Here is a 54,429-nt window from a genome sequence, read left to right as displayed (position 1 = left end):
TGGATGTGCTCAGCGCGCGCACGATGTTCTGCGGCACGCCGTTGCCGTAGTGCGGCACATAGGTCTTGATCACACACGTGCCCTGGTCGTTCCACTGCTGTGCATACACGGTGGCATTGCGCGCAGCGCTGACTTTGATGAAGAGCCAGCCTGCCAACAGGAAAATGAGCAGGAAGGCGGCGGCGATCAGGCCGGTTTTCTTGAGTAGCTGCATGAGGTCATGGCATGGCCGAAAACGAAGTTGCCGCATTGTATGTCAAGAGCAGACATGCTTGCCGTACGGCACGTACAGCAAGCATGTCCCCGCTAATTGCCGTCAACTTGGCTATTTGCCCACCGCAGCATGCAAGGTATTCGCCATTTCCAGGTGATGTTGCAACGCTGGCAAGGTCTTCGCGGCAAAGGCCTTGATGTCCGGATCGCTGGCCTTTTGGCTGGCATCCGTAAACAGTTTCACGGCGTCCTTGTGCGCCGCCACGCCGATGGTGGCTGCATATTCCTTGTCGAACTGCGCACCTTCCAGGCGGCTCAGCTTGTCGATCTGCGCCTGGTGTTTCTTGCCGGGCTGGTCGCTGACCTCGATCTGCTTGCTGCTGGCCAGCTGTTTCAGCTCGTCAGCCACTTTCGTGTGATCCGTAACCATGGCATCGGCGAATTTCTTCACTTCCGCATTGGTGCTCTTGCTTTGCGCTACTTTGCTTGCGGCAATTTCCGTGCTGCCTGCGTCAGCGGCCTTGCTGATGAATTGCTTGTCGTACGCGCCTGGTACGGCAGCGGCGATGCTGTTGATGGCGATGCCGCTCAATAAGGCCACGGCGGCGCCGATGGCGACGCTTTTCAGGGAGGGGGTACGGGAACTGGTGGTAGGAATAGGCATGGCAAATCCTTTCGGGTGTGGTTTTTTCTACAAGCTGATGACAATGTTAAGCCAGCAGCCTGCGCACACCCATAGGACAGTCGCGATTATGCCCGTAGGACTAGTCCTGTTCGTTAGCGCACAATTCGACTTGTTTAAGAGCAAACAAAGCGGTGATGCCGGCATCACGGCGCCAGGCGGGCATGCCGATATCGAGCCATTCTGCCATCGCGTCCAGGTGCGATGGTTCCGAAACGCTGTGTTCGAGCTCATCGAGCACCGTGTCGCGGTCGATGTACAGGCTGTCCAGCCAGGCGTCGAACGAGGGTGCCAGTTCCATCAGGCCGTGGGCGCGCTTGCCCGTCCAGTCCGGCAATTCCTGCACATAGGCCAGCACGCGGCCGCCGCCTTCGTCCGTCAGGTCCAGGTAGACCATGGAATTGCCGCCATCGCGGGCGAACGGCAGGATGCGCGCGGGCATATCCGTGTGCTTGCGCGCGGCGCGGATTTCACCGACCAGTGTTTCATCGCAGAAATCACCTTCATCGGCGCTGAAGAAGGTATTAAAGCCCATTTTTTCCACGCCGCCATTGCCGTCCGGCACATCAGTGGTGTAGTCAAAACAGGCGCCGTTGGCCACTTTCAAGAACGCCAGGAAGGCCGGCGGCAAGGGCGCTTCCAGCAAGGCCTCGATGGCGGCGATCTGCCGCGCCGTGGGGGCGGGCTTGGCGTCCTCGATCGCCAGGTGGCGGTAGCGCGTGTAATAGTTGCTCATTGATTATCCTTGTATTTATTCTTGTATTCCACTGGCGCCACATCGTTACAGCCCGTCTCCACCTTGGCCAGCGCATCGACGAGGCCCGCGCGCAGCACGGCCATCGAGCGGGCCTTGTCGTCGATCTGGGCAATTTTCGTTTCCAGCATAGCTCGTTTGGTCTGCACATCGAGCGCGTTTTCCTGCCAGACGGCAATCACGTCGGCGATTTCCTTCAAGGTGAAACCCAGCGCCTTGGCGTGGCCGATCAGCTCGATGCGCCGCAAGGCTTGCGCCGAATATTCCTTGTAGTTATTCGTCAGGCCCGGCTGCGGGGCTTCGTCCAGCAGCCCCTGGCGCTCGTAAAAGCGGACCGTGTCCTTGCTGACGCCCGTCAGGCGGGTGATTTCTCCGATGCGCATAGTTTTTTGACTTTCTACTAATTTGCGGGACGCGAACAATGTGCAGGCAAGGCGTATTGGCGCAGACATTACGCTAGTACGGCAAGTCAATGCAACGCAGCCATGTGCATTTTTTTGCGTTCCACGCTTGACCGTGGACTAAAGTCTACAGTTTACATTGAAAACTTCATCTACTCCACACCACTGCCATGACCGCTTTCAACTATACCAACCAGACCGTGCTGATCACGGGCGCCTCGTCCGGCATCGGCCGTGTATTTGCGGAAACCCTGGCCGCGCGCGGCGCCCATTTGCTGTTGCTGGCACGTTCCGGCGCCGTGCTCGACAGTCTGGCCAGGGAACTTTCCCAGCGCCATGGCATCCGCGCCCATGCGCTGGTGGCCGACCTGAGCCAGCCCGGCGCCGCTGCACAAGCCTATGCGCAAGCGCGGTCGCTGGACATGGCGCCCGATGTATTGATCAATAACGCGGGATTCGCCACGCATGGCCGCTTCGAAAGCATCGACCTGGCGCGCCAGGCTGCTGAAGTGACCGTCAATTGCACGGCGCTCATGGAAATGACGCACTGCGCCTTGCCCCACATGCTGACAAAAGGGCGCGGCGCCATCATCAACGTGGCCTCCACGGCGGCGCTGCAGCCCGATCCCTACATGGCCGTGTATGGCGCCAGCAAGGCTTTCGTGCTGTCGTTCTCGGAAGCGCTGTGGGCGGAAAACCGCAGCCGCGGCGTGCGCGTGCTGGCCCTGTGCCCGGGCGCCACGGAGACGGCCTTCTTCGACGTCGTGGCCGCGCCCGAAGCGGCCGTGGGCAAGCGCATGGATCCGCAAGCCGTCGTCGATGAAGCGCTGCGCGCGCTGGACCAGGGCCGCAGCAGCCATGTGGCGGGCAGGCCGAACCGGCTGCTGGCGTGGCTGCCGCGTTTGCTGCCGCGCCAGACCGTGCTGGGTATCGTGGAAGGCATGCTCAAACCGAAGGCAGCCTAGGGTTCAGAAGGCCATGATGCGTTCGCGCAACCAGCGGTGCGCCGGGTCCAGGTGCATGCGCTCGTGCCAGACCATGGCCATCTCGTAATCGGGCAGGCTGACGGGCGGTTCCCACGTGCGCAGGCCGCCCAGCGCGTTTTTCAGCAGGCGCGACGGCAGCAGGGCCACCATGTCGGACGCTGCCAGCAAGGGCGGGACGATGAGGAAATGCGGCACGGACAGCACCACCTTGCGCGTCCGGCCCAGCAATTCCAGTGCCGCATCCACATTGCTGCGGAAACCGCCGCCGTTGGGCGAGACAACGATGAATTCCAGCGCGCAAAATTGATCGACGTCGGGAGCCGTTTGCAGCAGCGGATGGTCGCGGCGGCCCGCCAGCACGTAGTGCTCGGTGAACAAGGTGCGGTGGCGCAAGCCGGGCGGCGCTTCTTCCTGCGCCAGAAAGCCCAGGTCGACCTGGCCATTTTCCAGGTCTTGCGCCATGCGCGCCGGCACGGCCTCGAACACGGCCATGCGCGACAACGGCGCCTGCGCGCGCAGGGCGGGCAGCATGGGCAGCAGGATCGCATATTCGGTGGCGTCGGCCGCCGCCAGGTTCCAGCGTACCTCGGCCGTGGCCGGATCGAAGGCCTGTTCCGGCTGCAAGACTTGCTCCAGCTGCGCCAGCACGGCTTGCAACGGGGCGAACAGAGCCAGCGCACGCGCCGTGGGCAGCATGCCGCGCGGGCCGGGCAAGAGCAGCGGATCGTCGAAGGCGGCGCGCAACTTGCCCAGCTGCACGCTGACGGATGGCTGGCTCAGGTGTAGCCGCGCCGCCGCCCGCGTCACGTTGCGCTCGATCAACAAGGCATTCAGGGTCAGCAGCAGGTTCAAGTCCAGCTTGCGCAGATTGTTCATGGCTATACCTTGTATATCAACTATTCATTTCCACTATGATAGCGCAAGCCCTACAGTAGTTCCCGTGATTCTCACTCTTCATCTTTTACAGGAACTAACTGATGCAACTCCATGAATATACTAGCTTTGACGGTTTGGGGCTAGCCCAGCTAGTGCGCGATGGCGCCGTCTCTGCGGCTGAATTGCACGATGCGGCCGTGCGCGCCTGCGCCGCCGTCAACCCGCACATCAACGCCGTGGTCGAGCTATGGCCGGCCGATTTCACGCAAACCGACCACGCGGCGCCGTTCGCCGGCGTGCCATTCCTGATCAAGGATGTGGCCGTCACCATGGCGGGCAAGCGCAGCGAAGCGGGCAGCAGCCTGGGCGCCGGCCATGTCGCCGCGCTGGATTCCCACCTGATGACGCAGTTCCGCCAGGCAGGACTAATCACCTTTGGCCGCACGAGCACGCCGGAAATGGCCTTTGCCACCACCACGGAACCCGTGCTCTACGGCGTCACGCGCAATCCGTGGAACGTGGCATTGAGTGCGGGCGGTTCCAGCGGCGGCGCGGCGGCGGCCGTCGCGGCCGGCATCGTGCCGCTGGCCCATGCGACGGATGCGGCCGGTTCCATCCGCGTGCCTGCCGCGTCGACGGGCCTGTTCGGCTTGAAGCCAAGCCGGGGCCGGGTCTCGAACGGCCCCGTCATGGATGAAATTTTCAGTGGCCTGGGCGTGCAACTGGGCGTGAGCCGCACCGTGCGCGACAGCGCCGCCTTGCTTGATTGCGTGCAGGGTGTGCTGCCGGGCGAGCCATATGTGACGGCTGCGCCCGGCCACAGCTGGCTGTCGCAAGTGAGCGTGGCGCCGGGCAAGCTGCGCATCGCCGTGCAGCGCGCCGCCTGCAATGGCGCCCATCCCGTGCCGGCCATCGATGTCGCGCTGGACACGACCGTGCGCCTGCTGGAAAGCCTGGGCCACCACGTGGAAGAAGTGTCGCCCGCGTTGGGCGTGTCGTGGGAAGCGTTCGTGCACGCCAATGCCAGCATCTGGTGCGCCAACCTGGTGCCATGGATAGACGCCCTTGCGCAAGAGAGCGGGCGGAGCGTGTCACTCGACACCCTGGAAGCGGCGACCCTGGCCTGCTACCGCCATGGCAAGACGGTCTCGGCAGTCGATTTCGTGGCCGCCCTCGACGTGCGCAACACCGTCACGCGCCAGGCCGGCGCCTTGTTTGGCCAGTACGACGTGCTGCTGACGCCCACCATGCCGGACTTGCCATGGCAACTGGGCCGCTATGGCGAAAAGGAGGAAAAACTTGACGGCGTTGGCTGGACGGCGCGCCTGTTCGAGCATTCGCCGTACACGCCGCTGGCGAACGTGGCGGGCTTGCCAGCCATGTCCGTACCGCTCGGCATGTCCAATGACGGTTTGCCGATCGGCATGCAGTTCATGGCCGGTTACGCGAACGATGGAATCTTGCTGCGCCTGGCGGGACAGCTGGAGCGGGCGGCGCCGTGGGGGCAGCGTCGCCCATCCGTGTGGGCGGGCAAGGTGTAAAGCATGCCATGAAGGCGGCTGAAACCGGCCGCCATATCGGCTTTGGCCTGCGGCAGAAGCCGGGGTCGGACCCGCCGGGTTCGAGCCCAGTCCTTGTTCTTGGGTGAAAAATATCAGGTGGGCAGCGTCGCCAGCGGCGCCGCGCTGCGGCTTTCCAGGCGAAAGCGGGCTTTTTCCCACAGACGGTCGTGGAAGGGCAGGACGATCACGTTGCAGATCGGCTCGACCACGGCCAGCAAGCCGCCGAAGGCCATGGAACCGGTGGCCCAGTACATGACGCCGAAAGCCACGCTCATGTGCAAGGCCGTCTGGCTGAGCTTTTCACCGGCCAGTGCGGCAAAGCCAAGGCGGCTGGCGGCGTAGCGGCGGCGGATCGCATGCCAGGCTTTTTCATGCCACGGCAGCAGGGCCACGTTGATGACCGGTTCGATGATGGCGGCCAAGCCACCGAGCGCCAGGGAGCCCGTGAGCAAGTAGGCGAGGCCGAAGGCGATCGACATGTGCGTGCAGACCTGGCTGAATGTTTTGATCGCTGTGAACAAGGGAGGCTCCTTTCTGTTGAATTCGCTTATCCTTGATTTGAATAGTAACGATTCTCATTTACAAAAGGAAGCAAAATATATCAACCAAATCAATAGAAACAAACTATCGATACCTGTAATTTCATTTTATTTTCACGAAACCGGGCTGATCCCGTCCAAAACACGCATTTGCTGCCTACACAGTAAACCAGCATGTGCTGGGGTTTCTGGAGAACAGCATGCCCGCCCTTTTTGACGATGTACTGACCACGCCACAGCCCTGGTCGCAGCAAGTGATTGCCGAGTGGCGCGACGTCTTTCCTGCGCAACACGGCGCCAGCCTCGACGATTTCGTTGTGCGCGAGTGCCTGCGGCGCGACTCTCTCATGGACATGCGCAGCGTCGTGGGCCAGTCGGACCATTATGCGGGGCAATCGTGGCGCGACGCGGCGCTGGCACCGCAATACAAACCGGGCAAGATGCGCGCCGTTTTTGCCCAATATGAACGCAACCCGGACTACTATTTCAACGGCGAACTCGACAATGGCATCGTGCTCAGTTCCATCGATGGCCACGATTGGTACACGGATGGCGGCGGCAATCACCGCACGGTGCTGGCGAAGTTCGCCTGCGACCGCATTGCGCGCCGCACCGGGCGCTATCCGCTGGTGCGCGGCGTGTCGACCTGCCGCTATGAGCCGGACATGCAGGCCTGGCTGTTGTTTTGCCAGCTGCGGCAACGCCATGCGCAGCTCATTTCCGTGGCCGTCACGCGTGAAGACAGGCAAAGAACCGATGTGGCCGGCGCGACGGACATCACCTGGCGCCTGCGGTTCTTCGTGCTGGACCGGCGTTTTGGCGGTATGGCGCGCGCCGGGCATCTCGACGCTGCCTGCTTTTGCGCCTATGCCCGCCATGTGCTTGCCCATGACGGCAAGCCAAGCTGGCGCGACCATGTGCTGGACTGCCTGATTGCCGACCCGGACCGTCTTGTGTACCCGTCCGTAGCGTAAGCACGCCTACCTATATAGTGTGCAGGCCGGAAGAGGGTAGTGCTCGTCCGGCCTGCCTGACCTTACGGCAAGGTCTTCAGCACGGTCTTCGTCGGCACGGAGAAATTATAGTTGTCGTGGCGGTCCCAGTTGATCGACCACGTCATTACGCCGCGGAAGTCCGGATACGCCTGTAGCGGCTTGATGGTACCGCAGTTGAGCAGGCGCGTCAGGCAATGGAGGGCGTTGCTGACGTCGGCATTCGTCGTGAAACCCGAGCCGGCCGAGCTGCGCCCTGACGGCACGCCAAAGCCCACTTGGTCCGGACGCAGGCCGGCAAAGGTATTGCTGCCGTAATTGAAACCTTCGATCAGCATGCGCGCCGTGGCCACCAGCTGGTCGGCCGAGCCTGCCTTGATGGGACCGGTGGCGTACGGCGTATAGATATCGCCATTGTTGTAGTACTGCGGGTGCAGCACCGTCAGCTCCGAGCGCAAAGCGTTGATGATCGGAATGTAGGCGCCCCAGATGCTGCCATAGCTCGTGTAGCCCCCTTCCACATACACCCATTCCGGCGCCATCGACAGGTAAAAGCTGCTGCCGACCTTGGCTTTCAGGTTTTTCACGGCGATCGGCAAATACGTCTGGATGGCCGCGCCTTGCGCCACGCCGTTTTCCAGGTCCAGGTCGATGCCATCGAAGCCATATTTGGTGATGATGGCGTACAAGCTGTTGGTGAAATTCGTCGCCTCGGCTGTGTTGCCGACGGAAACGGAGCCATTTTGCCCGCCCAGCGACAGGATAACTTTTTTGCCCTTGGCACGCTTGGCTGCCACGTCGGCGATAAATTGCGCTTCCGTGCCGGCGCCCGGATCGATGGTCAGGCTGACATTGCCACCGCCCGCGTTGTCGCCGAACGAGACGACGATCACGTCCCAGTCATCGCTGACCTGGCTGATCGGATAGGTCGCGCCGCTGGGGTTGGTGAAGTTGTGCCAGTAGCCGATCAGCGCGTGTTTCGCCAGGCCCGTGGGGGTAGGCGTCGGTGTCGGGGTGGGAGTCGGCGTAGGTGTTGGGGTGGGAGTCGGCGTAGGTGTTGGGGTAGGCGTGGGTGTCGGAGTTGGCGTAGGAGTTGGTGTCGGCGTGCCACAGTCTCCCACCGCCGTCCAGGGCTGGCCGCTGCCGGCGCCGCCGTTGCTGGTCGACGGGTTATTGCCTTGCGTCCACCAGTTGGCCGTGTAATTGACGTTGTTGTAGCTGGCCTGGCCGCCGCCGTTGTAGGCCGTGCCGCTGTTCCACGGCGCGTAGCAGACGACCGCTTGCGTGGCGCCGGCCAGCAGCTGGCTTGCGCCTGCGCTGTATCCTTCGCTGCCACCGCCGCAGGCTGCCAACGTTCCCCCGAAGAGGGTAATAATGAGAGTATTCATGACTGTCCGGTTCATTGCGTCTCCTTGTGTATTTTTTTTGCCGGCCGGCTGGACACCGTCCGATTTTTCAGAGTGCAAGCATTGCAGGTGGTAGTCAACTGGTTTTATTCTTTGCGCAAGATCACAATACCAGTTGTGTCTCATGCCGAAAGGAAGTCCGTGCGCGACCATACCAGTGGCGTGGCGACCCGCCGCTGGTATGGTCGTTGGAACAGGCTCAACCGCCGCAAAAGAGCGCCGGAAGCAGGGTGGGGAAGGGAGGAGGACGTCCGACGCGCCAGGCTAAGTCGCACCAGCACGAAAACGCCGCTCCGCAGCATGGCTAGGCCTGCTGGCGCACGCGGACTGGCATGCCATGAATGTCAGGCCTTGCGGCGCCGCAAGGCAAAACCCGTCAGCGCCAGGCCGGCGACCAGCATGCCGATGTGCGACGGTTCCGGAACTGTCGAAACGATGCTGGTAATGTTCGCCTTGACGATCATGGACACGTTGGTATAGGGACTGACGATGGGGGACGCATAGAAGAGAATCAGGCCGAACGATGCCGTGGTCGTGCCGTTATTCAAATCCCATAATTCTTCGATGCGTGGAAAGGTATAGGGCGGGTAGTTCCATAGCGTGCTATTAAAACCGAAGCTCGCCAATGGGGTATGCCAGCCGGATAGATTAGTGGACACCGTGCCTGGCGTATCAGAAAAATAGCTCCCGGCGCTCAGGCTCATTTCGGTTGAGCCGTTGTAAACATCCAGTTGGCCTCCGACGGTGCTCACCGTCAAATTGCCGGCACTAATCGTTGAGGAAACAAAGATTGGCCAGCTTCCATCTGCCGGATTGGGGCTGATCGCATCATCGATGGTAAAGCTGCCCGTAAATTTTGTCCCGACCGGTATCAATTCAGGAATAGGCCGACCGGAGCCATCGTTCCCCATGATGAATTGCGGTACGATCGTTCCCGTGACCAGGAAAGTTTTCTCGGCCCCCAATGCCTGCTGCATCGGCAGCGATGCCAGCACGAGGAGCATTGCCGCAGTTGTCGCCTTCAGGTTCATTATTTTTTTCCTTATTTAATTTGCAACGAAATACATCCTAGCACACCGGGCGGAAAAGTGATGTATATTTAACACTGCCAGTGATGGCGCCAGTTTCCTTGCGAGCACCGCTCCTGGCGCTGATCCGGTAAAGAAGGGTGCGTAGACGCGCTGTTAGTGGCGGCATCAGGCTCAGGCCGATACTGGCGCGCCGCCGCGCCGGGTCCTCAGGTTCAGACAAATGCGGCATCGATCATGTGGGCAGCCCCGGCAAAGGGTGCCTGTCGACCTGGAGAAGCGCGAAAGAACAAATCAGCCCTGGCGTTGTTCTTGGCGGAATCGTCGGCAGCGGCCGTCACCGGTGAATTTGATGCCCTCGGCAGCATGGCGAGCGCCCTGAACAAGCGGCACAAGATCCGCCGTGCCGACCTGACAACCAGCCAGACCCTTGCGGCGGCACAGGGTGCCAACAGTTTCCAGCGGGCCATCTTGGTTTTTAACCTGATCCTGCGGGTGGCGAATCCGGCGTCTGTCATCGCCGTCGGTCAGATGCTCAGCCTGAACCCGCTGGTATTTACCGAACTGAACGCACAAAAGACGAATACGACGCCGGACCTCACGCGCCAGGAACTGAGGCCATACCTGTTCAAGGTCGGCGTACTGGAGCGGTGCAGCACGACCGCTGACCATGAACATGGCATGGAACTGCCGGAATGCTTTAATTCCAGAAAGATGGCAACGCGGCAGGTCCGCGCGGCCATCGAGTGCGCGCAGCGGCAGTGGAACTTTTATAACCGCAAGGAACGCCAAGCCACCGGAGCACCATAAACATCCTGCATCATTGTCGCCGGGAGGATACAGTTCGTCTGCACCGGCGCAAGCCACACACCGACGCTGAAAAATCGCACAAATCGCATTTGCGATCCGATTGTTGGCCAAAGGGAGGATTTGACGAAATCATCCATAACTTCGCATAATTTATATTATGTCAAATGAAGAACGGGGGATAGCGATACTTTTAGTATCGCCACATGGGCAGGCGTCTCTATCTTAAAAAGTGAAGAAAACACCAATTTCCCCACTGAATCATCTCTTCTATCCGATTGCCATCCGAGTAGGATTTTTTGACTCATAAAAATCTCGCATGTAAATCGGGTCTCTAAGAACCGAGAACGAGCGTTTCACTTGTCCGGAACCATACTCCTCAACAGCCTGCAAACCAATTACATCTTCAGCACTTCCACTATAGCGAATGAATGCGTCGGATATACAGTCCGTAGCCTCGATATACTTTGCTTTAGTCGCAGCACGAAACTTTTCATGAACCTCCTGAAGCCCTTCAAGATAGTCACTCAAAAAACTTTGAGCAGTTATGCGAATTTCCTGAGCATCTAACTCATCAAGAACTGATGCCTTAAATTTTTTCTCCTTGCGTAGCTCCGATGGATCGAGATACGTGTCAATACGTCTTACAATTACCATTCGGTCTTCAATGTACTCTTTGTATGTGCCAAATGATGCATGATGGATTGCATCGCCACGATGCTGTACATAATTGCGTAAGGCTTCCATTACTCGATACCCCAATCTAGCGTCGTATTCCTGAGCGAACCACGCCCCGAAGCTGACTAATGGCTCACCGAATAGCCGATCAAGCTTTTTCCCATACCGCAGTCCCTGATCGACATATAAACGCGTAGTAGTTAAGACGTTTGCAAAATGTCGATTAATTTCACTCTTTGCATACCTGTGCGATTGCATATTCCGATCAATTTCATTTGGATACTCTAATGCTGAGTCAAGAGCAATTTTATTTTTAACAATAAAATCATATTTCTCCTCAATATATAATATATTAACAAGACAATCCATTGATAATCTTAAGGCAATGAAATCCTTTTCTGCAATATTAATTACAACTCGCGCATCATCGATAACTACTCTTCTAAGATAATATGATTGCATATGAGATTTCGGAAGGTTAAATAGAAAATTAGATTAACAGGAGGACCATATGCACAATACCATGTTCACACATCAAAGTCTCCACGCCTTGCCCGCTCGCATAGCCCATGACAACGAAATTCATCCTTAAAACAGCGCTCGCAGACCCGTAGTTTTAGGTAGTACCGCGCCTGTTGCACTGCCCATTTCGGTACTCCAAGCATATACATAAAATCGCCCTGTAGTGGTCAACCCATCCCGGACACTACGTTAAGTTTTTCTTCGGCGACGGCTGGTGTCAATCCGTGATTAAACTGATGTGGCCGTATCCAGTTATACCGGTGCATCAGGTAATGGCTGATGTCCCGTTGTGCTTCCAGTGCCGTCATGTAACCAGTTGACGGCAGCCATTCAGTTTTGAAGCTGCGGAACAGCCGTTCCATCGGGGAGTTATCCCAACAATTTCCCCGACGGCTCATACTCTGTCGTATCCGATAGCGCCACAAGCGCTGACGGAATTTTCGACTGGCGTACTGGCTACCTTGATCCGAATGAAACAGCAGCCCCTGCGGTCGACCTCGCTGCTCGTAAGCCATTTCCAGCGCTTGCACCACAAGGTCAGCGTCGGGTCGTAGGGAGAATGCCTGCTCCAGGCCAGTGCTGGTTCCGCCGCCGCCGGCAAAGTTGTCGATGATGAGCTCATTGCCCAAGTCGAGGGACAGAGTGAAAGAATCACGCTTCATGCTACGATTCCTCCCTTACCTTGGAGATCCTGATGCGCGAAAGTTACAAATACCGCGGTTGTGACATTGAAGTCTCGGCCCAGCAACTCAACACTCGGGGTAACTCGGGGAAATTCACGGGAAGTTTTATAATTTCGCGAGCTCCACTTGCCAAGGTTCAGTCGGCATCCGGAATTCGCAACGAGTTGCAGCCTCCAGAAACAGAGAAAGCGGCGCGTGAGCATGTGTTGCAGGCAGCAAAGGAATGGATCGACGCTCAATGGTTCGCCGACGACGTGTAAAGATTGCTGCTTCAGCATGGCGTCACCTCCGCAGCTGGCGCGCCGAACCTGGTCTCGACCAGATAATCGCGGCCGTGCTGACCACGCAGCCTGCTGTTGTATGGATTGCGGTAAATGCCGAAGCCAGTCTGATCGAACCGCTCGGGAAAATCACTTGGCCAGCGCGGGGCCTGCGTCGTATACGCAACAATGGCCAGGCCGCTCGACCGAATCGATACAGTCAAGCGTGCGCAAGAATCGGATGACCGACAATCCTGCAAGAATGTCGTCGCAAAAATTTGTTGGTCTATGACATCACTCTGTGGGACGGCGAACTGTTGTTCGATACTCGACCTGTTAATGTCTTCCCACGAACAGCCACTGAGGTCCATAACATGCAAAATATTTCCACCAGCATCACTTTCAGATATGTCGACGCTGGAGAAAAGGAGCCTGGGCCGAGTAAAGAGTTCGTTAACCAGAACATCATCATTCCTAATGGTGCACATGTTCCCAAGGTCGGCGAGGCAGTCGAATTGATGCACTGGGACAATAGACGAGATATGAAATTTGGCGTCTACATTGTCCTTTTTGCACACACTAGAATTGCCCTGTTCGACAGCAATGACAGGCCGTCTGGCTGGCATACCACGCTTACGGTTGGCCCAATCCCCGAAGATATTGACGAGCGTTTTATCACCCCGGGCTCGTGAGTTCTCATTTAATTTGAAAATGTCGCGACATTTTTGATGTACAATTTGGCTCATAAATTCTCAAAAGATTTATAGCGTTTTAAGGAAGCCCACCTGCGAAGTGGGCTTTTTTCATTTCTGGCATTGCAGTTCCTGCAGCATTGCTTCGTAGTGCTGGCGCGTCCGCACGTGGCCGGGGTCGACCGGCAATTCGCGCTCGCCGTGCTCTTGCTGCTGGGCGCCCTGCTCGGCCTGCGCCGCGCTGGCGCCGGACTCGAGCTGCATGGTCGACCTGGTCAGCTGCCACCTCGGCGCGCGCGATGCGCTTGAGCTCGCGGATCGACACGTCGAACACCTCGTGCATGCGGATCAGCAGCGAGGCGCCTATCGGCAGGCGGCCGTGGCGAATCTTGGAAATCACGGGCGGCGCCACTTCCAGCGCGCGGGCCAGAGCTGCGTCGTTCTCGGGCCCTTGGCCAGCAGCATGTCAAGCAATTCGTTATTGCCGTGGGCGTCGTCCAGCGAGCGGTACGGAGATGTGGCTGTTGTTTGCGTCATGTCATATTCCTAATTGATGGTGATTAAAGCGGCCGAATCCGGCCTTGCGATGCTGTAGCTGTCGGGTGCGGGTTCGTTATGGCGGTTCGCGCCGCGGCACCTCGTATTTCTTCGCCACCCTGTCGGTGGCATCGCGCCATTTCTGGCGCGCTTCCTTGTGCGCTGCCTTCGCGCTTGTCTCGCCCTCCCCGTCTTTCGCACCCTGCAGATACTTCTCAGCCTGGCGGTAGATCATCGAACGCTGGAAGACCAGCTCCTTCTCCTCGGCTGTCACCTCGGCTGGTTTATTCAATAGCTGCCTCCATGCCGTTAAACCCGCATCCGCACGACGCGCGGTACAACGCCAAAGCACGGGCGCGGCGCCGGAAAAACCTGGGCCCTGTTATTTACTGGTCGGCGACGAAATTACCGCCTCGTTTAACGGGCAGCCCGTCGTCGGAAAGGTCGTCAAACGCGAATGGGGCGTTGCATTGCGAGACGAACCGTCTGTGCAGACAGCAGTACTTCGAATCATTGTGGAATCTCCACCAGAGGCTCGACGAGGACAGGTAACAGTCCAGCCGCTGAAACTTTGACGGCATTCGAGCGCGGACCAGTCGCATTGACGAGATACACCACCGAGCCCTCGCGCATTGCGATGGTTGCCGTGTATGCGACCACGCCAGAACCGCGGCGCGAGAACTTTGGGCGCCCTTTCGCAATTGGCTGGCCTGGGATAACAAATGCAACGTTCAATCCGTCCTCCTAAATTTAATGTATTGCTAGCAAACTCGTGAATGTGGTAAAGCGCACAGACCAGGTAACGCTTAAGCCGCAAAATTAAAGAATCGACAAGGAAGAATCATGAAAAACTCGCTATCACTACGCTTTGTAAAGTACGGAAAATTTACTATCGAGGCTACTGCGTTCAAGCTCAAATCAGCTTGGCATCCTCAGTACAGAATTCTTGATCAGCAATGCGACCACGGCCCCTCTGGACATCGTGACTCAGACAGCTATTCCAACAGCGAAGCAGCTGTCGATATTGCTGTTCAGCGTGCAATGTTCGAGTTGGATTTCGGTGACAGTCTGCCTGCCTAGCGCCATGAAAACTATCCAAACCCCAATTCATTGCCCTCCCGGTACTGAGAGCGAAAATCAAATCTATCGACCGTCGATCCTTGGCGAACTTGAGGGATTGCTACGGGGACTCTTTCGCGACCTCGACGCATCCCTTGTTCCTTTCCAGCTCGCTATTGCCGCTGCAGATCGCAAGAAAGCCACCTCATTGCAGGCCCACATTGAATTCATTAGCGCCGCCATGCTCGTGCTCTACGAAAAAAAACAGCTTGCGATGCTAAGCATTGCAAAGCGATAGCGATTTTGGTCGCAACCTCATCAGCGCTTCCCTGTTCGATTTACTTGGTCCTGCATATCACTTCGTAGCGGCCATGCCGCGTGCGCAGTGCGGCGGTGCCTCTGGCAAATCCTGAGCGGCATTCGCGCTTGCCGGGCCAGCTGCATTTCTGCCGCCGGCCAGGTAAAGCTGCACACGCTCGGCAGTCGACCGTTTGAATTCTTCGTCCGCCAAACCTTGCTGCGCCACGCCCTCCAAGCGCGCTGCCGCCTTCGCGGCAGCACCGTCAGCAATCATTTTTTTGATCGCTGCAAGTTGCGCGCGCGGCATCGTCCGGTGTCTGGTCCTGCTTGCCCTGCAGCAGGCCCGCCACGGCCGGCGCCGGCAGCAGCCCTGCCCTCACCGCATTGCCCAGCACCTCGACGTGCCGCTTCTTGTCCCAGCCCACGGATGCGACCCACTCGGCCGGCTGGCGCACCGCGCGCGCTGCGGCAACGATGCGCTCGTACGCCTCCAGGAACGGCTTGCGCGCGCTGATGGCGCCACTGGAGTCGAGTACTGGCCGGCAGATGCGAAAGGCCTCAGCAATCTCGGTCGTCCAGACCACGCTGGCCATTTCGTCCTGGCTAGTGAGAGCGATGGCCCAGGCCTCCTCCGCACCTGGCCGGCCGTCCATGAGCTTGCAGCGCTTGGCGATACCAGCCGGTACCGGCGCAAACTCGCCGTTCTCGTCCAGGTAGGCCTGCATGACGCCCGCCACCGTGCGCAGCGGGTACGGCTCCAGGTTGGCCAGCGTTTCGGCCGGCAGCTGCATGAAGCGCGGAGTGTCGGCGGCGTTCATGCGGGCACCATGTCGATTACGTCGCAGGCCGGCGCTGCAGTGCCCATCAGCTCGCGCATCACGCGGGCATTCGTCTGCTCGATTGACTCGCCGCCAGCGCTGGCGCGGGCCTGGCCTGCATCGTTGCGAATGAAGCGGTCGATGTGGTCGGCATCGCGCAGGATCAGGCCCAGGCCGTTGTACTTCGTTTTTGCGTCGTTTTGCCCCATGTTGTGCGGCGTCTTCGAGCAGCCACGGATAGCCTTGCTGATCTTTCCAAGGCCATACCGAATCGGCTTCTCGATCCGCATTCATAGCACCTCATGCCAGCAAATATAGAACGTAATGATTCTCATTTATAGTATAGTGCGCACAGTTTTTCTTCTTATAACCTTGCACCCATGCCATCAATGCCATCCTCACGCCCTACTCCATTCCCAGCCCACCATCCCCTCGCCGCCCGCCTGATCCTCGCCGGCCTGCTCATTGCCAGCGTCCCACCCTCCGTCTACGCGCAAGCAACGTCCAGCGCGCCCAACCCGCTCGCCACCGTGGTCGTCACCGGCCAGGCCGAAGCGGATGCCGGCGGGCAGATTGCCAAGAGCGCGCGGGCTGGCATGCTGGGTGAAAAAGACTTGCTCGATACGCCGTTCAGCGTCAACAGCTACACCAGCCAGCGCATGCTGGACCAGCAGGCGCTGACTCTGGCCGAGGTGCTGGGCGGCGATCCGTCCACCCGCTTCACGGGCCAGATCGGCGGCGTCACGGATTCGTTTTTCATCCGCGGTTTTCCCCTCAACGAGGGCAATTTGAGCGAAGTGGCGTTCGACGGCGTGTATGGCGTGTCGCCCAATTACCATTTGTTTACGGAATACCTGCAAAGCGTCGAGGTGCTCAAGGGGCCGGCCGCCTTGCTGTACGGGATGTCGCCGAATGGCGGCGTGGGCGGCGTCGTCAATGCCGTGCCGAAACGTTCGCTGCCGCGCGATCTGACGCGATTGACGCTCGATTACGGCTCCGGCTCGCAGGCTGGCGCCGCGATCGACGTCAGCCGCCGTTTCGGCGAGGAGCGGCGTTTCGGCATCCGCTTCAATGGCTTGCACCGCCAGGGCCACACGCCGCTCGACCACCAGACGTCGCGCGCGGAAGTGGCGGCCGTCGCCCTCGATTACCAGGGACAGCGGCTGCGCGCCTCGCTCGACGTGATCGAGCAATACCAGTGGATCGACGCGCCCACGCGCCCCTTCCTCGTGGCCGCGCGCCTGCCCGTGCCCGAGGCGCCCGACGGCCGGCGCAACATCGCCCAGTCCTGGGGCTGGTGGAAGTCCAACGACCTGGCCACGCTTGGCAAGCTCGAATACGATGTGAATGATAAAGTGACCGTGTTCGCCGATCTGGGCGGCACGCGCTCCGACGTGTCGCGCTATTCGGACCAGACGCCGACGATCACCAGCGCGGCCGGCGACATGACGGTCACGCCCATGAACTGGAAATTCCGCGTGCGGCGCGCCAGCGGCGACACGGGCGTGCGCACGCGCTTTCGCACGGGCGGTATCGAGCATGCGCTGGTCGTGATGGGCAATGTCTACCGCGACGAGTTTGGCAGCGTGAGCAATTCAGGCAAGCTCATCACCTCAAACATCTACCATCCCGTGGCCGTGCCCGACCCCGGCATTGCCGCACCGGCCCGCGTGCCGAAACTGTCCGCGTCCACCCTTTCCAGCCTGGCCGTGGCCGATACGCTGGACATGCTGGACCAGCGCGTGCAGCTGACCCTGGGCGTGCGCCGCCAGTTGGTCGAATCGAAAAACTACCACGCCACCAGCGGCGCGCTGACCACGCACTACAAGCAAGGCGCCTTGACGCCGCTGGCGGGCATCGTCATCAAGCCGCTGCGCCACGTGTCGCTGTATGCGAACTATATCGAGGGCCTCAGCAAGGGCGATATCGCCCCGAACATCGCCGACAACGCGGGCCAGGTCTTTGCGCCCTACAAGAGCAAGCAGTATGAAGTGGGCACGAAGGCGGATTTCGGCGTCGTGCTGGCGACCCTGGCCGTGTTCCAGGTGACCAAGCCCAGCGGCCAGCTATATGGCAAGGTCTACAGCATGGATAGCGAGCAGCGCAACCGGGGCCTGGAGCTGAACCTGTCCGGCGCCGCCAGCAAGACCGTGCGCCTGCTGGCCGGCATTACCCTGCTCGACGGGCGCCTGGTGAAGACCAACAACGCCGCCACCATGGGCAAGCGCCCCGTGGGCGTGCCGACATCGATGGCCAACCTGGGCGGCGAATGGGATCTGCCGTACTGGCCGGGCTTGACGGCCACGGGCGCCGTCAGCTACACGAGCAAGCAGTTTGTGGATCAGACGAATCTGCAATCGGTGCCGTCGTGGACCAAGGTCGACCTGGGCTTGCGCTACCGCACGGCCATCGCCGGCAAAGCGACGACCTTGCGCGCCGGCTTGATGAACGCCTTCGACCGCCATTACTGGGCCGGCGTGGCCTCGTATGGCACCGTTTCGCAGTCGGCACCCCGCACCATGCAACTGTCGGCCGCCGTCGATTTCTGATGCGATCGGCAGTCAGGCCTTACTTGAGTTGCTGCGGCGCCTGGCGCTCGGCGTCCGCGTCGAGGGGCCGGCCCGCAATGCGCGCGTCTATCGCCTGCAAAATGGCCGGGGCGGCGCTGCCCGCCATGCGGTAAGCTGCCGCTGCCGTGAAGCTCAATTCGGCGGATTTCCAGAAAGGGGGATTCAGTTCGGATGACGCCAAGCAGGTGGTTTCCATGCTCAATACCCTGGGCGTCGACCTGATTGAATTGTCCGGCGGCAGTTATGAAGCCCCTGCCATGCACGGCCTTGGCGCTCGACCCGCAACTGCCTGAAGCATGGCGTTCCGGTCAATCGGCAAGCCCCTTGCTCCGGGGCATCACCTGGAAAAACAAGGTGCTGTCGTCCATTGCCTATATGGCGATGGTCAAGTATCAGTTGCGGCGCCTGAGCCAGGGCAAGCCTACCCGGCCCAACGTGGCGCCTGCGCTGGCGCTATTGATACAGCAACGGGACACCGCCATCCGGAACCGGCAGTATCGCCGCCGGATGCATAGCGGCTTTTGAATCGAGTTTTTCCCAATCAATCATGGAAGGTGCAAGCAAGGAACATGAACATCGCCGCAGCGGTATCCGCATTGGTATTGAGTATTGCCGCAAACCCGTCCCGGGCGGAACACGCTGTCGAAAACAGGCAGCTCACCATTGATATCGCGGGACATGCCGTCCCGGTGGCCGCTGGCGGCCTGTATGACCGCTTTCGCTCGAATCCGCCTTTATCCGTCATCGCATCGGAAGCGCCGGAGCTTGACCTGAGCTGCTTCAAGGAGATGCCAAAAGAAAAGGTGTCCATCGGCTTTGACTCATATTCGCCGAACGTCTATTACAAGAACCGCAAGATCACGGCCGTATTTACGGCGGACCTCGCGCGCCTGAAGAAGCTCATGCCCGAAGACATACTGAAACAGGTCCAACCCCTGCAAGTATGGCCAGGCCGGGGCGCGGTGGCATTGACGGCCTATGCGTATGAGTACTGCGACAACGACAGCTACAATGAAATTTCATTGGCGATTGTGACCAACAAGCGTGGCAGCGCCAGCTTTGGCCCGTTCACCTTGCTGGGTCAATCGCTGTCCAAGGATCTCTGGGGCTATGTGCTCAAGCTTCCCGTCAACACGGAACTGGCCAGGGTGCGTGGCGTGCTTGGCTACAATCTGCCGAAGTGGCTGACCGGTATCGAGGCGAAGGAAACTGACGCAAACGTTTCCTTTGAAGTCATGGATAGCGCAACGGGCAAGCTCGATTTTGGTTTTGCAGGCAAAAAACTGGGCGACCTGTCGCACACGGCCGATGTGGTGAGCAACAGCTTCACCAACAAATATGGCGCCGGGAAACTCACGTAGGGCCATGCCGTTTCCCGCCAGCTCAGCCGTGCGTCGAGCACGAGCGCGGAATCGGTCGACCTGAAGCTGGGCGACGGCAGCTTTTCGACCTATATCAAATCATTGAAGCTGGGGAAGATGATGAAATATGAATACGTGCCGGAATTTCAAAGCGCGCTGTATGCGCCGAAGCCATTATTGACAGGTCATTAACAAACAGGCCATTAACAGCCTACTCGCCCGGTGTTTCGTGATCCATGGCCGCCGTGGCGAGCGCGCGCACGTCAACCGGCATGGACTCCTTGCGCTCGCTGTAGCGGCTGGTCAGGTAATCGGAGCGGTCGCGCACCACCAGGGTGAATTTATACAGCTCTTCCATGACGTCGACCAGGCGGTCGTAGTATGGCGACGGCTTCATGCGGTCGTTGTCGTCGAACTCCTGGTATGCCTTGGCAACGGATGACTGGTTCGGGATCGTCACCATGCGCATCCAGCGGCCCAGCACGCGCAAGCCGTTGACGGCGTTGAACGATTGCGAGCCGCCCGACACTTGCATCACCGCCAGGGTCCGCCCCTGCGTTGGACGCACGCTGCCCATTTCCAGCGGCAGCCAGTCGATCTGCGACTTGAACACGCCCGTCACGGCGCCATGGCGTTCCGGGCTGCACCAGACCTGGCCTTCCGACCACAGCGACAGCGCGCGCAGCTCCTGCACCTTGGGATGGTCGGGGCTGACGCTGTCGACCATGGGCAAGCCATGCGGGTCGAACACCCGTGTCTCGGCGCCGAAATGCTGGAGCAGCCGTTCCGCTTCCAGGGTCAGCAAGCGGCTGAACGAGCGTTCACGCAGCGAGCCGTACAGCAAGAGGATGCGCGGCGCATGCGTGGCCACCGTCGGCGGCGCAAGTTTATCGAGGGTCGGCGTGTCGAGGTGGGCGGCGCTGATGTTGGGCAGGTTATTCATCGTAAATCCTTTCTTGATTAGCTCAGGCGCAGTGCCAGCCAATGCGGTGATAATTAATTCTATAATTCCATAATAATCGAAACATGAAATTAATGTAAACCTGTTTTTCTGCGTACGAGCTACCTGGAAAGACTGTTTGACATGGGATCCGTCGAGACCAAGTGCAGGTCCCGGCGGAGTGCCGCATTACATTGCCACAACATCGCCATCGCGACGAATTTCGTCTGCCTGCACACTTTCATGCTCACACTGGTCTTTTGCCTTCGGGGCAAAACGCAGAATCAGGCAAGCAACGATGGCCGACAAAAGAGAGCCAAGCAGGATGCCGATCTTGGCTTCCTCGACATACTCTGGATGGCCAAGAAATGCCAGGCCACCGATGAACAGGCTCATCGTAAAACCGATACCACAAAGCATCGAGACCGCATAAATTTGCAGCCAGGTGCTTCCGCGTGGCTTGCCAGCAAGTCCACTCTTCACCGCCAGCATGACGCCAGCGAACACACCCAGTTGCTTGCCGAGGAAAAGAGCTGCGGCAATGCCAAGCGGGAGCGGCGCCCACATGGCCGAGGGCGAGAGTCCAGCAAACGAGACGCCAGCGTTGACGAAGCCGAATACCGGGACCACCAGGAAACCGACCCATGGATGCAAGGCATGTTCGAGCCGGTGCAGAGGCGAATCAGGAGCATCCGGCGTGCCTGGGGATGGAATGTAGGGGATCAGGAAGGCGCCCACCACGCCGGCGATCGTTGCGTGCACGCCGGAGAGCAGCGTGACATACCATAGCAGGGCCAGGCCGATCAGATATGGCCACATTTTCATCACGCGCAGCTTGTTCAAGGCAAATAACACCCCGACGATGGCGGCCGCGGCGGCAAGTGCGCCGGCATTGATGGAGGCGGTATAGAAAACGGCGATGATGGCGACAGCGCCCATGTCATCGATAATGGCCACTGAAACAAGCAGCAGTTTCAAGGACAAGGGCGCATGGCGTCCCAGCAGCGCCAGCACTCCCATGGCGAACGCGATGTCCGTCGCGGCAGGTATCGCCCAGCCATTCATCAGCAAGGGCTGTTTCGCAGTCAGTAAAACGTAGATCGCGGCCGGGAATGCCATCCCCAGCAGTGCAGGCAATGCGGGCAGGCGTCGCTGCTCCCACGTCGAGAGCCGGCCATCGACCAGTTCCCGTTTGATCTCGAGCCCGACCAGGAGGAAAAAGACCGCCATCAGCCCGTCGTTGACCCAGAGGTGGGTTGTCATCGGGCCCAGTTTGTCGCTGAGCACGGGACCTGTTTGCCAATGCAGAAAATGCTGGTAGACGCCGGCCAGCGGACTGTTGGCGATAATCAGGGCGGCAACGGCCGCTGCCATCAGCAGGATGCCGCCCGCCGCGTCACTGGCGAGGAAGCGCTGTAGAACGGAATGGTGTTGTTTCAGTGATGTAGTGGTGCTCATGCCGCATGCTCCTTGGACGAATGGATGTCCACGACGCACCAGGCCCTCCGGGCGCAAGCACGCTCGGCGAGGTCGATGACGGAAGAAGTGCCAATACAAGCGCAAGCAGGCCGGGCAGGCGTAGACGAGGAGTGGGAAAGGAAAAAGACGGAGCCCGCGGAAAGCGGTGCTTCAATCAGTTGACGCCAATAGAGATGGAACGCTGCGCGCATCATAAAAAACCTCACGGAAAACGAAAATGTCGTTCTCCGTATTCGGGGTAGCCCCGGGCGCACGCAGCACACGCCGAGTTGTCATTATACCTCAGGCCTGGCTTTCCGTCAACGCGACAGCACCGCGCAGCGGACTGAATCGTCCTCCACGAGGGCTGGCTTCCCGCTCAGTATGTTGATGTAGATCAATCAATTTTCGTATCGTGTGCAGCAGAATATGATCATTCGCAAGCTTCTGTTCAGCAAACCATGGCTTGCGCCCTGCTCTACGCCCTACCCACTTCATAAGGAATACCATGACACCCACTACCATGAAAGCCGCCGTTGTCGAGCAACTGGGCCAGCCGCTGGTGCTGCGCGAGGTGCCCGTGCCGGTACCCGGTCCCGGCCAGATCCTCGTCAAGACGGAAGCTTGCGGCGTTTGCCACACGGACTTGCATGCGGCGCGCGGCGACTGGCCCGTCAAGCCGTCGCCACCGTTCATCCCCGGCCACGAAGGCATCGGCCTGGTGGTGGCGGTGGGCACGGGCGTCACCGAAGTGCAGCTGGGCGACCGGGTCGGCGTGCCCTGGCTCTATTCGGCTTGCGGCCATTGCGAACATTGCCTGGCAGCCTGGGAAACCGTGTGCGCCGAAGCGCAGTTTGGCGGCTATACCAAGAATGGCGGCTTTGCCGAATACATCTTGGCCGACCCGCGCTACGTCGCGCATATCCCGGCGGGACTGTCCGCCGTGCAGGCCGCGCCCATCATCTGTGCCGGCGTGACCAGCTACAAGGGCATCAAGGAAACGGGCGCGCGGCCGGGCGAATGGCTGGCCGTATCCGGCATCGGCGGACTCGGTCACCTGGCCATCGAGTATGCGCTGGCCATGGGCTTGCGCGTGGCGGCTGTCGACATCGATGAAGGCAAGCTGGAGCACGCGCGCGCCCTGGGCGCCGAAGTGACCATCAATGCGCGCCAGGGCGACCCCGTCGCGGCCTTGCGCGAAGCGACCTTGGGCGGCGCCCACGGCGTGCTGATCACGGCGCCGTCGCTCGATGCCTTCCAGCAAGGCGTGGCGATGACGCGCAAGCGCGGCACGTGCGTGCTCGTCGGCTTGCCACCGGGCGACTTCCCGACGCCGCTGTTCGACGTCGTCGCCAATTGCGTGACGATACGCGGCTCTTTCGTGGGCACGCGCCAGGACATGGCCGAGGCGCTCGCCTTTGCCGCCACGGGCAAGGTCAAGGCCGACGTGGAATTGCAGCCGCTGTCGGCCATCAACGACATCTTCAGCCGCCTGGAGCACGGCAAGGTTGCCGCGCGCGTCGTACTTGATTTCAGCGCGAAGTAAACGCGACGCCAGCATTCCGGTGTGTCGTGCGACGGCCATTTTATTGCCGTTGTTATGATGGCTTATCATAAAAACACAACGAGGACACACCGATGAAGCAATCCCTCTCCCGCCTGCTGGCCTGCGCCGCCCTTGCCTTGTCCATTCCGCTCAGCTTGGCCAGCGCGGTCGGGCCGGCCGCACCATCGCTGCCCGGACACTATTATTTGCAAGGCATCATGGAAACGGGCTCCGAACTGCTGCTGAAAAAGGACGGCACGTTCGAATGGATGCTCAGTTATGGCAATACCGACCAGCAAGCCAGCGGCGAGTGGCGCGCTTCGGGCGACACGGTGACCTTGGTGGCGGGCAATGGCGGCAAGGAGCCGCAATTCCGCGTGTTCGAGGAATCGGAAATGCGCATCCAGAAAGCCGCCGAAGCGGGATTGTGGGTCGCCATTGTCGGCTTCCCCCGGCTGGGACCGATGGCCGGCGTGGAAGTGAAATTCGAAGCGCAAAGCGGCAAGACGGCCACGGCCGTCAGCATGGCCAACGGCGACGCCATCGTCCGCATGCCGGCGTCGGAACGCTGGGTGCGGGCCGGCCTGCGCCGCCAAGGCTCGAAAGCCGACTATCAATGGCTGGCCGTACCAACCGAGCGCGCGCAGGAACGCATCGCCGCGTTCGCCGTCACCGACCCGCAATGGATCAGGGGCCAGGCATTCCAGAAGCTGGCCCTGCGCGTCGTCGAGGGCGGCCTGCGCGTGGACGAGCCTGACAACGGCCTGGCCAGGGGCCTGTACGCAAAGCAGGCGTCCGGCCAGTAGCCCTGGTTCCACCGTCCTTTTCTACAGCCTCTCCGCACTTGGTCAGCAATATCGACCAGAGCACGCTGCGGACTCACTTTGATGTCGCTCAGCCAAGAATAGCTTCGACACCAACACCAAATTTGTTCGGATTAAATTGAATGACTTGATAAGTTGCGATCTGCTCCCGATAGAAGGGATCCTCTGCAAGCACGCCATCCAATTCCTCACGGCTCAGGCTTTTCACGAGGATGACACCTCCTGTTCGCGGCATCTGGGGACCGGAAGCCAAAAAATGACCTGCGGCATAGTGACGATCAAGAAAACTCCGATGCTCTTCAATGTAAGCCTCGATGGCGGCCAGCGGTTGAACATAATGCAAAAGGACAATGAACATAAGGCTCCTCAAAACTCATTGACAGGATAAGCAATCAAGTATGACAGAGATGCCCCGCCATTTACGCCCGTGCTTGCCCGTGCGCCGTTGACACCCCGCACCGTCTGTCCTATAGTCGCCGGGTTAACGACAAATGAGAATGAGAATCATGTTCAGTTCTATGAAGAAATGGCTCGTGTGCTATCCGCTCGTGGCCGCCAGCCTGTTGCTGGCCGACGGCGCGCCCGCGCAAACGACCGATCCCGGCGCCGGCGCCGGCGCCGGCGCCAAGCAATTGTGGCAATTGATTGACTACGTTGCCGTCGATTACAGCGGCGCCGTCGAACACGGCAAGGTGGTCAGCGAGGCCGAATACGCGGAAATGCTCGATTTCACGGACAACGCGACGACGCAGATCGCCGCCCTGCCCGCCCACGCTTCGCAGGCGGCCATTGCCGCCGCCATCGCCGACCTGCGCAAAGCCGTCGTCGCCAAGGCGGACGGCGTGGAAGTCAAGCGCCTGGCGCACCATGCGAACGGCTTGCTGATTGCCGCCTACCCGATACCCGTGGCGCCGAAAGTGCTGCCCAACCTGGCGCGTGGCGCGGCCCTGTATGCGGCCCAGTGCGCTTCTTGCCACGGTGTGGCCGGCGGCGGCGATGGCCCGTTGGCGGCCAGCCTGGAACCGAAACCGATCGCCTTCACGGATGGTGAACGGGCACAGTCGCGCAGCCTGATGGCGCTGTACCAGGTCATTTCGCAAGGCGTGGCCGGCACGTCGATGGCCAGTTTCGGCCAACTGTCCGAAAACGAGCGCTGGGACCTGGCGTTCTATATCGGTGGCATGTCGCACGATGCGGCGGCCAGCGCACACGGCGAAAAGCTGTGGCAGGACGATCCACGGGCCAAGAAGCTGTACGCGGACCTGGCCGCCGTGACGACCCTGACGCAGGAAGCCGTTGCCGCCAAGCTGGGCGCGGACGAAGCCAAAGCGCTGACGGCGTATTTGCGCAGCCATGCCGACAAGGCCGAAGCGCACAAGCCGGCCGGCCTGGCCCTGTCGCGTCTGCGCCTGGCCGAAAGCCTGGCCGCCATGCACGCGGGCGACCGCGCGGGCGCCACGCGCCTGGGCCTGTCCGCCTACCTGGACGGCTTCGAGCCGATCGAGCCGATGGTCGGCGCGCGCAACAAATCCCTGCTGCTGGCCGTGGAAAACGCCATGCTGGCCTACCGTTCCGCCGTTGCCAAGGGCACGGTGGCCGACGCCGAAGCGGCCGGTGAAAAACTGCAGCAACTGTTTACCCACGTGGAAGCGGAACTGGGCGACGCCAAGGCCGACCCGATGACGACCTTTATCGGCGCCCTGACGATCTTGCTGCGCGAAGGCGTGGAAGCGCTGCTGATCGTGATCGGCATCATCGCCTTCCTGCGCAAGGCCAAGCGCAACGACGTGCTCGCCTACGTGCATGCGGGCTGGGCCAGCGCGCTGGTGGCGGGCGGCCTGACGTGGGTGGCGGCAACGTATCTGGTGACCATCAGCGGCGCCAGCCGTGAAGTAAGCGAAGGTCTCGGTTCCGTATTCGCGGCCCTGGTCCTGCTCAGCGTGGGCTTGTGGATGCACCAGAAGAGCAGCGCCGGACGCTGGCAGGAATACCTGCACGAGAAACTCACGGCCGCAATGAGCCGGCGCTCCGCCTGGGGCCTGTTCGCACTGGCCTTCATCGCCGTCTACCGCGAAGTCTTTGAAACCGTGCTGTTCTATTCCGCCCTGGCGGCGGACGGCAATGGCGGCGCGCTGCTGGGCGGCTTCCTGGTGGCCATCGTGCTGCTGGTCGTCATCGCCTGGGCACTGCTGCGCACGAGCGCCCGCATGCCGATCGGCAAGTTTTTCTCGTGGACGTCCGCCTTCGTGGCTGTGCTGGCCGTGATTTTGATGGGCAAAGGCGTGGCCGCGCTGCAGGAAGCGGGCTGGGTCGGCGTCACCCCCGTCGATTTCATGCGCATTGATCTTTTGGGCGTCCTGCCCACGGCAGAAACCTTGCTGGCGCAGGCGGCCATCCTGGCCGTCATCGTCGCCGGCTATGGCTGGAACCGCGTTTCGGCCGGCAAGCGCAAGCTGGCCTGATCCTGTAGCCGCGGCAAGGGCAGCGTCCAGCGGGCGCTGCCTACGCCTGGTGGATCGGTGCGAACGACTGGGCAAACAGATCGGGCTGGTAGCCGGCGGCACTGAACAGGTGGCCATAGGATTCGTCGATCGCAGCGCGCAGTTTTGCCTGATCCAGGCCCAGCACGACGTCACCGCGTTTGCGCACGCGCCCGCCAATGATCACGGTATCGATATTGCTGCGCTCAGCCGCATGCACGACGGTACCGATGGCGTTATTGACAGGATATACATTGAGGTCGCCGGTGCGTATCAGCACCAGGTCGGCCTGCTTGCCTGGCGCCAAACTGCCAATGCGCTGTTCCAGTCCTGCCACCGCGGCGCCGTCTATCGTGGCGGCCTCGAGCAAGCGGAACGCATCGGTGGGCGCCGCCGCATGGCGATGTCCGTGGCGATGCCCCATCACCCGCTGCAGGTAGAACGCCACGCGCATTTCCATGAACATGTCGCCGCTATACGAGGTCTCGTTGTCGACACTGAGACCGGGGCGTATGCCGTGCTGGTGCGCCGCCTGCCAGGCGTTCATGCCAGCCTCGATGCCGTAATGGGCATCCGAACGCGGGCATACATTGACGCGCACGCCTGCCTCGCGCAAGATGCGCCAGCCCGATTCCGGCAGGCAGGTGCAGTGATTGAAGATGTTGTCGCTGCCGAGCAGCCCCTGCCGGTGCAGGCCTTCCAGCTCGGCTGCCATGCCAGCGCCAAAAAACTCGGTCACGATGGGAATGCCCAGTGCCCGGGCGACGGCCCACTGCTGCGGTTCCAGCTGCGCCATCATGGCCAGCGTCACCAGGCTGTCGGGATTCGTAAAATACTGAGCCTGCAGGCGTGCCAGGTTGCCTGGCCAGTGCGCCTTGTCCCACTCGCCCGAGACGGGCGCCCCCGAGGCGTGCACGGCGCGGATGCCCGCATCGAGCAGCGCTTCGACCGCCGCGTCGGAGTGTGCCCCTGTGCGGCTGTTGTGGGAATTGTCGATCACGGTCGTAATGCCGGCATCGATGCAGGCTGGACGGCCGAGCTGTTTGGCAACGGCGCGTGACAATTGAATAGTAATATTTTCAAAAATTTAACTATATTCGGTATTGCAGACATTATGCCGGCCGACCGGACATTGGCCGTATCAAACGAGCTTATCCATTGAACGCTCCACCAACGAAAGCATATCGATGAAAACTCAACGCGCAACAAGCTGGTCGCTCGGTCTTATCGTGGCAGGCGCCCTGCTATCTTTCCCTGCCCATGCGGCGAAAATCCCCGACTGCGGCAAAAGGGAACCGAGCAAAACCCTGCCTACCCCGCAAAACAGCGAATACGACGCCTACCGCAACGCGAAGACGAGCGCTGTGGCCGGTGGTCCGGGCAATACCGTCTTCAATAACAACGAGGGCCGCCTTCCCGCCGCCGGCAAGGACGAGGTCTATTATGAATACTATCTGGGCATCGGCGGCGATGGCGGCGCGGGTTCGCATCGTGCCGTATTGCTGGTGCAGACCCCGAAAGGGAAACGCAAATTAGTGGAGCGCTATTACACGCAGGACCACTATGCGTCCTTTTGCAGCCTGAAGAGCTAGTCTTTCCTCAAATACCAGCTGCGGCGGGGGAACGTCTGCCGCAGCTGGTCGCGTGCATGGTGTTGAAAAGTGCGGTATGATGACCATCATGCAGAACTCACCGAACAAACCGGCGGCGCAAAGCCGCAAGGAAGCCACCCACGAACGCATCGTCGAGGTGGCCACGCGCGCCATCCGCCGCAGCGGCTATGCGGGCACGGGCGTGGCCGACATCATGAAGGAAGCGGGCCTGACGCACGGCGGCTTTTATGCGCACTTCGCCTCGCGCGACGCGCTGCTGGCCGAGGCGGGCGACCGCGCGGGCGCCGAAGCGGTGGCGCTGGCGGCCAGGGTGGCCGCTGCCGCCCCACCGGGCCAGGCGCTGCAGGCCATGCTGGCCGCCTATCTGTCGCCTGAACACATCGCAGCCATCGAGGTGGGCTGCCCCGTGTCGGCGCTGGGTTCGGAAATGCCGCGCCAGGCGCCCGAAGTGCGGCGCGCCGCCACTATCCACATCAAGGAAATGATCGACCTGTTCGCGCGCCAGTTGCCGAACTGGGGCCAGCCCGAAGCGCACGCGCAAGCGATGGCGACGGTGTGCGCCATGATCGGCACCACCATTCTCGCGCGCGCCGTGGACGAGCCGGCCCTGTCGGACGCGCTGTGCGCGGCCACCCTGGCGCAGTTTCAGGCACCCAGCTAATTGCACCGCCCGTGGCCTTGATCCGTCCCGGGCTTTTTTTGAAACAACAATATGATGATCGTCATATTTTATATCCAACGCTGTCAACCACTGAAGGAATTACCATGAAAAAGATTGCCCTCGTCACCGGCGCCTCGTCCGGCATCGGCGCGGCCACGGCCCAGCGTCTGGCGCAAGCGGGCTACACGGTGTACGGCACCAGCCGCCGCGGCGGACAAGCGGCCGCAGCCGGCCATGCGATGCTGGCGCTCGACGTCACCAGCGATGCGTCCGTCGCTGCCGCCGTGGCCGAGCTGATACAGCGCGAAGGCCGCATCGACTTGCTGGTGAACAACGCCGGTTTCGGCGTGGCTCCGGCGGGCGCCGAGGAAAGCAGCGTGGCGCAGGCGCAAGCCATCTTCGACACGAATTTCTATGGTGTGCTGCGCATGACCCTTGCCGTGCTGCCGCACATGCGGGCCCAGGGCGGCGGGCGCATCCTCAATATCGGTTCCGTCGTGGGCTTTTTGCCCATGCCTTACGGCGCACTGTATTCCGCCACCAAGCACGCGATCGAGGGCTACACTGAATCGCTCGACCATGAAGTGCGGGGCTGGGGTATCCGCGCCAGCGTTATCGAACCGGCCTACACGAAAACCACGTTCGAAGCCAATCTGCTGGCGCCCGATACCCCGCTGTCCGCCTACCGGCAAGTGAGCGCGGCCGTCACCAGCCGCCTGCAAGCGCTGATGGCCGGCGCCGATGACCCGGGCATCGTGGCCGACACCGTCCTGGCGGCGGCGCAGGCAAGCCAGCCGAAATTGCGCTACACGGCCGGGCCGCTGGCGGCGCGCTTGCGCCTGATGCGCCGTTTCATGCCGGCCGCGCTGCTGGACGCCGGCTTGCGCAAGGACCTGCGCCTGGCCTGAGCGCCGGCGCCTTTTCAGCCCTCAGAGAGAACATCATGCAAGCATTGCAACTTAAAAAATACGGCGGCCTCGATCACGTGGCGTTTGCGGAACTGCCTCGCCCCACGCCAGGCCCCGGCGAATTGCTGGTACGGGTGCACGCCGTCGGCCTGAACCCCATCGACAATCTGATTCCCAAGGGCGACTTCAAGCCGATCTTGAAAACGCGCTTGCCGGCCACCTTGGGCAGCGACCTGGCCGGCGTGATCGTGGCCGTGGGCAGCGGCGTCACGCGCTTTACAGTGGGCGACGCCGTGTATGCGAGCATTTTCGACACACCGCACGGCAGCCTGGCCGAATTTGCCATCGTGCCCGAACAGGCGGCCGCGCTGAAACCGGCCAACCTCGATTTCGTGCAGGCGGCGTCGATACCCATGGTCGGCCTGACGGCGTGGCAAGCCATGCATGAGCGCATGCGGCTCGAGCCCGGCCAGAAAGTGTTCGTCCCGGCCGGTTCCGGCGGCATCGGCACGTTCGCCATCCAGCTGGCCAGGCACCTGGGTGCCCGCGTGGGCACGACCACCAGCACGGCGAACGTGGAACTGGTGCGCGGCCTGGGCGCTGACGACGTCATCGACTACAAGAAACAGCCGTTCGAGGACGTGCTGCGCGATTACGACGCCGTGCTGGGCACGGTACGCGGCGACGGGCTGGAAAAAGCCCTGCACATCGTCAAGCCTGGCAGCCGCGTCGTCTCGCTGGTCGGCCCGCCCGACGCCGCCTTTGCCCGCGCGCGCGGCACGAACGTGGTGCTGAAACTGGTGTTCGGTTTGCTCAGCCGCAAGATCATCGGCCTGGCGCAGCGGCGCGGCGCCAGCTATGCCTTCCACTTCGTGCGTCCCGACGGCGGCCAGCTGGCGCAGATCGCTGCTTTGGTCGAAGCGGGAACCATCCGCCCCGTCATCGACAGTGTGTTTCCTTTTACCGAGGCAAAACAGGCGCTGGCCTATCTGGCGCAGGGCCGCGCGCGGGGCAAGGTAGTGGTGCAGCTGCCCGTGTCCTGAGGCGTGTTTAACCTGCTTTCCGCGCCGTGGAATGAGTGCGACCATGAGTGTGTCCGTGAGTGTGATTATGTGTGAGTTTTGCGTTGGCAATTTCCTCCATACTCGTTGTCAACCCTGTGCTTATTGACACCGGTCAACCTCAACAAAGGTAGCTCATGCGCTTTTTCCCGGAATGCTGCTGGCTCGCCATCACCCTCGTGGCCGGCACCGGCCACGCCGCCGAACCGGGCGTCACCGAGACGCACATCCGTCTGGGCATGGTCAATGCCCAGACGGGGGCGGCCTCGGGGCTGGGGAAAGCCATGCTCGACGGCGCGACGGCCGTTTTCCAGGAGGCGAACCAGCGCGGCGGCATCCATGGCCGCAGCATCGAGCTGGTGGTCGCCGATGACGGCTACGATCCGGACCGGGCCATCAGCGAAACGCTCAGGCTGGTCGAGAAAAAACAGGTGTTCGCCCTGTTCGGCAACGTGGGCACGCCCACGACCAACGCCGTCATACCCATCGTCCAGGAAATGAAGGTGCCGCTGGTGGGCGCGTTTACGGGCGCGATGACCTTGCGCCGCCCCGTGGTGCATGAAATCATCAACTTCCGCGCCAGTTATGACGATGAGTCCGATGCCCTGGTGCAGTATTTCGCCAGCCGGGGCGTCAAACGCTTTGGCGTGCTGTACCAGGACGATGGTTTCGGCAATGCCGTGCTCGACGGCACCGTGCGGGCCCTGCAACGGCGCGGCCTGGAGCTCGTTGCCAAGGGTTCGTTCCAGCGCGGCACCACGGCCGTCAAGGCGGGACTGGCGGCCCTGATCGGGCACGACCTGCAAGCGGTGGTCATGGCCGGCCCCTACACCCCGGTGGCGGCGTTCGTGCGTGAGGCAAGCCAGGCCGGCTTGAAGGCGGCCCTGTCCACGGTGTCCTTTGTCGGCACGGACAGCCTGCTGCAACTGCTGGGCACGGAAGGCAACAACATCGTCATTTCGCAGGTAGTGCCCCTGCCGGACGACCGCCAGCTGCCGATCGCCGCCGACTGCGCCGCGCTGCTGGCCAGGCATGTGCCGGCGGCCAGGCTGTCCTTCGTCAGTTTCGAAGGCTGCATCTCGGCCACCCTAATGGTGGCGGCGCTGCGCCGCACGGGCGCGGACCTCACGCGCGAGCGCCTGATCCAGAGCTTCGAATCGTTCGACGGGCTCGATCTGGGCGGCATGCGGGTGACGCTGCGGCCCGACAACCACCAGGCGTCGACGGCCGTATTCCTGACCCGCATCGCCGACGGCAAGATCGTTCCGGCCGACCCGGGGCCTGGCGCGAAGTGATGCGCGCCCACTTTTCCAGCCCGCCCTGGAGCCAGGCATGAAAATCAGGACCAAGCTGATCATCAGTACCACCGTCCTGCTGGCGGGGGTGGCAGCCATGGCGGCGGCCAGCCTCTTGCTGGTGAAAGGCATAGAAACCCATGTGCACGGCTTGACCGACCGGACCGTGCCGATGTACACGGACGTGTTGCGCCTGCGCTATACGGTGCAGGACATGGCCTCGGATTTTTTCGAGCTGGGCAAGGCGCAAGACCTGGCGCAGCTGGAACAGGTATCGAACAAGATCGTCGCCAATATTCAGGCCGCCGAGAGCATCCGCAAGCAATTGCGACGCCATGGCGAGTCGCAGTCGACCCGCTACCATACGGCCTTCGAACAGGCATTCGAGCGCATGCGCGTCGCCGTGCGCAAGCGCCTGGAAAACGAGACCTACTACAAGGCACAGGCGACGGAGATGGGCCAGGTCCTGGCGCAGATCAAGGCCGCCGCCAAGGGCGCGCGCGGCAAAATCCGCCTAGTCGACAGCCAGGCCCAGGCCACGGCCGCCGAGGTGCAGCTGCAAAGCCAGCGCCTGAACGAGAATGCCCGCTACCTGGCCGACTTGCGCAATAGCATCCTCGACATGCAGATTGCGCTGGCCGAAACGGAGGCCGTGAAGAGCCGTTTCCGCATCGCGCCCCTGCGCGAGCGGCTGACGGCGGCCGTCGCGCATCTGGACGGAAGCGGAGAGCGCGACATCAGCCCGGCCCAGCAGGCACTGCGGACAACACTGCTGGCCACGGCGCGCCAGATGCTCGATCCCGCCGCCGGCCTGATGGCCTTGCGCGCCGGCTTGCTGGCCGAAGGCGGCGCCAGCGCGGCGCGGCAGGCGCAATATGCGGCGCTCAAGGAGCAAGTCAGCGCGACCCTGGCCGCCGCCCACCTGCGCCTGGCCGAGGAACTCGATCCCATCGAACTGCAGCTGGCCATCGGACGCGACCGGCTGGCGCAGGCCAACCGCTACATGCGCACCTCGTCCCGCATCGAGGACGCCAGCGGCGAAATCAACCTGGCCGTCGACGCCATCAGCATCGGCGTGGGCGAAGTCATGCTCGCCACGGCCGCCAGTGACGTCAGGCGCCTGGGCGACGATATCGCACTGCACATCAGCGCACTGCACCGCGACATGGGCACCATGCAGACCTTGCTGCAAAGCATAGGCCAACTGGGCTTGCTGGCTGAAACGCGCAGCGTCGACACCTATCTGGGCGCGGTGGAACGGTCGGGACAGCGGCTGGTGCAAGCCAAGGGCAGCGTGCTGGACAGCCAGGCGGCGCTCGACGAGGTCATCGGCCACGTGCGCGCCTTCGAGCGCGAACAGGCCGCCTATTCCGCGCAGCAGGTGGCGCGCATTACGGGCCGGCAGCAGGACGCCGTGACCCAGGTGCGCGATGGTGTGCGCCATGCCTTCATGCTGATCCTTGGCATCGCGCTGGTGCTGCTGCTGGCCTGCGTGGCCATCACGGGGCTGATCAGCGCGTCCATCGCCGGGCCGCTGGCGCGCCTGTCCCACGCGATTGCCCATATCCGCAGCGGCAAGGCGCTGTCGGTGCGCGTGCCGCAGCACGGCAGCGATGAACTCGGGCAATTGATCAAGGGCTTCAACGGCATGCTCGAACACGTGGAACAACGCGACCTGGCGCTCAAGCAGGCCAAGGCCGAGGCCGACGCCGCCAACCGCGCCAAGTCGGAATTCCTGGCCAAGATGAGCCACGAGATCCGCACGCCGATGAATGGCGTGCTGGGCATGACAGAATTGCTGCAGCGCACGGAACTGAGCCCCAAGCAGCAGCGTTTCGTGCACACGGTGCACCGTTCCGGCGAAAGCCTGCTGAGCATCATCGACGACATCCTCGACTTTTCCAAGATCGAGGCGGGCAAGCTGGTGCTCGAACATATCCCCTTCGACCTGCGCCAGGTGATCGACGACGTCGTGGCGCTGTTTGCCAACGGCATCCAGCGCAAGGCCATCGAATTTACCTGCCGCATCGCCTCCGACGTGCCGCAGCACGTGCGCGGCGACCCCGTGCGCCTGCGCCAGATCCTCACCAACCTGCTCAATAACGCCACCAAGTTCACCGAACGGGGCGAGATTTCCGTCGATGTCAGCTGCCCCGCCGCCGGCCAGATCCGCCTGGAAGTGCGCGACACGGGCATCGGCATGGCGCCGGAAGCGGCGGCGGCCGTCTTCCAGCCTTTCCGCCAGGCCGACAGCACCACTTCGCGCAAATACGGCGGCACGGGACTGGGCCTGGCCATCATCAAGCAGCTGGTGGAAATGATGGGCGGCAACATCGTGCTGAAATCCGTGGCGGGCCAGGGTTCCAGCTTCGCCGTCACCGTCGTCGTGGGCACCGTGGCGCCCGAGGACGCGCCGCCGGCACCGCCGCCGCGCGTGTCGCTGGACGCCTTGAACGTGCTGATCGTGGACGACCATGCCACCAACCGCACCATCCTGCTGCAGCACGCGATCGAGTGGCAGATGGCGGCCGCCAGCGCCGCCGACGGCGCCGAGGCGCTGGACCTGCTGCAAGCCGCGCTGCGCGGCGAGCGCCCGTTCGACCTGGCCATCATCGACATGCGCATGCCCGTCATGGATGGCGCCGAGCTGGTGCGGGCGATCAAGGCCGACGCCCGCATGGCGGCCCTGAAAATTATCATGCTCAGTTCGCTGGACGCTTCGGCCGAGCTGCGCCAGGTGACGGCACTGGGCGTGGAATACTGCCTGACCAAGCCCGTGCGAGGGATGGAACTGCGCCACTGCATCGAAGCTGTCTGCGGCTACGGCACCCTGGCGCCAACGAGTGCTGCCATGCCTGCCCTGCCCGCTCCAGCGGAAACCGCGGCCGCAGGCCAGGCGCCGCTGCGCATGCTGCTGGTGGAAGACAACGCGATCAACCAGGAAATCGCCCTGGCCATGCTGGAAGATAGCGGCTACGAAGCCACGCCGGCCGGCAACGGGGCGCGCGCGCTGGCCCTGTGGGAGCGCTCCCCGTTCGACGTGATCCTGATGGATTGCCAGATGCCGGAAATGGATGGTTTTGAAGCGACCCGGCGCTTGCGCCGCATGGAAAGTGAGCAAGACCGCAGCCGCACGCCCATCATTGCCCTGACGGCCAACGCCATCCTCGGCGACCGCGAACTGTGCCTGGACGCGGGCATGGACGACTACCTGGCCAAGCCGTACACGCGCGCCGCCCTGCTGGCGATGCTGGCCCGCTGGCGCCCGTCGCCCGCAGCGCCGGCCGCAGCGGATTCGCCTACAGTAACCACGGAGGCGGCACCGGTGGAATCAGCCGCCATCCTCGACGCCGCCGCCCTGCAAAACCTGCGGGCCATGCGGCGTCCCGGCCGCCCCGACGTGCTGGGGCGCATCATCGACCTGTTCTACAGCGACGCCCCGCGCCTGCTGGGGCAGCTGGAAGTGGCTGCCGAGGCCAGCGATGCCGCAGCCCTGCAGCTGGCGGCGCACACGCTCAAGTCCAGCTGCGCCAACGTGGGCGCGCTGGGCTTGTCGGCCACGTGCCGTGAAATCGAACAATACGCGCGCGGCAATGACGTCGGCAGCGCGCTCAACCATATCCGCGGCATCCAGCAAGAACTCGACCGTGTCCTCGCCGCCCTGGCCATTGAGAAGGAAGCCATATGAATACCGCCCTGCCCCCGCAAGCACTGGTCCTGGTGGTCGATGACGACACCATGACGCGCATCCTCGTGACGGCAGCGCTGGAGCCGGAAGGCTTCCGCATCGAGGAAGCGGCCAGCGGCCTGGAAGCGCTGGCCGCCTTCCAGCGCGGCGTGCCCGACCTGATCCTGCTCGACGTCGCCATGCCCGGCATGAGCGGCTTCGAATGCTGCCAGCAGTTGCGCCGGCTGCCCGGCGGCGCGCATGTGCCCATCGTCGTGCTGACCGGCAACGACGACGACGACTCCATCAAGCAGGCGCTGGAAGCGGGCGCCAGCGACTTCATTTCCAAGCCGATGCAATGGCGGCTGCTGGCGCACCGGCTGCGCTACCTGCTGCGGGCCAGCAGCGCGCTCACCGAGTTGAGCCGTATCCAGGAAAGCCTCAACCACGCGCAGGCGCTGGCCCGTCTGGGCAACTGGGAATACCGGGTCGCCGGCGACGACGGCTACTGGTCGCCGGAGCTGTTGCGCATCCTGGGCCTGGACGCCGATGCCGGCCCCACCAGCTTCGACCGCCTGCTGCAGTGCCTGCCGGAAGACCAGCGGCCCCTGCTGCTCGATGCCTTCATGGAGCTGCATGCGAGCGGCACCAGCTACGGCCTGGAACACAAGGTGCTGCGGCCGGACGGCGGCGAGTGCATCGTCTTTCACCAGGCCGAAGCCGTGCGCGAAGGCCGCGAGGTACTGCTGATGCGCGGTACCGTGCAGGACATCACGGACCGCAAGCTGCAGGAATTGCGCATCGAATACCTGGCCAACCACGATGCGCTGACGGACTTGCCCAACCGGCAATTGCTGAACGACCGCATCGGCCAGGCCATCGCCCATGCCCGGCGCACCCGCTTGCACCTGGCCACCCTGATGATGGACCTCGACCGTTTCAAGTTCGTCAACGACAGCTATGGCCACCCCGTGGGCGACGCGCTGCTGCGGGAAGTGGCCCGCAGGCTGAAGCTGGCCGTGCGCGAGGGCGACACGGTGGCCCGCCAGGGCGGCGACGAATTCGTCATCCTGCTGACGGACCTGCCCGACATCGAGACGGCCGAACAGATCGTGCAAAAAGTGCTGGCGGTGTTCGCCGATCCTTTCGTGCTGGGCGAACATACGCTGCACGTCAGTACCAGCATCGGCGCCAGCGTGTTTCCATCCGACGGCGACAGCGGCGACATGCTGCTCAAGACGGCCGATGCGGCCCTCTACAGCGCCAAGGACAAGGGCCGCAACGGCTACCAGTTCTACAATCACAAGATGGGCGTGCTGGTGGAGGAACGGGCCGAAATCGAACACGCGCTGCACCAGGCGCTGGCGCTGGGCGAGCTGGAATTGCACTACCAGCCTAAGGTCGACCTCACCAGCGGCAAGATTTATGGCATGGAAGCGCTGCTGCGCTGGCGCCGCGACGGCATCGGCCTGGTGCCGCCGGACCGCTTCATCCCCCTGGCCGAGGAAACGGGCATGATCGTGCCCATCGGCGAATGGGTGCTGCGCACGGCGTGCGCGCAACTGGGCGTCTGGCATGCCTACGGCTTTACGCACCTGACGATAGCCGTCAACGTGTCGGCGCGCCAGTTCCGCCAGGTTGACATGCCGCAACTGGTGCGCGAAGTGCTGGCCGACAGCGGCGTGCCGGCCCATTGTCTGGAGCTGGAGCTGACGGAAAGCGTGCTGATGCAGAACCGCGACCTCGTGGTGAAGGCGCTGGAAGAATTGAAGGAAATCGGCGTGACCTTGTCGCTGGACGATTTCGGCACTGGCTATTCCAGCCTGTCCTACCTCAAGCAGTTCCCCATCGACGTCGTCAAGATCGATCAATCGTTCATCCGCGACGTGACCGACAGCGTGGATGGCGCGTCGCTGACCCGCTCCATCATCGCCATGGCCAAGTCGCTGCACATGACCACGGTGGCCGAGGGCGTGGAAACGGAGGGGCAATTGGGATTTCTCAATACCAACCAGTGCGACGCCATGCAGGGCTATTATTTCAGCCGCCCGTTGCCCGGTGCCGAGATGGATCTGATGCTGCATGCGGGCACCCATCTACCGCCCGACAGCTGTCATGCCGAAGCGCCGCAGCGCGTGCTGCTGCTGGTGGACGACGAGGAGCATATCCTGTCCGCCCTGCGCCGCTCGCTGCGCAAGGAGGGTTACCAGATACTCAGCACCAGCCAGCCGCAGGAAGCGCTGGAACTGGTGGCCGCCCATGCCGTGGGCGTGATCCTCACGGATGCGCGCATGCCGGGCATGTCCGGCAATGAGCTCTTGCGCCGCATCAAGGGTATCTATCCGGAAATCGTGCGCGTGATGCTGTCAGGCTACCCGGAACTGCATTCGGTCACGGCGGCCATCAACGAAGGCTCGGTGTACAAGTTCATCACCAAGCCCTGGGACGAGACCTTGCTGAAAGACCATTTGCGCGAAGCCTTCGTGCGCTTCGAATCGGGCGTGCAGCGGCCACCGGTGGGTCCGCATGGCATCGAGATCAGCAACCGTGCCGCCTAGCGCGCCGCCAGGAGCCGCCATGCAGGATCAGCTGTTCTTCGAAGGCTTGCGCGCGCTGGCCGAAGCCGCCTTTCCCAAGCATTGCGCCTGCTGCGGGCGCGAATTCGCTACGGCCGGCGAGTTCATTTTGCAGACGCAATCGATGCGCCAGAATATCTCGGGGCTGAAACAAAGCTTCGATGACAACAACGTGGCCATCGTCGAGGTCTACCGCAATTGCCTGTGCGGCTCGACCCTGATGGATTTCTTTTCGGACCGGCGCGACACCTCCGAGGCATCGCTGCAGCGGCGCCAGCTGTTTGAGCGCCTGTTGCCGCCGCTGATGGAAAAAGGCATGGAACGGGCCGCCGCGCGCGAGTATCTGCTGCACGTCGTGCGCGGCCAGCTGCCGTGACGGGGCAGCTGGCCGCTGGTATTACCAGTAGCCCAGCACCTTCCACCAGGTCGTGCCGACGACGGCAAAGATCAGCAATTCGATCACGCACATGATGAAGCCAACTTTCCACCAGTTGCCCATCGTCACGAAACCGCTGCCGAAGATGATAGGCGAAGTACCCGTCGCGTAGTGGGTCAGGGTCATCATGATGGCTGAGCCGGCCGTCATCATCAGCATGAACGGCACATGGTATTCGGCCGGGATCAGGTGCAGGCCGACCGTCAGGAAGGCCAGCAGCATGGCGCTGATGTGGGCCGTCGTGCTGGCGAAGAAGTAGTGCGAGAAGACAAACACCAGCACCAGGACGCCGGCGATCGGCAGCCAGTCCATGCCGCTGGCGACGATGGCCGCCTTCATGCCGGCCGAGAACCAGGCGATCACGCCCGTCTTGTTCAGCTGCTCGGCCATCATGACGAGCGCGCCGAACCACACCAAAGTGTCCCAGGCGCTCTTTTCCGACAACACGTCGTCCCAGTCGATGGTGCCGGTAATAATCAGCACGAACAGGCCGACAAAGGCGACCACCGTCGCATCGAGCGAAAACGCGGGGCCGAACAGCATGGCCGGCACGTTGGCCCACAGCAGCAGCAACAGGGCGAAGGTGCCCAGCATGACTTTTTCCGACGGCGACAGCGGGCCCATGCCTTTCAATTCCGCCTTGGCGTAAGTGACGGCGTCGGGCGTGGCTTTGAGTTCCGGCGGCGACAGCCAGTAGATAATCAGGGGCATCGCCAGCAGGCAGACGAGGCCCGGCAGCAGCATGCACAGGGCCCAGGTGGTCCACGTCAGGTGGAAACTCTGGCCGCTGGCCTTGGCCACGAAGTCGACCACGAGCGGATTCGGCGCCGTGGCAGTGAGGAACATGGCCGAGGTGATCGGATTGGCGTGGTAATTGACGAGGGCCAGATACGTGCCCACCTTCTTTTCCGTGCCCTTGGCCGGGTCCGAATCGAAGGCATTGGCGATCGACTTCATGACGGGGTGGACGATGCCGCCGCCGCGCGCCGTGTTACTGGGCGTAAAGGGCGCCAGCACCAGTTCGCAAATCGCCAGGCCATAGCCGATGCCCATGGTGCGCTTGCCCAGCAGGGAAATGAACAGCAGGCCGATGCGGCTGCCCAGCCCCGTCTTTTTCAGGCCGCGCGAAATCAGAATCGCCACGACGATCAGCCAGATCAAGGGATTCGAAAAACTGCTGAGCGCATCCGTGATGGCGCCCTTGGACGAGGTCGACGTCACTTGCGACAAGGACACGATGACGATGGCCATCATGGCCATCACACCGATCGGCATGACTTTCAGGATGATCGCCAGAATCGTGGTAAGGAAAATCGCCACCAGGCCCCAGGCCTTTGGCGTCAAGCCATCGGGCGCCGGCAGCAACAGCATGCTGACCAGCAAGACCGTGCAGATCAGGGCGGGGACGAGGCGGAATGGGACGGCTTCCTTGAAATGCAGGAACAAGTCGCGCACTGTTTTATACATCATGATTTCCTTTGCTGGACAGGCATCCTGGCGGGCGGTCGCCCGCGTGGATTGGTGATAATTCTTTTTAGCAACATCATACAAGCTCAGGCGCCAGTACCCTGCTCCATGACGCCTGCGCCTGCCAGGAAATTCCCGAATCGTTGACTTGAGCGCTATCAGAGTGCCGGAATATATTGACGGCAAGTGACAATGGGTGACTTTTTTGTCAATTTTTCTCTGTATCTTTCCCCGTAGCCGCCGCCAGATATGCCACCAGGATTGCCGAACTTTCAGGGGAAAACTTGATGAATAGCACGGAACAGTACTCGATACATCCATCGATCGGCATTGCCCGCGTGGGCAACAGCCATGATTCGTTTTATCTGGCGCCGGAAACGATCGGCGGGCTGCCGATCGAAGTCGACAGCAATAACGATCCGCAGCTGGTCGATGGCAAGCCGATCCACGTTGCCCAGTTCAAGGATGCGGCCGGCCGCGTGCGGCGCCAGGCTGCCAGCTTCCGCATCTACAAGTCCGTGGCGGGACGTCCCGGCGAAAAAGTCCTCGTCGACCTGCAAGACCCGAGCATTGCCAAAATCGAGTGGACGGTGCACGTGGCAAACAAGAAGGCAGCGTGGTGGAACTTCATTCCCCTGCTGGGCGACCTGATGTTTGGCCCGTATAACAGCTATGAGACTTGGGAAAATACGCCGCCCGCCTGGAAGCTGACGCCCACGTCCTGGACCAATCTGCGCAATGACACCGTCAAGGGAGATGTGGCACGGCAAAAACTGATCGTCGATCCGGGACCGCGCACACTCGATGCGCCGCTGGGCAAGGCCCATTTCGACAAGGATGGCGCCGGTTCCTATGCGCACGTCTCCTTCCCCGATCCGCAGGCCATCACGCAAGGCTATCCCGTGCGCACCCTCGGTGAAATGCGCACGGATTCGCGCGGCAACCTGCTGGTGATCGGCGCCTATGGCCGCGCGGGCGGCTCCGAAAGCATCACGGGCTTTGGCGGCGGCGACACGTGGAATGACGACGTGGGCGATGGCCCCGTCAGCGCAACCATCCATTTTACGGATGGCAGCCCGTCCGTGGAACTGAAAGCGTGGGTGGTCATCGGCTCGCCGAAGTTCGCGCCCGAACTGGTGAACATTTCCACCTGGGATGACGTCGTGGCCGACATGGCCATCAAATACAAGAATGCGCTGCCCGAGGCTTACGACACGGCCCGCTGGAGCGGCAGCGATGGCTGGAATCCCGACTATGTCGTCAATTACGCGCAGGATATTCAGCCATTCCTGGCCAGGATAGGCGATTACCAGTGGGTGGCGACGGTGCCGTCGATGACGGCCTTCATCCGCCCCAACTTCGACGTGGCCGATGCGTCGGAAGCGAACCGGCCGCAGCGCGAAAAATTCTTCAGCTATTTCAGGAAGCCGTCGGCCATCCGGCCCGGCACGGAAAAACAGGCACCGGGATTCACCGGTGGCCAGGGCGGACAATTGTTCAGCGAAGCCACCACGGAAAACCCCGGCGCGGGCATACCGCTGGTGCCCTTGAATTCGGGCAGCAATTCCGTGCGCAACAACGTCATCAGCAAGTTTTCCGTGCTGACGGATACGCAGTACTTTGCCTTGCAGCAATGGGCGGCCGGCAAGTTCGCCGCCGATGCGCCGGGCCTGGCGCTGCCCGGCGTCGACTCGCTCGATCAGGCGGCCATCGGCAATTGCGTGGGCGAACCCATGTGCCCCGGCATCGAAGTGACGTGGAGCGTGCGCAATCCCGTCATCTACGCGAAACCGTACGCCATCCTGCACCGCGTGGATGCCGACTACGCAAAAAACGGCCTGTCGGCGGGCCGCGACGAGTGCGCACCGCTGGACTGGAACGCCCCGACCGTCGGCACCGGCTGCGAACCGGGCGACCTGACAAAGCGCATGGCCATCCCGTGGCAGGCCGACTTCTATGACTGCTCCGTGCAGATGATTAACTTCGACAATCCGGACCTCGTCAAGAATCCCGACACGCTCATCCCCGTGCCCCCCACCTACTACGCCTACTGGTGGCCGCCGCAAAGCCCGTGGAACGTGATCAACGGGGCCACCACCAAGGAAGAACAGGCGCTCGCCGGCGTGCCGGCCGGCATGCAAGTGATGTACAGCCGCGGCATGAACAGTTTTTCGCAAATGATCAGCTCCTGGCACTACCTCGGTTTCATCGTGAACCAGAACCAGGATGCCGAATCGGGCCGCCAGTACCCGTACTTTGTCGAGAAGGAGCGCAATCACGCCAAGTTCGTGGCCGCCAGCGTCGGGGTCGGCAATGCCAGCAGTTTCATCACGGGCGACGATTCCAACTACCTGCCCGCGTGGTTCCTCAAGGATGAGGATCCGCAGACGGCGCCCGAAAAGGCATCGCAGCTGTTTGCCAGCGGCGGCGCGCAAGTGGCCGTGCACGACACGCCGAAGAAAATCCAGCCTGCCAACCGGCGCCGGTTTTCCCATTGAGTGTCACGCCAAACACGTCGTCATCGCGCGACTATGACGTCGTCATTGTCGGCGGCGGTGCCGCCGGCACTGCCGCCGCCCTGACCCTGGCCCGCTACACGGGCTTGCGCATCGCCTTGCTGGAAAAGCGGCTGTTCGACGATTACCGGGCTGGCGAAACGGTATCGTCATCCATCTTCTCGATGCTGGACTTCCTGGGCGTGGGCCGCGACCTGCTGGACGGCGCCCAGCTGCCCGCGTTTTCCCACGCGGCCGCGTGGGGCAGCGCGGAGCTGACGTCGCGCGAGGCCGTCTTCAGCAGCCACGGCCATGGCTTGCACCTGGACCGCCGGCAATATGACGCCATCCTGCTCGATCAGGCGCGCCTGGCGGACGTGGCGTTGCTGCGCCCCGCGCAACTGGTGCGGCTCGAACACGGCGACCCGTGGCGTCTGCGTGTGGCGAGCGAGGGACAGGAAACGGACTTGACGGCCCGCTACCTGATCGATTGCAGCGGCAAGCAGGCGGTCATCGTGCGCCAGCGCAAGCGCCCGATCCACACGGAAGACTCGCTGGTGGCGCTGTACGCCTATTATCAGCTGGACGCGCCGCAATTCCTGCCGCACCGCACCCTGGTGGAAACGACGCAGCACGGCTGGTATTACGCGGCGCCCCTTCCCGGCGACCGCGTGGCGCTGGCCTTCATCACGGATGCCGACATCCTCAAGCGCCTGCGCCTGAAAGAAGCGGCGCCCTGGCGCGAGGCCGGCATGGGCACGCGCCATGTGGGCGATATCCTCGCGCGCCTGCCCGCGCCAAGCGCCGTGCGCCATTACGCCATCCACAGCAGGGTGGCGTCGCTGCCGGCGGACGAGAACTGGACGGCGGCGGGCGACGCGGCGGCCTGCTTCGACCCGATCTCGTCGCTGGGCATCGGCCAGGCCATGGCTTCCGGCATCCATGCGGCGCGGGTGGCGGAAGCGTTTCTGGCCGGCGACCGCGGCATGGCGGCGGGCTACCGGCGCAGCGTTTTCGCCGCGTTTGAAACCTATCTGCAGATGCGGCGCGGTTTCTACGGCGCCGAGCAGCGCTGGCGGGAGGCGCCGTTCTGGCAGCGCCGCTCCGCATCCTGACGCCCCCGGCAAAAAAGTGAGCCAGGTCAAGAGTCCACATGTCCGCCGTCCGTTTCCGCGCCAATTCCAGCCCCGCCTTGCCATACGCACTATAATGTTGGCACCGCGTGCGGCAGCAATGGCGGCGATAGACGGTAACAATTTCGTGCGGAGGCCGGTACAATAGCGTCTGGGCCTACACAGGGTTTCACTTTTGCCAGCAGTTGCCAGCAACTAACCATTTTTTTGACCAGCCAATAAACACTATGAGTTCGATGAATGAAGAGCGCGTATTAAGCGTGCACCACTGGACGGATACCCTGTTCTCCTTTACCACCACGCGCGACCCGTCGCTGCGTTTCTCGAATGGCCATTTCACCATGATCGGCCTGCGCGTCGACGGCAAGCCTTTGCTGCGTGCCTACAGTATCGCCAGCGCCAATTACGAAGACCATCTGGAATTCTTCAGCATCAAGGTGCCGGGCGGCCCATTGACGTCGCGTTTGCAGCACTTGCAAGTGGGCGACACCGTCATCGTCGGCCGCAAGCCGACGGGCACCCTGGTGTCCGACTACCTGCTGCCAGGCAAGCGCCTGTACATGCTGTCGACGGGCACGGGCCTGGCGCCTTTCCTCAGCATCGTGCGCGATCCGGACATCTACGAGCGTTTCGATCAGCTGATCCTCGTGCACGGCGTGCGCCAGGTCGATGAACTGGCTTACCACGACTTGCTGGAAGAGCATTTGCCGAAGCATGAGTTCCTGGGCGAAATGGTCAGCGACAAGCTGCGCTACTACCCGACCGTGACGCGCGAAGACTTCCGCAACATGGGCCGCATCACGGAACTGATCGAGAACGGCAAGCTGGCCGAAGACCTGGGCGTGCCGGCGCTGAACCCGGCCGAAGACCGCGTGATGATCTGCGGCAGCTCGGACATGCTGCGCGACCTGAAGGAAATGCTGGAAGCGCGTGGCTTCAAGGAAGGCAATACCTCGACGCCTGGCGACTTCGTTGTCGAGCGCGCGTTCGCCGAGAAGTAATCCGCAGCAAACTCGTAGCACATACAGGGGCCCGGCCCCGCCGCTTCCCGCGGCGGCGCCGGGCCTTTTCATTGCAACTTGTGCCATCATTTCCTGCGCGCTCCTGACAGAAATTGTCAGTACTTTTTATTATGATTTCGGCACCAGCTGGCTAGCAAGCCGGTACTATTGATATCTCCACCTGAGACAGGACTTTTCATGACACGCGCCATCACCATTCTGACCGAGAACTTTGCCGATTGGGAAACCGCCCTGCTCAATTCCACGGCGCGCCTGTACTACGGCTTTTACACGCAGTTCGCCACGCCGGGCGGCTTGCCCGTCACCTCGTCCGGCGGCATGCTGGTCACGCCGCAACTGGCGCTCGAAGAGATCGTGCTCGACGAACTCGACTTGCTGATGGTGTGTGGCGGCAGCTTCTGGCAAAGCGGCAAGGCGCCCGACCTGGGCCCGCTGCTGCGCGCGGCCCGCGACAAGGGCGTGGTGCTGGCCGGCATTTGCGACGGCACGCGTGTGCTGGCGCAGGCTGGCGTGCTCGACACCGTGCGCCACACCTCGAATTCGGCCGAGAACCTGACGGATACGGGCTATGCGGGTGCGGCCCTGTACCAGGACGTGCCGTGGGCCGTGGGCGACCAGCGCGTCATCACGGCACCGGGCACGGCGCCCGTCACCTTCACCAGGGAAGTCTTGCGCGCCCTTGGCATAGACGATGAGAATCTGGCCACTTACCTGGCCATGCATGGGTCAGAGCACGGCCAGGCAGCCCGCTAGTTGGCACCCAGCACGCGCAAGCGCGCCACGGCGTGCGCATTGCCCGGATCCAGTTCCAGCGAACGGCGGTAATGCGTGACAGCCAGCGCCTTGGCGCCGTCCGCCTCGCAGGCTTCGGCCAGGCTGTCGTGGCCATTCGCCCCTTGCGGGTACAGTTGCACACCCAGCTGGAAGACGGCCACGGCCTGTTTCGGCTGCTGCCGGCCCAGCAGGCGGTAACCCCAGGCATTCAAGTCGTCTTCCGTGGGTTCCGGCAAGCCGTGCTGGCGCAGGATGGCAGCCAGTTTCTTGTCCAGCCCGTCGAAACCGGCGCTCGCCGCCTGCTTGCGCAGCAAGTGCGCGGCATACGCGCCGCCGCGCTGCTGGCGCAGGGCGGGAAGATAAAAGCCGGCGACGGTATCGATCAGCTGTTCCGGCTGGCCGCCAGCCAGGTTGCTGAGGATAATGACGGCCAGATCATCGTTCGGATACACATAAAAGGCCGAGCGGCCACCGCCGATGCCGGCTACGGCGCGGTGGCCATCGCGGCCGATGGTGGGCCAGCCCAGCGCCCACGGCGCCGGCTTGCCGTCATTCAGGCTGGTCGGTTGCCACAGCCGTTCCACACTGGCGGGCGCCAGCAAGCGTCCCGACTGCAGCGCGATGAGCCAGTTGGCCAGTTCGCCCGCATTGCTGTTGATGCCGGCCCCGGCGCGCATGAACACGGGAAAGTCTTCGATCACGTTGCGGTAGCCCTTGCCGCCCCGGCCCAGCACGTAGGAACTGGCCTTGTTGGCGACCACGTCCTTCGCGTCGCCAAAGCCGCTGTGCCGCATGCCCGCCACGTCAAACTGCCGGCGCTGGATAAAGGTAGTAAAGGGCTGGCCGCCCTGGCGCTCGATCAATTGCGCCAGCAACACATAATTGGTCTGGTTGTAGCGGTAGCGCTGGCCCGGCGGGGCTTCCACGGCCAGCGCCTGCACGGCTGTCCACGCCGCATCGGCGTCGTCCGGCAGCGGCCCCACCAACTTGCCGCTGCGCTGGTCCAGCACGTCGGGCAAGCCCGAGGTATGGTTGAGTAATTGCGTCACCGTCACGGCTCGCCAGGCGACAGGCAAGTCCGTCAGGTACTGGCCGATCGGTGCGGCCAGGTCGACCTTGCCCTCTTGCACCAGCTGCATCACGGCCACGCCCGCAAACGCTTTCGTTGCCGAGTTGATGGAAAACAGGCTCGTGTCCGTCACGGGCACCTGGTATTGCAGGCTGGCCAGGCCAAAGTTGCGCTTCAGCACAACCTTGCCATGCTGTATCACGGCCAGTTGCAGCCCTGGAATCTGGCGCTCCTGCATTTCGCTGCGCACGAAGGCGGCAATATCGTGTTCGGCACGGGACGCCTGCGCATGGCTGGCGGGAACGGCGGCAAGCGCCATGACGAGCAGAACGGACGGGAGGCATGGCTTCACGATGCGGCTTTCGGCAAGAGAAAACGGAACCGCAGCATCCCATACCTATTTGTCAACGTCAACGATAATCTTGCCAGTCAGAAAGTTACTCGTCCAGCCACACATCCTCGTACCCTTCACGGTCAAGAATGAACTTGGCACCGCTGGGCAAGGCCAGGTAATCGACCACCTGCGGCAGCATCTCGTGCAGGTGTTCCGCATGCAGGGGCTGGTAAAAGCCGCTGGCGTCGTCGTGTTCGCCGCAGTGGATGAACCAGCTGATGGTGCCGTTTTCCGGCAACTCGATGCGCGTGCCGTAGATGGGCGACTGCGCCAGGCTGCCGATGGCCAGGGCCACCATGGGTTCGGGCGCCTGCGCCGGCAAGCCGAATTTGTCGCAGATGCGCTGCTGTTTTTCGCTGATCAGTTCAGTCAGGTTCTTCATCATCTTGCTCTCAGGATCCGATGTAGCGGTAATGGAGGCGCAGCGCGCCATCGTGGCCGGACATTTCCAGGTGCAAAATCGCTTCGCCCGGCTTGCCATCGGCCAGCAGCCGGCATTCGAGGCCTAGCGATCCGGCGTCGGTGGCATACACGTCGACGGGGGCACGGCCGCCCTTGCCCGGCACGAAGGCTTGCGCCAGCGGCGCCAGTGACAATGCCTGGTCCGCCGCAAAATAGCTGTCGAGCATGTCGATGATCTCGTCGGCCACACCCGGCGACAGGCCCCAGTCGCGTTGCAGCGCAACAGGATCGCGCCCGTCGAGCGTCTGCACGAAGGCCGCGGCCTGCGCGTATGCCAGCTGACGCAGGCTGTCGGTAACTGCCATTTCCATAGTGTGGCTCCTGCCCTGTCCATTCAACAGGCGCCATTATAGTGCGTGGCTGCGGGCATGGTCGATCCGTTTGTCATTCATAATCGGACCGCTTGCCGGCCATTTATATCGGCACTCTTATTATTTATCGCACCGCAATAATATAACCGGACGGCGTGATATTTGGTGAGTATTCAAAACAGATAATCGCGAATACGATTGATTTTCAATTGACGCTTATTTATTCCGGCGCTAATATCGAATGGCCATAGACCATGGCATACAGTGCAAGCAGTACTTAACCATCACAAGAGGATAGTACAATGCAAAATCAAACCAAATTGTTCGCGTTCAAACTGGCTGAAAAACAGGTACAAAAACAGGCGGCGCCCGCCACTGCCTGGAAAGTGCGCGACGGCGTCGCCGTGGCTGGCTGCACCGCCGTCGGCACCCATGATCAATATCGCGACTCTTCGCGTCTCAGGCCGAACGACAGCGGCCAGTATTGCTGATCTTCGCGGCACCCTGGAACCTCGCCCCTGGCGGGGTTTTATTCCAATCCCGATTAATGAACTGGCGCCAATTGCGGCGCAGTGTATTTCTGCACACGGCATTCACAATAAATACCAACATTAACTGATTCTTTATCGACAAAGAATTTTAAAATCCGGCATTTAAAAACCGGCGCCACTGGATATTCAAAAATCGGCACCTAACCACGACAAGAGGATGACAATGCAAAAACAGAATCAAACCAAGCTGTTTGCTTTCAAACTGGCGGAGAAAGAGGCAGACAAGGAAGTCAAGCAACCATGGCAGGTGCGCGATGGCGTAGCCGTGGCCGGCTGCACGTATTACGGCGATCCGGAAGATTACAATCTGCGCGACAGTTCGCGTTTTTCTCCGAACGATACGGGCGTGTATTGCTGATACCTTAGCCAACTGAAGGCCTTGCCACGGCAAGGCCTTTTACTTTTCTTCGCCGCAGGCCCCTGAATGCATAAAAAGGTATTGATTATCAGCCATAGCGGCGATCTGCACGCCGACCTGGTTTCCCCTATCCTGGCCGAGCGCGGCCATGCCCCCTTCCGTATCGATCTCGACGCCTTTCCCCGCGATTACCAGCTGTGCCAGCGCCTGCTGGACGGCCGTGCCAGCGCGCGCCTGCGCCGTTTGCCCGATGGCGACTGGCTTGATTTGCAGCAAGTGGGCGCCGTCTGGCTGCGCAAGCCGGCCGACTATGCCTACCTCAGCGCCGACCTGACGCCGCAGGAACGCGCCTACGCCCAGCTGGAAACGGAGCAAGCGATCTTCAGCGTGCTGTACAGTCTCGATTGCTACTGGCTCAGCCATCCGCTGGCCCTGCGCAGCGCCCAATGGAAAGGCGAACAGCTGGCGCGGGCCGCGCGCATGGGTTTTCGCGTGCCCGCCACCGTGATTACCAACGTACCCGACGACGTGCGCGCTTTCCGCGCCACCGTCGGCGGCCCCATCATTTTCAAGAGCATGTCCACGCCGAGCCTGGCCGCCGAAGCCGTCGAAGACGTGGACAGGGTCAGCACCGGCCTCGGCACCACCATCGTCGACGACGCCATGCTCGATAGCCTTGACGCCGTCAGCGAGCTGAGCTGCCAATTCCAGGAATATATCGCCAAGCAATATGAATTGCGGGTCATCGTAATCGGCCAGCAACTGTTTGCCGCGCGCCTGTATTCGCAGGACGATGCGCGCACGGCCATCGATTCGCGCGACATGTCGGCCCCCATCCGCTATGAAGCCGCGACCTTGCCGGATGACATACGGCAGCGCTGCCTTGCTTTCGTGCACAGCTATGGGCTCGAGTATGGCGCGCTGGACCTCATCGTCACGCCCGAAGGCGAATATGTTTTCCTGGAAAACAATCCTGTTGGTCAATTTCTGTATGTACAACAACTGGTGCCCGCCTTGCCCCTGCTGGAAAGCGTGGCCACTACCCTGATCGAAGGCGCCTTATGCCGCAGCCAGACCTGAGCCAGATTCCCCACCAGTTGCGCGAACTGGAACTGGCGCGCGACAGCCGCGCCATCGTCCTGGCCGTCTCGCACCTGGACATGGAACTGTTGCCCGCCCTGTATGAACTGTGCCAGGGCATCGGCCCCGTGGCGCGCCTCGACGTGGTGCTGCACGGACGCGGCGGCATCGTCAACGCGGCGCGGCGTATCGCCCTTCTGCTGCGCCAGCATGCGCACCACCTGAGCTTTATCGTGCCCTTTCACTGCCAGTCGGCCGCCACCTTGCTGGCCCTGGGCGCCGATGACATCATCGCCGGCGACCTCGCCCTGTTCTCGCCCATCGATCCGCAGCTCGATGGCGCCGACGGCGGCTCCATGTCCAGCCTGGACATCAAGGTGTTCGGCGACATGGCGCAACAGTGGTTCGGCGTCGATGCGGCCGAGGCGCGCCAGCAATCGCTGTCCTTGCTGTGCGGCAGCATCTTCCCCCCTTCCCTGACGGCCTTTTATCGCACCACCCTGGAGCTGGCGCAGATCGGCGAGGAATTGCTGGCCTGGCAATTGCCCGATGCCACGCCAGAAGCGCGGCGCACCATCGTCGCGCAACTGGTGACCGGGTACCACTCGCACAACTATGCCTTGACGCGCGAAGAGCTGGCGCAGCTGGGCTTGAACATGGCCCGCGATGCCCATGCCGAACGGCTGGGCTGGGCCATCTCGACGCAGTTGCAATCGGGCATAGGCGGCGCCCTGCGCAGCGCGCCCGACGAACCGTGGAACGATGCCCTGCTGGCGTCGCGCGACGGCGTGCAGCTGCGGCGCCAGCGTCCGGGCGGCTTCGCGCCGGTGTGGAGCACGCAATGCTGACAGCTCTCGCGTTTTTGTCCGATATCGCGCGCTATGTCATCGCCTTGCTGCTGCTGGCGGCCAGCGTGGGCAAGCTGCGCAGTTACGGGGACTTTCGCGGCAACCTGGCCACCTCGTTCGGCGTGGCGCCCGCCGCCGCCACTGTTGCCGCACCGGCCCTGGTGACGGCGGAGCTGCTGCTGGCCGGCTGGCTGCTGGCGGGCGGCACGCAGCTGCCGATGTTGCTGTCGCTCTTGCTGTTGAGTACCCTCACGGCCGTGCTGGCCTGGCGCTACTTCACGCACAGCGTGGTGCGCTGCAGTTGCTTTGGCGAAGCGGCGCGGCCCGTCTCGCAGTACGACCTTCTGCGCAACGTGCTGGCGGTGGGCATCAACGGCGCCTACTTTGCGCTGGCACAAGAAGCTGCCTTGCCTGCCGCCACCTCGGTCTTGGCCGCCGGACTGGCGGCCATCGTCTGCGTGGCCGTGATTTCCCTGCACGACATCGCCACGTTGGCAAAGGCCGGCTGATGGATGCCACGACTTTACAGTTCGTGCTGGCGGCGCTGGCATTTGCCGTCGCCGGCAACATCTGGCTCAGCCTGGCCGTGCTGCGCGCCAGCCGCCGCGAACGCATCGCGCCCGCGGCGCTGGTGCCGGGCGAGCCCCTGCCGGCAGTGCAAGCCCGTCCGCTGGCTGGCGGTGCGCGTTTCCAGCCGGGCGCCAGCGGCCAGGCGGCCGTGCTGCTGTTCCTGGCCAGCCGCTGTCCCAAATGCGCGGAAAAGCTGGCCGGCATAGAACAGCTGCTGCCGCTGGCGCGGGAGGCCGGCCTGGCCCTGTGGCTGGTCAGCGAAGAGCCGGCCCGCCGGCTGCGCGCGTTTTTAGCCAGCAGCATCTTGCGGGAAGCCACGGCGCGGCTGACGCTGCGCGATTACCGGCGCGTGAACCCGCTGATGAGTTCGCCTTCCTATGTATTCGTCAATCACGAGGGCACGGTGGAAGCGGCCGGCCTGATCGGCGACGAAGACTGGCTGGCCCTGGCCGAACAATTGAACGCCGAACCGTCGCAGGAGCGCGCCGCATGAACCATGTAAACATCGGCCCCCATCTGGAACGCCTGCGGCTGCTGCACCCGGTGCGCTGGCGCATCGCCGCCGGCCTGCTGTGCATGGCCCTTACCGTGGGCGCGCAGTTGGCCTTCCCGCAAGCCATCGCGTATTTCATCGATAACGTGACGGAACTGACGCGGCGCGGCGTCACGCCGGGCATGGTAGCCGCCATGCTGGCCTTCAGCCTGCTGTATGCGCTGGCCTCGGCCGCCCGCTTCTACCTGCTGCAGTCGGGCGGCCACATGATCGTCATGGGCGTGCGCCGGCGCCTGTTCGACGTGGTAATCAACCAGCCCATCGCCTTTTTCGACAAGCACCATGGCGGCGAGCTGAACAGCCGACTCACGTCCGACGTGTCGGCCCTGCATGAAAGCCTGACGATCGGCGCGGCCAATGCCTTGCGCTCGCTGTGCGTGTTTTTGGGCGGCATCGCCATGCTGCTGCATCTGTCGCCCATGTTGAGCATGCCGCTGGCCCTGTTCATTCCCATCAGCCTGTATCTCGGCAAGTTATCAGGCAGCAATTACCGGCAGCGCGCGCGGGCCATTTCCGCCACGCTGGCCGCCAGCGGCAAGGTGGCGCAGGAATACTTTGCCCATGCGCGCCTGGTGCAGGCGTTCAACCAGCAAGGCGGCGCCATGGCCCGCTATGCGCAAGCGATGCGCGAGCTGCTGGGCGTTTCCCTGGCCGGCACGCGGCTGCTGGCCGTGTTCCAGGGCGCGCAGGGCTTGCTCGCCTTCGTTGCCCTGCTGACCACATTGTGCTTCGGCGCCCACCTGATCGGACAGGGGCGCTTGAGCGTGGGCGAGCTGACGGCCTTTGTCATCTATGCCAGCATGGTGACGGACACGGCCGGCTCCATCAGCGAATTCTGGAACACGTGGATGCGCACGATGGGCTCGACCGACCGCATCTTCGAGATCCTGCGCAGCCACCGTGCCGTGCCCGAAGCGGCGCCGCAGCCACCGCTGGCCGGCCATATCGCGCTGCGCGACGTGCGTTTTTCCTATCCCGAGCGCACACAGGTGACGGCCCTCGACGGCGTCAGCCTGTCCATCCGCGCGGGCGAAAAAATCGCCCTGGTCGGCGCTTCGGGTGCGGGCAAGTCCACCATCGCCAGCCTGGTGCTGGGCCACTACCAGATAGACGCGGGCAGCCTGCAGTTCGACGGCATCGATGCGCACGTGCTGGGCGTGACGCAGCTGCGGCGCCAGATGGCCGTGGTGGAGCAGGAACCGGCCCTGTTTTCCGGCAGCATCGCCGACAATATCGCCTTTGCCGTACCGGACCGGGTCGTGGCGCGCGAAGCGATGGCGGCGGCGGCGCGCCTGGCGCATGCCCACGATTTTATTGCGGCATTTCCGGACGGCTATGAGACCCTCGTGGGCGAACGGGGCGTGCAATTGTCCGGCGGACAGAAGCAGCGCATCGCGATTGCCCGCGCCATCCTGCGCGCGCCGAAAATCCTCATCCTGGACGAAGCGACGAGCGCGCTCGACGCCGCCAGCGAACAGCAGGTGCAGCTCGCGCTCGATACTCTGATGCAAGGGCGCACCACCATCATCATCGCCCACCGTTTTTCGACGATTGTGAAAGCGGACCGCATCATCGTCATGGACAAGGGCCGGATTTGCCAGCAAGGCACGCACGCCGAGCTGCTGCGCGCGGGCGGCCAGTATGCGCGGCTGATGCAGCAGCAGCTGTCGCAATTCCAGCAGTTGCATGACAGTACGGCAACCCTGTAAAGTGGGCCAGATGAAAAAAACCTACCATGGCAGTTGCCACTGCGGCGCCGTGCGCTTCGCTGCCGAGATCGACCTGGCGGCTCCCAGCCTGCGCTGCAACTGTTCCTACTGCCTGAAAATCCGCTGCTGGGCCAGCCTGGTCCCGCCTGCGGATTCGCCTGCTGGCCGGTGAGGCGGATGTGAGCGAGTACCGTTTCGGCGCTCGCCGCGAACGCCATTATTTTGGCTCTGTCATCGGCAAGTAGGGGAATACCGGAATTTTCCCTTGGCAGTGCTGTCTGACTCTGCATATCAATCACGCAGGGAGCAGATCATGCGGCCAGCCGAATGGATCACCTTGATTGCGCAGTTTGCTCACTTGAGCAGACGCCAGCGGCAGGCAGGCATTGCCCTGCTGCATGGCAACGCGCCACACGACGCGACCGTCGCGCTGCTGGAAAAT

At 62.2% G+C, this 54,429-nt stretch carries 56 protein-coding genes and 4 pseudogenes (1 of these 60 only partly in view); 34 read left to right on the top strand and 26 right to left on the bottom strand.

Going from position 1 to position 54,429, the window contains the following annotated elements:
- The 4 genes from ACQ4WO_RS06520 to ACQ4WO_RS06505 form a co-directional block, all read right to left on the bottom strand.
- Positions 1-214: the 5' portion of a hypothetical protein gene (locus ACQ4WO_RS06520; protein WP_139088993.1), read on the bottom strand. 173 nt of this gene lie to the left of the window's left edge; the window shows 214 of its 387 coding nt (coding positions 1-214); its start codon is at positions 212-214; its stop codon lies off the left edge, out of view.
- A gap of 111 nt (positions 215-325) precedes the next feature.
- Positions 326-877, bottom strand: coding sequence for a DUF4142 domain-containing protein (locus tag ACQ4WO_RS06515; protein ID WP_436480697.1), 552 nt, complete (start codon positions 875-877; stop codon positions 326-328).
- Positions 878-977: 100 nt separating this feature from the next.
- Positions 978-1,631: an SMI1/KNR4 family protein gene (locus tag ACQ4WO_RS06510; protein WP_436480696.1), complete on the bottom strand. Its 654-nt coding sequence runs from the start codon at positions 1,629-1,631 to the stop codon at positions 978-980.
- The gene (locus tag ACQ4WO_RS06505) at positions 1,628-2,032 is read right to left on the bottom strand and encodes a MerR family transcriptional regulator (protein WP_436480695.1); all 405 of its coding nucleotides are present in this window, start codon (positions 2,030-2,032) and stop codon (positions 1,628-1,630) included. The genes ACQ4WO_RS06510 and ACQ4WO_RS06505 overlap by 4 nt, the downstream gene beginning before the upstream one ends.
- 188 nt (positions 2,033-2,220) lie before the next feature.
- Between ACQ4WO_RS06505 and ACQ4WO_RS06500 the strand changes: the two genes are divergently transcribed.
- Positions 2,221-3,015 (top strand): SDR family NAD(P)-dependent oxidoreductase, encoded by a 795-nt coding sequence (locus ACQ4WO_RS06500; RefSeq protein WP_436480694.1) that lies wholly within the window; start codon positions 2,221-2,223, stop codon positions 3,013-3,015.
- A 3-nt stretch (positions 3,016-3,018) separates the two neighbouring features.
- Here the strand turns inward: ACQ4WO_RS06500 and ACQ4WO_RS06495 are convergent, their stop codons facing one another.
- On the bottom strand, positions 3,019-3,912 hold the full coding sequence (locus ACQ4WO_RS06495; protein ID WP_436480693.1) for a LysR family transcriptional regulator: 894 nt from the start codon (positions 3,910-3,912) through the stop codon (positions 3,019-3,021).
- A gap of 101 nt (positions 3,913-4,013) precedes the next feature.
- Between ACQ4WO_RS06495 and ACQ4WO_RS06490 the strand changes: the two genes are divergently transcribed.
- Positions 4,014-5,453 (top strand): amidase, encoded by a 1,440-nt coding sequence (locus ACQ4WO_RS06490; RefSeq protein WP_436480692.1) that lies wholly within the window; start codon positions 4,014-4,016, stop codon positions 5,451-5,453.
- 113 nt (positions 5,454-5,566) lie between these two features.
- Here the strand turns inward: ACQ4WO_RS06490 and ACQ4WO_RS06485 are convergent, their stop codons facing one another.
- The gene (locus ACQ4WO_RS06485; RefSeq protein ID WP_338678708.1) at positions 5,567-5,995 is read right to left on the bottom strand and encodes a DUF2061 domain-containing protein; all 429 of its coding nucleotides are present in this window, start codon (positions 5,993-5,995) and stop codon (positions 5,567-5,569) included.
- 218 nt (positions 5,996-6,213) lie between these two features.
- Between ACQ4WO_RS06485 and ACQ4WO_RS06480 the strand changes: the two genes are divergently transcribed.
- On the top strand, positions 6,214-6,987 hold the full coding sequence (locus ACQ4WO_RS06480) for a hypothetical protein (RefSeq protein ID WP_436480691.1): 774 nt from the start codon (positions 6,214-6,216) through the stop codon (positions 6,985-6,987).
- A 62-nt stretch (positions 6,988-7,049) separates the two neighbouring features.
- Here the strand turns inward: ACQ4WO_RS06480 and ACQ4WO_RS06475 are convergent, their stop codons facing one another.
- Together ACQ4WO_RS06475 and ACQ4WO_RS06470 are read right to left on the bottom strand one after the other, a co-directional pair.
- Positions 7,050-8,393, bottom strand: coding sequence for a chitinase (locus ACQ4WO_RS06475; protein WP_436480690.1), 1,344 nt, complete (start codon positions 8,391-8,393; stop codon positions 7,050-7,052).
- 362 nt (positions 8,394-8,755) lie between these two features.
- Positions 8,756-9,442: a PEP-CTERM sorting domain-containing protein gene (locus ACQ4WO_RS06470; protein WP_436480689.1), complete on the bottom strand. Its 687-nt coding sequence runs from the start codon at positions 9,440-9,442 to the stop codon at positions 8,756-8,758.
- 234 nt (positions 9,443-9,676) lie between these two features.
- Here ACQ4WO_RS06470 and ACQ4WO_RS06465 point away from each other — a divergent pair, with 234 nt between their 5' ends.
- The gene (locus ACQ4WO_RS06465; protein WP_436480688.1) at positions 9,677-10,249 is read left to right on the top strand and encodes a hypothetical protein; all 573 of its coding nucleotides are present in this window, start codon (positions 9,677-9,679) and stop codon (positions 10,247-10,249) included.
- A gap of 267 nt (positions 10,250-10,516) precedes the next feature.
- Here the strand turns inward: ACQ4WO_RS06465 and ACQ4WO_RS06460 are convergent, their stop codons facing one another.
- Both ACQ4WO_RS06460 and ACQ4WO_RS06455 read right to left on the bottom strand, forming a co-directional pair.
- Complete coding sequence (locus tag ACQ4WO_RS06460) at positions 10,517-11,386, bottom strand: hypothetical protein (protein WP_305061909.1); 870 nt, start codon at positions 11,384-11,386, stop codon at positions 10,517-10,519.
- A 227-nt stretch (positions 11,387-11,613) separates the two neighbouring features.
- Positions 11,614-12,009 (bottom strand): annotated as a pseudogene (locus ACQ4WO_RS06455) (DDE-type integrase/transposase/recombinase); the annotation flags it as partial.
- A gap of 131 nt (positions 12,010-12,140) precedes the next feature.
- Between ACQ4WO_RS06455 and ACQ4WO_RS06450 the strand changes: the two are divergent.
- Positions 12,141-12,389: a hypothetical protein gene (locus tag ACQ4WO_RS06450; RefSeq protein WP_436480687.1), complete on the top strand. Its 249-nt coding sequence runs from the start codon at positions 12,141-12,143 to the stop codon at positions 12,387-12,389.
- Between the two features lie 11 nt (positions 12,390-12,400).
- Here ACQ4WO_RS06450 and ACQ4WO_RS06445 read toward each other — a convergent pair whose 3' ends face one another.
- From ACQ4WO_RS06445 to ACQ4WO_RS06425, 5 genes and pseudogenes are all read right to left on the bottom strand, one after another.
- Positions 12,401-13,135: a hypothetical protein gene (locus ACQ4WO_RS06445; RefSeq protein ID WP_436480686.1), complete on the bottom strand. Its 735-nt coding sequence runs from the start codon at positions 13,133-13,135 to the stop codon at positions 12,401-12,403.
- Positions 13,136-13,192: 57 nt separating this feature from the next.
- Positions 13,193-13,345 (bottom strand): hypothetical protein, encoded by a 153-nt coding sequence (locus ACQ4WO_RS06440; protein WP_436480685.1) that lies wholly within the window; start codon positions 13,343-13,345, stop codon positions 13,193-13,195.
- 40 nt (positions 13,346-13,385) lie between these two features.
- Positions 13,386-13,511: pseudogene (locus ACQ4WO_RS06435) on the bottom strand (helix-turn-helix domain-containing protein); the annotation flags it as partial.
- Positions 13,478-13,618 carry a hypothetical protein gene (locus ACQ4WO_RS06430; RefSeq protein ID WP_436480684.1) on the bottom strand — a complete coding sequence of 47 codons (141 nt, stop codon included), beginning with the start codon at positions 13,616-13,618 and terminating at the stop codon, positions 13,478-13,480. The pseudogene ACQ4WO_RS06435 and the gene ACQ4WO_RS06430, both read right to left, overlap by 34 nt.
- 76 nt (positions 13,619-13,694) lie before the next feature.
- Positions 13,695-13,910: a hypothetical protein gene (locus tag ACQ4WO_RS06425; protein WP_436480683.1), complete on the bottom strand. Its 216-nt coding sequence runs from the start codon at positions 13,908-13,910 to the stop codon at positions 13,695-13,697.
- 551 nt (positions 13,911-14,461) lie between these two features.
- Between ACQ4WO_RS06425 and ACQ4WO_RS06420 the strand changes: the two genes are divergently transcribed.
- Together ACQ4WO_RS06420 and ACQ4WO_RS06415 are read left to right on the top strand one after the other, a co-directional pair.
- Positions 14,462-14,698, top strand: coding sequence for a hypothetical protein (locus ACQ4WO_RS06420; protein WP_436480682.1), 237 nt, complete (start codon positions 14,462-14,464; stop codon positions 14,696-14,698).
- A gap of 4 nt (positions 14,699-14,702) precedes the next feature.
- Complete coding sequence (locus ACQ4WO_RS06415; RefSeq protein ID WP_436480681.1) at positions 14,703-14,975, top strand: hypothetical protein; 273 nt, start codon at positions 14,703-14,705, stop codon at positions 14,973-14,975.
- Between the two features lie 265 nt (positions 14,976-15,240).
- On the opposite strand, the gene ACQ4WO_RS06410 is transcribed toward ACQ4WO_RS06415, so the two are convergent.
- Positions 15,241-15,795 carry a hypothetical protein gene (locus tag ACQ4WO_RS06410; RefSeq protein WP_436480680.1) on the bottom strand — a complete coding sequence of 185 codons (555 nt, stop codon included), beginning with the start codon at positions 15,793-15,795 and terminating at the stop codon, positions 15,241-15,243.
- Positions 15,792-16,085, bottom strand: a complete 294-nt coding sequence (locus ACQ4WO_RS06405; protein WP_436480679.1) for a hypothetical protein — start codon at positions 16,083-16,085, stop codon at positions 15,792-15,794. The genes ACQ4WO_RS06410 and ACQ4WO_RS06405 overlap by 4 nt, the downstream gene beginning before the upstream one ends.
- 99 nt (positions 16,086-16,184) lie before the next feature.
- On the opposite strand from ACQ4WO_RS06405, the gene ACQ4WO_RS06400 reads away from it, so the two are divergent.
- On the top strand, positions 16,185-18,344 hold the full coding sequence (locus ACQ4WO_RS06400) for a TonB-dependent receptor (protein WP_436480678.1): 2,160 nt from the start codon (positions 16,185-16,187) through the stop codon (positions 18,342-18,344).
- 19 nt (positions 18,345-18,363) lie between these two features.
- On the opposite strand, the gene ACQ4WO_RS06395 is transcribed toward ACQ4WO_RS06400, so the two are convergent.
- Positions 18,364-18,561: a hypothetical protein gene (locus ACQ4WO_RS06395; protein WP_436480677.1), complete on the bottom strand. Its 198-nt coding sequence runs from the start codon at positions 18,559-18,561 to the stop codon at positions 18,364-18,366.
- Between ACQ4WO_RS06395 and ACQ4WO_RS06390 the strand changes: the two are divergent.
- Together ACQ4WO_RS06390 and ACQ4WO_RS06385 are read left to right on the top strand one after the other, a co-directional pair.
- Positions 18,488-18,890, top strand: a pseudogene (locus ACQ4WO_RS06390) (2,4-dienoyl-CoA reductase); the annotation flags it as partial. The gene ACQ4WO_RS06395 and the pseudogene ACQ4WO_RS06390 overlap by 74 nt on opposite strands.
- A 44-nt stretch (positions 18,891-18,934) precedes the next feature.
- A complete protein-coding gene (locus ACQ4WO_RS06385; RefSeq protein WP_436480676.1) occupies positions 18,935-19,726 on the top strand; it encodes an acetoacetate decarboxylase (ADC) in 792 nt (263 codons plus the stop codon).
- A 211-nt stretch (positions 19,727-19,937) separates the two neighbouring features.
- Here the strand turns inward: ACQ4WO_RS06385 and arsH are convergent, their stop codons facing one another.
- Both arsH and nhaA read right to left on the bottom strand, forming a co-directional pair.
- Positions 19,938-20,669 carry an arsenical resistance protein ArsH gene (gene arsH, locus ACQ4WO_RS06380; protein ID WP_436480675.1) on the bottom strand — a complete coding sequence of 244 codons (732 nt, stop codon included), beginning with the start codon at positions 20,667-20,669 and terminating at the stop codon, positions 19,938-19,940.
- Positions 20,670-20,855: 186 nt separating this feature from the next.
- Entirely contained in the window at positions 20,856-22,124 is a 1,269-nt protein-coding gene (gene nhaA, locus ACQ4WO_RS06375; protein ID WP_436480674.1) for a Na+/H+ antiporter NhaA, read from the bottom strand.
- Between the two features lie 508 nt (positions 22,125-22,632).
- On the opposite strand from nhaA, the gene ACQ4WO_RS06370 reads away from it, so the two are divergent.
- Both ACQ4WO_RS06370 and ACQ4WO_RS06365 read left to right on the top strand, forming a co-directional pair.
- Complete coding sequence (locus tag ACQ4WO_RS06370) at positions 22,633-23,670, top strand: zinc-dependent alcohol dehydrogenase (protein WP_436480673.1); 1,038 nt, start codon at positions 22,633-22,635, stop codon at positions 23,668-23,670.
- A 92-nt stretch (positions 23,671-23,762) separates the two neighbouring features.
- Complete coding sequence (locus ACQ4WO_RS06365) at positions 23,763-24,476, top strand: hypothetical protein (RefSeq protein ID WP_436480672.1); 714 nt, start codon at positions 23,763-23,765, stop codon at positions 24,474-24,476.
- An 88-nt stretch (positions 24,477-24,564) separates the two neighbouring features.
- On the opposite strand, the gene ACQ4WO_RS06360 is transcribed toward ACQ4WO_RS06365, so the two are convergent.
- Positions 24,565-24,852, bottom strand: coding sequence for a YciI family protein (locus ACQ4WO_RS06360; protein ID WP_436480671.1), 288 nt, complete (start codon positions 24,850-24,852; stop codon positions 24,565-24,567).
- 148 nt (positions 24,853-25,000) lie between these two features.
- Between ACQ4WO_RS06360 and ACQ4WO_RS06355 the strand changes: the two genes are divergently transcribed.
- A complete protein-coding gene (locus tag ACQ4WO_RS06355; RefSeq protein WP_436480670.1) occupies positions 25,001-26,956 on the top strand; it encodes an FTR1 family protein in 1,956 nt (651 codons plus the stop codon).
- A gap of 40 nt (positions 26,957-26,996) precedes the next feature.
- Here ACQ4WO_RS06355 and ACQ4WO_RS06350 read toward each other — a convergent pair whose 3' ends face one another.
- Positions 26,997-28,037, bottom strand: a complete 1,041-nt coding sequence (locus ACQ4WO_RS06350; protein WP_436480669.1) for an amidohydrolase family protein — start codon at positions 28,035-28,037, stop codon at positions 26,997-26,999.
- 124 nt (positions 28,038-28,161) lie between these two features.
- On the opposite strand from ACQ4WO_RS06350, the gene ACQ4WO_RS06345 reads away from it, so the two are divergent.
- From ACQ4WO_RS06345 to ACQ4WO_RS06310, 8 genes are all read left to right on the top strand, one after another.
- On the top strand, positions 28,162-28,566 hold the full coding sequence (locus ACQ4WO_RS06345) for a ribonuclease domain-containing protein (protein ID WP_436480668.1): 405 nt from the start codon (positions 28,162-28,164) through the stop codon (positions 28,564-28,566).
- A 76-nt stretch (positions 28,567-28,642) separates the two neighbouring features.
- The gene (locus ACQ4WO_RS06340; protein WP_436480667.1) at positions 28,643-29,248 is read left to right on the top strand and encodes a TetR/AcrR family transcriptional regulator; all 606 of its coding nucleotides are present in this window, start codon (positions 28,643-28,645) and stop codon (positions 29,246-29,248) included.
- 104 nt (positions 29,249-29,352) lie between these two features.
- Positions 29,353-30,156, top strand: coding sequence for an oxidoreductase (locus tag ACQ4WO_RS06335; RefSeq protein ID WP_436480666.1), 804 nt, complete (start codon positions 29,353-29,355; stop codon positions 30,154-30,156).
- 35 nt (positions 30,157-30,191) lie between these two features.
- Positions 30,192-31,199 carry an NADP-dependent oxidoreductase gene (locus ACQ4WO_RS06330; protein ID WP_436480665.1) on the top strand — a complete coding sequence of 336 codons (1,008 nt, stop codon included), beginning with the start codon at positions 30,192-30,194 and terminating at the stop codon, positions 31,197-31,199.
- 155 nt (positions 31,200-31,354) lie between these two features.
- Positions 31,355-32,512 carry an ABC transporter substrate-binding protein gene (locus tag ACQ4WO_RS06325; protein WP_436480664.1) on the top strand — a complete coding sequence of 386 codons (1,158 nt, stop codon included), beginning with the start codon at positions 31,355-31,357 and terminating at the stop codon, positions 32,510-32,512.
- A gap of 37 nt (positions 32,513-32,549) precedes the next feature.
- Positions 32,550-36,200, top strand: a complete 3,651-nt coding sequence (locus tag ACQ4WO_RS06320) for a response regulator (RefSeq protein ID WP_436480663.1) — start codon at positions 32,550-32,552, stop codon at positions 36,198-36,200.
- Positions 36,197-38,737 (top strand): EAL domain-containing protein, encoded by a 2,541-nt coding sequence (locus tag ACQ4WO_RS06315; RefSeq protein WP_436480662.1) that lies wholly within the window; start codon positions 36,197-36,199, stop codon positions 38,735-38,737. Before ACQ4WO_RS06320 ends, ACQ4WO_RS06315 begins: the two co-directional genes overlap by 4 nt.
- A gap of 19 nt (positions 38,738-38,756) precedes the next feature.
- Positions 38,757-39,131 (top strand): hypothetical protein, encoded by a 375-nt coding sequence (locus ACQ4WO_RS06310; RefSeq protein ID WP_436480661.1) that lies wholly within the window; start codon positions 38,757-38,759, stop codon positions 39,129-39,131.
- Between the two features lie 21 nt (positions 39,132-39,152).
- Here ACQ4WO_RS06310 and ACQ4WO_RS06305 read toward each other — a convergent pair whose 3' ends face one another.
- Positions 39,153-40,658, bottom strand: a complete 1,506-nt coding sequence (locus tag ACQ4WO_RS06305; protein WP_436481174.1) for a DASS family sodium-coupled anion symporter — start codon at positions 40,656-40,658, stop codon at positions 39,153-39,155.
- Positions 40,659-40,945: 287 nt separating this feature from the next.
- On the opposite strand from ACQ4WO_RS06305, the gene lodA reads away from it, so the two are divergent.
- The 4 genes from lodA to ACQ4WO_RS06285 all read left to right on the top strand — a co-directional run bounded on the left by lodA (position 40,946) and on the right by ACQ4WO_RS06285 (position 46,061).
- Positions 40,946-43,156: a CTQ-dependent lysine 6-oxidase LodA gene (gene lodA / locus ACQ4WO_RS06300; RefSeq protein WP_436480660.1), complete on the top strand. Its 2,211-nt coding sequence runs from the start codon at positions 40,946-40,948 to the stop codon at positions 43,154-43,156.
- Positions 43,153-44,268 carry a tryptophan 7-halogenase gene (locus tag ACQ4WO_RS06295; protein WP_436480659.1) on the top strand — a complete coding sequence of 372 codons (1,116 nt, stop codon included), beginning with the start codon at positions 43,153-43,155 and terminating at the stop codon, positions 44,266-44,268. Before lodA ends, ACQ4WO_RS06295 begins: the two co-directional genes overlap by 4 nt.
- A gap of 245 nt (positions 44,269-44,513) precedes the next feature.
- Positions 44,514-45,287 (top strand): ferredoxin--NADP reductase, encoded by a 774-nt coding sequence (locus tag ACQ4WO_RS06290; RefSeq protein WP_034748152.1) that lies wholly within the window; start codon positions 44,514-44,516, stop codon positions 45,285-45,287.
- Between the two features lie 198 nt (positions 45,288-45,485).
- Complete coding sequence (locus tag ACQ4WO_RS06285; protein ID WP_436480658.1) at positions 45,486-46,061, top strand: type 1 glutamine amidotransferase family protein; 576 nt, start codon at positions 45,486-45,488, stop codon at positions 46,059-46,061.
- Here ACQ4WO_RS06285 and ACQ4WO_RS06280 read toward each other — a convergent pair.
- The 3 genes from ACQ4WO_RS06280 to ACQ4WO_RS06270 all read right to left on the bottom strand — a co-directional run bounded on the left by ACQ4WO_RS06280 (position 46,058) and on the right by ACQ4WO_RS06270 (position 48,318).
- Entirely contained in the window at positions 46,058-47,503 is a 1,446-nt protein-coding gene (locus tag ACQ4WO_RS06280) for a serine hydrolase domain-containing protein (protein ID WP_436480657.1), read from the bottom strand. The genes ACQ4WO_RS06285 and ACQ4WO_RS06280 overlap by 4 nt on opposite strands.
- A gap of 85 nt (positions 47,504-47,588) precedes the next feature.
- Positions 47,589-47,930 (bottom strand): immunity protein Imm33 domain-containing protein, encoded by a 342-nt coding sequence (locus ACQ4WO_RS06275; protein ID WP_175560465.1) that lies wholly within the window; start codon positions 47,928-47,930, stop codon positions 47,589-47,591.
- Positions 47,931-47,937: 7 nt separating this feature from the next.
- Positions 47,938-48,318, bottom strand: coding sequence for a hypothetical protein (locus tag ACQ4WO_RS06270; protein ID WP_436480656.1), 381 nt, complete (start codon positions 48,316-48,318; stop codon positions 47,938-47,940).
- Positions 48,319-48,620: 302 nt separating this feature from the next.
- Between ACQ4WO_RS06270 and ACQ4WO_RS06265 the strand changes: the two genes are divergently transcribed.
- The 9 genes and pseudogenes from ACQ4WO_RS06265 to ACQ4WO_RS06225 all read left to right on the top strand — a co-directional run.
- Positions 48,621-48,809 (top strand): hypothetical protein, encoded by a 189-nt coding sequence (locus ACQ4WO_RS06265; protein ID WP_034748143.1) that lies wholly within the window; start codon positions 48,621-48,623, stop codon positions 48,807-48,809.
- A gap of 223 nt (positions 48,810-49,032) precedes the next feature.
- Positions 49,033-49,227 carry a hypothetical protein gene (locus ACQ4WO_RS06260; protein ID WP_034748139.1) on the top strand — a complete coding sequence of 65 codons (195 nt, stop codon included), beginning with the start codon at positions 49,033-49,035 and terminating at the stop codon, positions 49,225-49,227.
- A gap of 66 nt (positions 49,228-49,293) precedes the next feature.
- Positions 49,294-50,307, top strand: a complete 1,014-nt coding sequence (locus ACQ4WO_RS06255; RefSeq protein WP_436480655.1) for an ATP-grasp domain-containing protein — start codon at positions 49,294-49,296, stop codon at positions 50,305-50,307.
- Complete coding sequence (locus ACQ4WO_RS06250; RefSeq protein ID WP_436480654.1) at positions 50,289-51,155, top strand: SDH family Clp fold serine proteinase; 867 nt, start codon at positions 50,289-50,291, stop codon at positions 51,153-51,155. The genes ACQ4WO_RS06255 and ACQ4WO_RS06250 overlap by 19 nt, the downstream gene beginning before the upstream one ends.
- On the top strand, positions 51,149-51,664 hold the full coding sequence (locus ACQ4WO_RS06245; protein WP_436480653.1) for a MauE/DoxX family redox-associated membrane protein: 516 nt from the start codon (positions 51,149-51,151) through the stop codon (positions 51,662-51,664). Before ACQ4WO_RS06250 ends, ACQ4WO_RS06245 begins: the two co-directional genes overlap by 7 nt.
- Entirely contained in the window at positions 51,664-52,218 is a 555-nt protein-coding gene (locus ACQ4WO_RS06240; protein ID WP_436480652.1) for a thioredoxin domain-containing protein, read from the top strand. Before ACQ4WO_RS06245 ends, ACQ4WO_RS06240 begins: the two co-directional genes overlap by 1 nt.
- A complete protein-coding gene (locus ACQ4WO_RS06235; protein ID WP_436480651.1) occupies positions 52,215-53,987 on the top strand; it encodes an ABC transporter ATP-binding protein in 1,773 nt (590 codons plus the stop codon). The genes ACQ4WO_RS06240 and ACQ4WO_RS06235 overlap by 4 nt, the downstream gene beginning before the upstream one ends.
- Positions 53,988-53,997: 10 nt before the next feature.
- On the top strand, positions 53,998-54,159 hold the full coding sequence (locus tag ACQ4WO_RS06230) for a GFA family protein (RefSeq protein WP_436480650.1): 162 nt from the start codon (positions 53,998-54,000) through the stop codon (positions 54,157-54,159).
- 141 nt (positions 54,160-54,300) lie between these two features.
- A pseudogene (locus ACQ4WO_RS06225) lies at positions 54,301-54,429 on the top strand (IS1595 family transposase); the annotation flags it as partial.

Source organism: Janthinobacterium aestuarii, assembly GCF_051380835.1.
Taxonomy (GTDB): domain Bacteria; phylum Pseudomonadota; class Gammaproteobacteria; order Burkholderiales; family Burkholderiaceae_D; genus Janthinobacterium; species Janthinobacterium aestuarii.
Note: the sequence above shows the minus strand (reverse complement) of the source record. Positions and strands in the feature narration are given on the sequence as shown.

Excerpts from the sequence above, each read along its gene's own strand:
- ACQ4WO_RS06515 (WP_436480697.1), bottom strand. The coding sequence starts at position 877 with ATGCCTATTCCTACCACCAGTTCCCGTACCCCCTCCCTGAAAAGCGTC.
- ACQ4WO_RS06510 (WP_436480696.1), bottom strand. The coding sequence starts at position 1,631 with ATGAGCAACTATTACACGCGCTACCGCCACCTGGCGATCGAGGACGCC.
- ACQ4WO_RS06505 (WP_436480695.1), bottom strand. The coding sequence starts at position 2,032 with ATGCGCATCGGAGAAATCACCCGCCTGACGGGCGTCAGCAAGGACACG.
- ACQ4WO_RS06500 (WP_436480694.1), top strand. The coding sequence starts at position 2,221 with ATGACCGCTTTCAACTATACCAACCAGACCGTGCTGATCACGGGCGCC.
- ACQ4WO_RS06495 (WP_436480693.1), bottom strand. The coding sequence starts at position 3,912 with ATGAACAATCTGCGCAAGCTGGACTTGAACCTGCTGCTGACCCTGAAT.
- ACQ4WO_RS06490 (WP_436480692.1), top strand. The coding sequence starts at position 4,014 with ATGCAACTCCATGAATATACTAGCTTTGACGGTTTGGGGCTAGCCCAG.
- ACQ4WO_RS06480 (WP_436480691.1), top strand. The coding sequence starts at position 6,214 with ATGCCCGCCCTTTTTGACGATGTACTGACCACGCCACAGCCCTGGTCG.
- ACQ4WO_RS06475 (WP_436480690.1), bottom strand. The coding sequence starts at position 8,393 with ATGAATACTCTCATTATTACCCTCTTCGGGGGAACGTTGGCAGCCTGC.
- ACQ4WO_RS06470 (WP_436480689.1), bottom strand. The coding sequence starts at position 9,442 with ATGAACCTGAAGGCGACAACTGCGGCAATGCTCCTCGTGCTGGCATCG.
- ACQ4WO_RS06465 (WP_436480688.1), top strand. The coding sequence starts at position 9,677 with ATGTGGGCAGCCCCGGCAAAGGGTGCCTGTCGACCTGGAGAAGCGCGA.
- ACQ4WO_RS06460 (WP_305061909.1), bottom strand. The coding sequence starts at position 11,386 with ATGCAATCATATTATCTTAGAAGAGTAGTTATCGATGATGCGCGAGTT.
- ACQ4WO_RS06450 (WP_436480687.1), top strand. The coding sequence starts at position 12,141 with ATGCGCGAAAGTTACAAATACCGCGGTTGTGACATTGAAGTCTCGGCC.
- ACQ4WO_RS06445 (WP_436480686.1), bottom strand. The coding sequence starts at position 13,135 with ATGAGCCAAATTGTACATCAAAAATGTCGCGACATTTTCAAATTAAAT.
- ACQ4WO_RS06440 (WP_436480685.1), bottom strand. The coding sequence starts at position 13,345 with ATGCAGCTCGAGTCCGGCGCCAGCGCGGCGCAGGCCGAGCAGGGCGCC.
- ACQ4WO_RS06430 (WP_436480684.1), bottom strand. The coding sequence starts at position 13,618 with ATGACGCAAACAACAGCCACATCTCCGTACCGCTCGCTGGACGACGCC.
- ACQ4WO_RS06420 (WP_436480682.1), top strand. The coding sequence starts at position 14,462 with ATGAAAAACTCGCTATCACTACGCTTTGTAAAGTACGGAAAATTTACT.
- ACQ4WO_RS06415 (WP_436480681.1), top strand. The coding sequence starts at position 14,703 with ATGAAAACTATCCAAACCCCAATTCATTGCCCTCCCGGTACTGAGAGC.
- ACQ4WO_RS06410 (WP_436480680.1), bottom strand. The coding sequence starts at position 15,795 with ATGAACGCCGCCGACACTCCGCGCTTCATGCAGCTGCCGGCCGAAACG.
- ACQ4WO_RS06405 (WP_436480679.1), bottom strand. The coding sequence starts at position 16,085 with ATGCGGATCGAGAAGCCGATTCGGTATGGCCTTGGAAAGATCAGCAAG.
- ACQ4WO_RS06400 (WP_436480678.1), top strand. The coding sequence starts at position 16,185 with ATGCCATCCTCACGCCCTACTCCATTCCCAGCCCACCATCCCCTCGCC.
- ACQ4WO_RS06395 (WP_436480677.1), bottom strand. The coding sequence starts at position 18,561 with ATGGAAACCACCTGCTTGGCGTCATCCGAACTGAATCCCCCTTTCTGG.
- ACQ4WO_RS06385 (WP_436480676.1), top strand. The coding sequence starts at position 18,935 with ATGAACATCGCCGCAGCGGTATCCGCATTGGTATTGAGTATTGCCGCA.
- arsH (WP_436480675.1), bottom strand. The coding sequence starts at position 20,669 with ATGAATAACCTGCCCAACATCAGCGCCGCCCACCTCGACACGCCGACC.
- nhaA (WP_436480674.1), bottom strand. The coding sequence starts at position 22,124 with ATGAGCACCACTACATCACTGAAACAACACCATTCCGTTCTACAGCGC.
- ACQ4WO_RS06370 (WP_436480673.1), top strand. The coding sequence starts at position 22,633 with ATGACACCCACTACCATGAAAGCCGCCGTTGTCGAGCAACTGGGCCAG.
- ACQ4WO_RS06365 (WP_436480672.1), top strand. The coding sequence starts at position 23,763 with ATGAAGCAATCCCTCTCCCGCCTGCTGGCCTGCGCCGCCCTTGCCTTG.
- ACQ4WO_RS06360 (WP_436480671.1), bottom strand. The coding sequence starts at position 24,852 with ATGTTCATTGTCCTTTTGCATTATGTTCAACCGCTGGCCGCCATCGAG.
- ACQ4WO_RS06355 (WP_436480670.1), top strand. The coding sequence starts at position 25,001 with ATGTTCAGTTCTATGAAGAAATGGCTCGTGTGCTATCCGCTCGTGGCC.
- ACQ4WO_RS06345 (WP_436480668.1), top strand. The coding sequence starts at position 28,162 with ATGAAAACTCAACGCGCAACAAGCTGGTCGCTCGGTCTTATCGTGGCA.
- ACQ4WO_RS06340 (WP_436480667.1), top strand. The coding sequence starts at position 28,643 with ATGATGACCATCATGCAGAACTCACCGAACAAACCGGCGGCGCAAAGC.
- ACQ4WO_RS06335 (WP_436480666.1), top strand. The coding sequence starts at position 29,353 with ATGAAAAAGATTGCCCTCGTCACCGGCGCCTCGTCCGGCATCGGCGCG.
- ACQ4WO_RS06330 (WP_436480665.1), top strand. The coding sequence starts at position 30,192 with ATGCAAGCATTGCAACTTAAAAAATACGGCGGCCTCGATCACGTGGCG.
- ACQ4WO_RS06325 (WP_436480664.1), top strand. The coding sequence starts at position 31,355 with ATGCGCTTTTTCCCGGAATGCTGCTGGCTCGCCATCACCCTCGTGGCC.
- ACQ4WO_RS06320 (WP_436480663.1), top strand. The coding sequence starts at position 32,550 with ATGAAAATCAGGACCAAGCTGATCATCAGTACCACCGTCCTGCTGGCG.
- ACQ4WO_RS06315 (WP_436480662.1), top strand. The coding sequence starts at position 36,197 with ATGAATACCGCCCTGCCCCCGCAAGCACTGGTCCTGGTGGTCGATGAC.
- ACQ4WO_RS06310 (WP_436480661.1), top strand. The coding sequence starts at position 38,757 with ATGCAGGATCAGCTGTTCTTCGAAGGCTTGCGCGCGCTGGCCGAAGCC.
- ACQ4WO_RS06305 (WP_436481174.1), bottom strand. The coding sequence starts at position 40,658 with ATGTATAAAACAGTGCGCGACTTGTTCCTGCATTTCAAGGAAGCCGTC.
- lodA (WP_436480660.1), top strand. The coding sequence starts at position 40,946 with ATGAATAGCACGGAACAGTACTCGATACATCCATCGATCGGCATTGCC.
- ACQ4WO_RS06290 (WP_034748152.1), top strand. The coding sequence starts at position 44,514 with ATGAGTTCGATGAATGAAGAGCGCGTATTAAGCGTGCACCACTGGACG.
- ACQ4WO_RS06285 (WP_436480658.1), top strand. The coding sequence starts at position 45,486 with ATGACACGCGCCATCACCATTCTGACCGAGAACTTTGCCGATTGGGAA.
- ACQ4WO_RS06275 (WP_175560465.1), bottom strand. The coding sequence starts at position 47,930 with ATGATGAAGAACCTGACTGAACTGATCAGCGAAAAACAGCAGCGCATC.
- ACQ4WO_RS06270 (WP_436480656.1), bottom strand. The coding sequence starts at position 48,318 with ATGGAAATGGCAGTTACCGACAGCCTGCGTCAGCTGGCATACGCGCAG.
- ACQ4WO_RS06265 (WP_034748143.1), top strand. The coding sequence starts at position 48,621 with ATGCAAAATCAAACCAAATTGTTCGCGTTCAAACTGGCTGAAAAACAG.
- ACQ4WO_RS06260 (WP_034748139.1), top strand. The coding sequence starts at position 49,033 with ATGCAAAAACAGAATCAAACCAAGCTGTTTGCTTTCAAACTGGCGGAG.
- ACQ4WO_RS06255 (WP_436480655.1), top strand. The coding sequence starts at position 49,294 with ATGCATAAAAAGGTATTGATTATCAGCCATAGCGGCGATCTGCACGCC.
- ACQ4WO_RS06250 (WP_436480654.1), top strand. The coding sequence starts at position 50,289 with ATGCCGCAGCCAGACCTGAGCCAGATTCCCCACCAGTTGCGCGAACTG.
- ACQ4WO_RS06245 (WP_436480653.1), top strand. The coding sequence starts at position 51,149 with ATGCTGACAGCTCTCGCGTTTTTGTCCGATATCGCGCGCTATGTCATC.
- ACQ4WO_RS06240 (WP_436480652.1), top strand. The coding sequence starts at position 51,664 with ATGGATGCCACGACTTTACAGTTCGTGCTGGCGGCGCTGGCATTTGCC.
- ACQ4WO_RS06235 (WP_436480651.1), top strand. The coding sequence starts at position 52,215 with ATGAACCATGTAAACATCGGCCCCCATCTGGAACGCCTGCGGCTGCTG.
- ACQ4WO_RS06230 (WP_436480650.1), top strand. The coding sequence starts at position 53,998 with ATGAAAAAAACCTACCATGGCAGTTGCCACTGCGGCGCCGTGCGCTTC.